Here is a 57671-nt window from a genome sequence, read left to right on the forward strand (position 1 = left end):
CGCCCTGGGGCGCGCTGTCTGCCACGCCCCCGATGCTACGTGGACCGGTGGCGGGCGCGGCACGCGGCGCGGTGGTGGTTCACCGGTGTTCTGTCGTCGGCCTGCCCTAGGGTTACGCGCATGACGGCGACCGAGATCAACACCGGGACGGACGGCGAAGCGGGCGAGGACGGCGGGTCGGCCGGTGGTGTGACGGTGGTCGGGTCGCTGTCGCCGTCACGGGCGGGCGACTTCATGACGTGTCCGCTGCTGTACCGCTTCCGGGTGATCGACCGCATCCCGGAGCGGCCGAGCGCGGCGCAGGTGCGGGGCACGCTCGTGCACGCGGTGCTGGAGCGGTTGTTCGACATGCCGGCCGCGGCGCGGACGCCGGCGGCGGCGCTGGAGTTGCTGGGGCCGGAGTGGGAGCGGCTGCTGGCCGAGGAGCCGGAGCTGGCGACGCTGTTCGACGACGAGGACGACGAGGACGGGGAGGACGGCGCCGGGGGCGCGCGGGAGGAGTGGCTGGCCGAGGCGCGCGCGATGGTGGAGCGTTACTTCTCGCTGGAGGATCCGCGGCGCCTGGAGCCGGCGAGCCGTGAGATGTACGTCGAGACGGTTCTGGAGTCGGGGTTGCAGCTGCGGGGCTACATCGACCGGCTCGACGTGGCGCCGACCGGTGAGGTGCGGGTCGTCGACTACAAGACGGGGCGTGCGCCGCGGGCCGACTTCGAGGCGCGTGCGCTGTTCCAGATGAAGTTCTACGCGCTGGTGCTGTGGCGGTTGCGCGGCACGGTGCCGCGGTTGCTGCAGCTGATGTATCTCGGCAATGGTGAGATCCTGCGGTACGCGCCGGACGAGGCCGACCTGCGGGCGACGGAGCGCAAGGTCGAGGCGCTGTGGAAGGCGATCCGGCGGGCGATGGACTCCGGTGAGTGGCGGGAGCGCACGAGCCGGTTGTGCGACTGGTGCGACCACAAGCAGCGCTGCCCGTCGTTCGGGGGTGTGCTGCCGCCGCTGCCGCAGGCGGGCGGTGCGCCGGGTGCGGTGGCCGGTGCGCCGCTGGAGCCGGAGCGCGACGACCTCTGAGTGGCCGCCCGGCGGTGACGGGCGGCGGGGCGGCGTTCCGCGTCTCCTCCCGCCGGTGGCGGCGGTCTCCTCCCTGCGGAGGAGGGGATATCCGCGCTCAGGATGGGGACCGTGACAGACCGCAGCCCCTAACGTGAAGGGGTGTCCGAGCTCATCCGCAGCCGTCGTGCGTGGCTTGGTGCGCATCCCGTCGTCGCGGATGCGCTCGTTTCGGCGTTCCTGACGGTCTCCTGCCTGATCGAGGCTGCGTTCCAGAAATCCTACGGCGACCTTCCCGGCAAGCACCCGGACGTGGTGAGCGGGGTGCTGATGTCGGTCGTGGTGATGTCGCTGACGCTGCGGCGGCGCATGCCGGTGCCGGTGATGGCGTTCACGCTGGCCGGCAACGTCCTGTTGACCGCGCTGGGCTACGTGCCGACGCTGGGCGCCGCCCTGGCGTGTCTGGTGGCGCTGTACTCCGTGGCCTCGCACCGCGGGCTGGGCACGAGCCTGCCGGTGGGCGTGCTGGCCCTGGTGGTGTACGTCGTCTCGCTGGCCGTGCAGGGGCGCACGTTCTGGCAGTCGGTGAGCAACGCGGTGCTGTTCGCCGGGGCGTGGCTGATCGGGCGGAGCCTGCGGCTGCGCCGGGCGTACCTGGACGAGCTGGAGGCGCGGGCGCGGCGGCTGGAGCGGGCGCGGGAGGCCGACTCGCGCGCGGCGCGGGCGGAGGAGCGTTCGCGGATCGCCCGTGAGCTGCATGACGTGGTGGCCCATCATGTGAGTGTGATGACGGTCCAGGCGGGCGCGGCGCGGCGGATCCTGCACCGCGACCCGGAGTCGGTGCAGGACGCGCTGTCGACGATCGAGCAGATGGGCCGTACGGCGCTGGGTGAGATGCGGCGGCTGGTGGGGGTGCTGCGCACCGAGGCGGAGCCGGCGCGCAGCGAGCTGTCGCCGCAGCCGGGGGTGGGCGACGTGAGCGGGCTGGTGGAGCAGTTGCGTGAGACCGGCCTGCAGGTGCAGCTGTGGATCGAGGGTGAGAGCCGGTCGCTGTCGCCGGGGGTGGACCTGGCGGCGTTCCGGCTGGTGCAGGAGGCGCTGACGAACACGCTGAAGCACGCCGGGCCGCAGGCGCGGGCGTGGGTGCGCATCCAGTACGCCGACCGTCAGCTGGAGATCGAGGTGGAGGACGACGGCCGGGGGCTGGTGGCGGGCCTGGGCCGGCCGGGCGGGGGCGGCAACGGGCATGGGCTGATGGGCATGCGTGAGCGGGTCGCCCTCTATGGTGGCGATCTGCGGATCGGACCGCGTTCGGGCGGTGGGTTCGAGGTCCGCGCCCGATTCCCGTTGGAGGTTCCGTGACGATCAGGGTGCTGCTGGTGGACGACCAGCCGCTGCTGCGCACCGGGTTCCGTCTCATCCTGGAGGGTGAGGCGGACCTCGCCGTGGTCGGTGAGGCAGGTGACGGCGCGCGAGCGGTGGAGCTGACCCGCACGCTGCTGCCGGATGTGGTCCTGATGGACATCCGGATGCCGGGTGTCGACGGGATCGAGGCGACGCGGCGGATCGTCCGTGAGGAGGCGGCCAAGCACGATCCGCGGGTGTTGATCCTGACCACGTTCGACCTGGATGAGTACGTCGTGGAGGCGGTGCGGGCGGGGGCGAGCGGGTTCCTGCTGAAGGACGCGCCGCCGGAGGACCTGGTCACGGCGATCCGCATCGTCGCGGGCGGTGACGCGATCGTGGCGCCGAGCGTGACGCGGCGGCTGCTGGACCGGTTCGCGACGCGGCTGCCGTCGGTGCGTGAGGCGGCGCCGCCGCGTGGTCTGGCGATGCTGACCGAGCGGGAGCTGGAGGTGCTGCGGCACGTGGCGCGGGGGCTGTCCAACGCCGAGATCGCCGCGCAGCTCGTGGTGAGCGAGACGACGATCAAGACGCATGTGGGCAACCTGCTGGCCAAGCTGGGCCTGCGCGACCGCGTGCAGGCCGTGGTGTTCGCCTACGAGACGGGTCTGATCCAGCCCGGCCAGGCGTAGCCGGCGGCGGACACTCGCAAGACCATGGAGGCGTGTCCGGAGGGCGTCCGCCTGGCCGGCGGCCGACCTTCCGCTCAGCGGCCGAGGGCGGACAGGTCGTACATGCCGTAGGCGGGGTGGACGTAGACGTTCCGCAGCGAGTCCGGGCGGTACGTCACGGTCCGTTCGTCGATGAGCGGCACCAGCGCCGCGTCCGCCATCACCTGCCGGTCCGCCTCCGCCCAGGCGCTCGCCCGACGGGCCGGGTCGGTGATCTTCAGGCCACCGGTGAGGATCCGTTTCACCTGCGGGTCGCGCAGCTCCATGATGTCGCGGTTGGCGGTCTTGGTGACCGCACCGGTGATCGGCGCGAGGAAGCCGTACCCGGTCGGGTACGTCGCGGCCTGCGCGTCCAGGACGATGCCCAGCCGGTGGGCGTGCACGTACGCGGGTGAGCCGGCCGTGCTCCCCCACTGGAACGGTGACAGCCGGGTGACCTGGACGGTGATGCCCACCGTGGCCAGCGAGCGGCTCAGCGCGCCGGCGGCGGCGACGTCGCCCGCGCGGTCGGTCCGTACCGCCAGGCCGGTGTGGAAGCCGTCCGGCCGGCCGCAGGCCCGCAGTTCCTGCCGCGCGCGGGCGAGGTCGAGCGGGTAGGGGTTCGCGGGGCGGTACCCGACGACGGTGGTCGGCAGTGCGGTCGTGGCGACGTCGCCGGCGGCCGGACCGCCGTACGCGGCCCGCACCGCGACGCGGTCGGTGGCGTACTGCACGGCGCGGCGGCAGTGCACGTCGTCCATGGGCGGCACGCCGTGGGGCAGCATGGCGTACCGGACGAGGCCGGTGAGCGGGTCGTCGGCCCGCGCGCGTTCGGCGGGAGAGGCCAGGATGCTCGCGCGGGTGCGGGGCAGCACGCCGGCGCCGGTCGGGTCGGCGTCCGCGCCGCCGCCGAGCAGGCGGGCGTCGACGTCGGCGGCGGCGACCTTCTCGGTCACCTCGATCCGGTCGGGCAGCGCCGCGCGGGCGGGGCCGTCCTTCCACTCGGAGTTGCGGACCAGGGTGAAGCCCTCGCCGACGTCGTTGCGGGCGAAGCGGTACGGCCCGGTGGACAGGGGGTGCTTCTCGTACTTGCGCTTCGTGTCGGCGTCGCGCGGCACGGGCGCGGTCTGGGGGCTCGCCGCCAGGTGGTCGAAGTCGGCGAACGGGTGCTTGAGGTGGAAGACCACGGTGCGGTCGTCGGGTGTGGTGACGCCGGTGAAGTGGCCGAGGTCGGCGTCCAGGTACGGGCCCCAGTAGGTGCCGGACAGGACGTCGCGCAGGTCGTGCGGGCCGTCGTTCAGCTCGGCGGTGTAGTTGCTGCGCGCGACCGCGTACTTGACGTCCTGCGCGCGTACGGCGCGGCCGTTCTCGTACTTCAGGCCGGGCCGGAGCCGGTAGGTCCAGGTGCGGCCCCCGTCACCGGCCTTGCCGAGGCCCTCGGCGAGGTCGGGCACGACCCGCAGCCCGGCGGCGCCGGGGGCCGGGGCGTAGGTGACGAGCGAGCGCGCGTAGAGGCGGGCCAGGTCCGCGCCGTAGGCGAACCCGAGGTCACCGGGGTCCAGTGAGACCGGCGCGTCCGTCATGAGGAGCCGTAGGGTGCCGCCCCTGCCGGAGGAGGGGTGCACGGTTCGCGTCGACGCCTCGTCGAACGTGGTGTCCGCCCGGACCTGGTGGCGCTGCCCGCCGCCGCACCCGGCCAGGCCGAGCACGAGCACCGTCGCGCATGCCGCGAATCTGCCCGTCACCCGTAAATCATTGCAACCAGTGCATCATTGCACCAAGCGCACGAAGTGAGACGTTCACCACCCCCCGGCACCGCGCGGCACCGCGCGCGGTGGTCCGATCAGGCGATGCCGGCGGCCTTGGCGACGCGGCTCTCGGCGTCCGGCGGGGCGTTCTCCGGGAAGTGGCAGGCGACCTGGTGGCCCGGCTTGAGCTCCACCATCGGCGGCTCCACCTGGCCGCACACCTCCTGGGCCTTCCAGCAGCGCGTGTGGAAGCGGCACGCCGGCGGCGGGTTGAGAGGGCTGGGCACGTCGCCCTGCAGCCGGATGCGCTCGCGTCCGCCGCGCACGCTCGGGTCCGGCACCGGGACCGCCGACAGCAGCGCCACCGTGTACGGGTGCATCGGGCCGTCGTACAGGCTCTCGTTGTCGCCCAGTTCCACCATCTTGCCCAGGTACATCACGCCGACCTGGTCGGAGATGTGCCGGACCACCGACAGGTCGTGGGCGATCACCACGTACGTCAGGTGGAACTCGTCCTGCAGGTCCTCCAGCAGGTTGACGACCTGCGCCTGGATGGAGACGTCCAGCGCCGACACCGGCTCGTCCGCCACGATGAGCTTCGGCCGCAGCGCGAGCGTGCGGGCGATGCCGATGCGCTGCCGCTGCCCGCCGGAGAACTCATGCGGGTACCGGTTGTAGTGCTCGGGGTTGAGACCCACCACGTCGAGCAGGTCCTGCACCGCCTTCTTCACGCCCGCCTCGGTCGCGACGTTCTGCAGGCGGAACGGCGCGCCGACGATCGAGCCGACCGTCTTGCGCGGGTTCAGCGACGAGTACGGATCCTGGAAGATCATCTGGATGTCGCGGCGCAGCGGGCGCATCGTGCCCTGCGACACGTGGGTGATGTCGCGGCCCTCGAAGACGATACGGCCGTCCGTGGGCTCCAGCAGGCGGGTGATCATGCGGCCGGTGGTCGTCTTGCCGCAGCCGGACTCCCCCACCAGGCCGAGGGTGCGGCCCGCACGTACGGTGAAGTCGACGCCGTCGACGGCCTTGACGGCGCCCACCTGACGTTTGACGACCGCGCCGCGGGTCACCGGGAAGTGCTTGCGCAGCCCGCTGACCTCCAGCAGGACCTCACCTTCCGGGCCGGCCGGCCGCGGCTCCTCCACCACCGTCGTGTCGGGTGTCGTCACCATGTCTCCCGCGGTCTCCTCGTTCAAAGCTTCGGCCGTACCTCTTCGTCCCAGAGACGCCGCCGATCCTCCCGGTCGAGGTGGCAGGCGACCCGGTGCCCGGGGGAGATCTCGCGCAGCTCCGGGCGTTCGGTCTCGCTGCGGCCCTGGTTCAGCTCCGCGTACGCGCAGCGGGGGCTGAACGCGCAGCCCTGCGGCACGTTGATCAGGCTGGGCGGACTGCCCTTGATCGGCAGCAGCCGCTCGGAACGGTCCCGGTCCAGGCGGGGCATCGAGCCGAGCAGGCCCCAGGTGTAGGGGTGCTCGGGCGAGTGGAAGATCTCCTCCACGTCGCCGTACTCCACGCATCGGCCGCCGTACATCACCAGGATGTCGTCGGACAGTTCGGCGACCACGCCGAGGTCGTGGGTGATGATGATGACCGCGGAGTTGAACTCCTGCTGCAGGTCGCGGATCAGGTCGAGGATCTGCGCCTGCACCGTCACGTCGAGGGCCGTCGTGGGCTCGTCGGCGATGAGCAGCTCCGGGTCGCACGACAGTGCCATCGCGATCATCGCGCGCTGGCGCATGCCGCCGGAGAACTGGTGCGGGTAGTCGTCGACCCGCCGGTCCGGCTGCGGGATGCCGACGCGGTCGAGCATGTCGATGGCGTGCTTGCGGGCGACCTGCTTGGAGACGTCGTTGTGCAGGCGGTACGCCTCGATGATCTGCGCGCCGATGGTGTAGAAGGGGTGCATCGACGACAGCGGGTCCTGGAAGATCATGGACATCTTCCGGCCGCGCATGCGCCGCACCTGGTCCGCCGACGAGCCGACGATCTCCTGGCCGTCCAGCCAGATCTCGCCGGAGACCCGGGCGTTCTTGCGGTTGTGCAGGCCCAGCAGGCCGAGGCTGGTCACGCTCTTGCCCGAGCCGGACTCCCCCACGATGCCGAGCGTGCGGCCGCGCTCCAGGGAGAAGGACAGCCCGTCGACCGACCGGACCAGGCCATCGTCGGTCGGGAAGTGGATGCGCAGGTCGCGCACCTCCAGGAACGGCTTCGGCGCCTGCACCGCGGTCGCGTCCTCGTCCGTCATGAGAGCCTCACCCTCGGGTCGATCACCGCGTACAGGATGTCCACGACGAGGTTGGCGAGCACGATGAAGAACGCGCCGATCATCACGACGCCGAGGACCCGTGGCAGGTCGTTGTTGTTGATCGAGTCGATCGCGAACTTGCCGAGCCCCGGCAGGGAGAACGTGCCCTCGGTGAGCACCGCGCCGCCGAGCAGCGTGCCCAGGTCGATGCCGAAGATGGTGAGCACCGGAGTGAGGGTGGCCCGCAGCGCGTGCCGGGTGATCACGACGCGTTCGGGCAGGCCCTTCGCGCGTGCCGTGCGGATGTAGTCCTCCCCCATCGTCTCCAGCATTCCGGCGCGGGTCAGCCGCGCGTACAGCGCGCCCTGCATGAACGCCAGGGTGACCCACGGAAGGACGAGGTTGGCGGCCCACGTGGCCGGGTTCTGGGTGAACCCGACGTAGGTGCCGGCGCCGGGGAACCACTGCAGGTTGTCCCGGAAGATCGCCAGGGACAGCAGTCCGGTGAAGAAGATGGGCAGCGACACGCCGGCGAGGGCCACGCCCATCGAGGCCCGGTCGACCGCGCTGCCCCGCTTGAGCGCGGAGATCACGCCGGTGGTCACGCCGAACACCAGCCAGATCACCGCGGCGCCGGCCGCCAGGGACAGCGTGACGGGCAGCCGGTCGAGCAGGTCCGGCCAGACCGGGGTCTGGTTGATGAAGGAGTAGCCGAAGCACGGCGGCGCGCAGTACACCTTCGAGGGGCCGAAGTCGTAGTGCGCCCCGACGATGATGCCCTTGACGAAGTTCCAGTACTGGACCACCACCGGCCGGTTCAGGCCGAGCCGGATCTCCACCTCGTGGATCGCCTGCGGACCTGCGCTCTTGCCCACGTAGCGCGACGCCAGGTCCGCGCTGCTCGCGCCGGTCAGCCTCGGGACGAGGAAGAAGATCGCGAAGGTCACCATGCTGACGATGATGAGCAGGGCGATCGCGGCGAGCAGTCGCCGGATGAGGAAGTTGACCACAGTGCCTGGCTGCGGTGGACGGCGGGCCGGTTAGCTCCCGCCGTCCACCGATGCCTTCACCTGCCTTCTATGGACGGTTCGATCCGACGGCTACTTCACGCCCAGCTGGGCGTAGTCGTAGTAGCCGTTGAGGCCCTGGTTGACGTACACGTTCTTCGCCGAGGGCGGCCGGTAGAGCAGGTGCTTCTCGTCCAGGAACGGCACGATGTAGGCGTCGTCCATGACCTTCGCGTCGATCTGGGCCCACAGGGCTCCGCGGGCGGTGGTGTCCGCGGTGACCGTGGCCTTGTCGATCAGCTGGTCGACGGCCGGGTCCTTCACACCGAGGTTGGTGTTGCCCGCGGACCGGATGACGCGGCTGTCGACGATCTGCTGGAGGTACCCGAAGCCCTCCGGCCAGTCGGCGCCCCACGACATCATGATCAGGCCGAGACCGTTCTTCTTCACGTACTCCGGGTTCCCGGCGTACAGCTTGAAGTAGTCGCCCGTGGGGTACTTCTTGATCTCGGCGTTGATGCCGACCTTCTTCAGGCCCTGCTGGAGCGCGAGAGCGGCGTTGATCTCCTTCGGCCGCTCGGTGCGCGCGGAGATGATCGTGTTGAAGCCGTTCGGCTTGTTGCACGCCTGCAGCTCCTGCTTGGCCTTGGCCACGTCGCCGTGGTTGTCCGCGCCGGAGGGGTAGGGGTTGATGTCCTGATTGCCGGGGATCAGCGGCATCATCAGGTGGGTCGCGACGTCACCGCCGGACAGCGGGCCTCCGTAGGCGGTCTGCATCGCCTGCTTGTCGGTGGCGTACTCCACGGCCTTGCGGCAGTGGACGTTGTCGAACGGCGGCACCGAGGAGGAGATCGCCACATAGTCCAGCCGGGCGGTCGCCGCCGAGTCGGCGTTCTTCTTCAGGTTGGCGTTCGACTGGACCTTGGCCGCGGCGGCGGCGCCGAGCCCCAGGCCCTGGATGTCCATGTCCGCCGAACCGGCGATCAGGCGGTTGTCCAGGTCGTCCGCGTTGACACCGATCTGCACCTGAATGCGGTCCGGCAGCTGCTTGCGGTTCGGGTCGGTGCTGGGGTCCCAGTTGGTGTTGCGGACCATGTTCAGCTGCTTGCCCGGCGTGTAGCTCTCGAACTTGTACGGCCCGGTGGACACCGGGTGCAGCTTGTAGTTCGTGCCCGTGTCCTTCGCCTGCGGCACCGGGATGGTGGCCGGCAGCATCGCGAAGTAGTCGAAGCCGGCGAACGGCTTCTTCAGGTGGAAGACGATCGTGTTGTCGTCCGGCGTCTCGATCGCCTTCAGACCGAGCTTGCCCGGGGTCTTGTCCTTGTACGGGGACGAGTAGCCCTTGGTGTCGAGGAAGTCACCGAAGTACGTCGGCCCGTCCGGGAACGTGTTCTTGTCCAGCGTGCGCTCGACGTCGTACTTGACGTCCTGGGCGCGCACCGGCGTGCCGTCCTCGTACTTGACGCCCTGCTTGAGCTTGTAGGTCCAGGTCTTGAAGTCGGCGCTGTGCTCGCCGAGGTTCTGGGCCAGGTCGGGGACCAGCTGCAGGCCGGCCTGGCCGGGCACGGTCTTGAACATCGTCAGCGCCCGGCCGTACAGGCGGATGAAGTCCCAGGACCAGCCGTAGTAGGTGTCGGCCGGGTCGGTGCTGTCCCATTCGACGGCGTTGCCGATACGGAGCGTGCCACCGGTCTTGGTCGAGGCGTTCACCACCGAGGTGATGCCCTCGTTGAACTTGCCGTTCCCTCCGGAACTGCTCGTGGAACCGCCCGTGCCGCCACAGGCGGCCAGGGCGAGGGCGAGCGCTGCGCCCACCGCCGCCAAGGGCGTTCTTCTCCTCATTTGGTTGTCTTCCTCCTTCGGGAACGACACAGAGAGTCGGTCCGATCGGCAGATTCGTGATCAGCGGGCACGGGGGTCCAGTGCGTCGCGCAGCCCGTCGCCGAACAGGTTGAAGGCGAGGACCGTAATGAAGATCGCCACACCGGGGACGATCATGAACCACGGGTCGACCGAGTAGATCGGGACCGCCTGGGCGAGCATGCCGCCCCATGTGGGCGTCGGCTCGTTCACACCGACGCCGAGATAGGAGAGCGCCGCCTCGAACAGGATGTTCGTCGGGATGAGCAGCGTGGAGTACACCAGGATCGGAGCGACGAGGTTCGGGAGCAGCTCGCGGAACAGGATGTAGGGCGCCCGCGCGCCCATCGAACGCGCGGCGTCGACGAACTCCCGTTCGCGCAGCGACAGGGTCTGCCCACGGATGATCCGGCCGATGTAGGCCCAGTTGAAGAACCCGATGATGAAGATCAGCAGCCCGATGCGCAGCCCGTTGCCGGACAGCCCGAACACCTTCCCCTGCACCACTCCGGCGAGCGCGATGGCGAACAGCAGGAGCGGGAAGGCCAGGAAGACGTCCATGGCCCGGGCGATCACGGTGTCGACCCAGCCGCCGAAGTAGCCGGCGACGATCCCGAGCGTCGACCCGATGACCACCGACAGCAGCGTCGCGAGGAACGCGATGAGCAGCGAGATCCGGGCGCCGTAGACGATCCGGCTGAAGATGTCACGGCCGTTCGTCGGCTCGACGCCGAGCAGGAACTTCCCGCTGATGCCCGAGTGCCAGGGCCCGTGGAGCGGACGCTGGAGGTTCGGGTCGATCATGTCCTGGTGGAACTCGCCCGTCGGGTGGCCGAACCAGGAGGTCAGCAACGGCGCGAAGATCGCCATGAGGATCAGGAGGATCACCAGGGCGCCACCGGACATGGCCACCTTGTCGCGCCGCAGCCGCATCCAGGCGATCTGACCGAGCGAACGGCCCTCGACCTTGCCGCCCATGCCCGCGAGCACTGCCTCGGGCTGCGCCTCGGCCTCGGAACCGGACACCTCGATCGGTGCGGTCACGGCACCTCCTTCGTCGGCACCGTGACCAAGGTGCTGTGTTGAACGCTTCCCTCGCTGCGCTCAGTCACTGGGGGTACCTCCCACGCTCGGCGGCGTTGCCGTCAACAGAACGACCGGTCACCCCACATGCAAAACAGGACATATGAGGCCCATATGCGTCCATTGGAGAGGGAACCTACCTCTCCCGGGACGACTCTCATGCCCTGGAGGAGGTCGGCGCTAGTACCCGTGTCTCGATTGTGATCTCGTCGTCATCAAGGCCACATTCGGTGTTACACACTCGTGAACATGTGCGTTCACACCGTCACACGCGTGTCACATCAGTCACGCGTCTCCGCAGGTCATCAGCTGATTCCGCGGTTCTTCAGGATCTCCTCGATCTCGGCGAGGTCGGGGTCGACGGCCGTCTTCCGCCCCTCGACGGCGGCCTTGCCGCCGCTCTTCGGCGCCGCCTTGGGGGCGCCGCCGCGGCCGGCCTCGGCCCGGTCGGATCCCGCCTTCGCGCCGCCGCCCCTGCGCAGCATCACCCCGGAGGTCATGTACAGCACCGCGCCGAGCCCCAGGACGATCACGCCCGCCCACTTGAGCGGACTGAACGCCAGGTCGACCAGGAACTTCGTCAGGCCGGTCAGGTAGGCGCCCAGCGGGAGCAGCGACCACGCGGCGCCGCGCAGGCCGGAGGCCGCCCCGCGCCGGCGCGCGGCCGCCCAGCTTCCCACCAGCCCCAGCACCGTGACGGCCAGGCTGATCGAAAAGAGGAAGAAATCACTCATCACAGCACCTCGTTGGGACGCGTACGGCTGGTCCTCCATGGTTACACGTAATGACGCGAATACCCCTCCTTCCGGGGGACGGTTCGGGCTACTCCCCCGGCATGAGGCCCTCGGCCAGCGCCCGGCCCAGCGGCGTATGCCGGTACCGCACCTCGTGACCGGTGCGGCGCCGGGTCAGCAGGCCCGCGCCCTCCAGCGCGGACAGGTGCGCCGACACCGTGGAGGGCGCCAGGCCGTGCCGGGCCGCGAGCGCCGCGGTCGTGGCCGGCTCGGCGAGGTCGGCGAGGATCAGCCCGCGGGTACGGCCGAGGAGCCGGGCCAGCGGTGCCGGGGCCGTCATCCGCCCGCCGAGGAGCGCGCCGATGCCACGGGCCGGGTAGATCAGCGTCGGCTGCCAGGGCCGGTCCACGACCGCCGTGACGCTGGGCCACACGAACGCGCTCGGCATGAGGATCAGCCCGTCGCCGTCCAGCTTTCGCTCGACGTCGTCGCCGGCCGGCTCGATCACGATGGCCTGCCCGGACCATCGGACGCGCTCGTCCAGGCCGGCGACGACGTGACCGAGGCCGTACGCCGCCATGAGCCGCGAGCGGTACTCGATGTCGCCGTCGATCAGCTCCCGCACCCGCGGCCACCAGGGCAGCACCAGCCGGCGCCAGGCGTCCTCGAGCCCGGCGGCGAGGACGTCGCGCGCCGTCTCCGGGTCGGCGATCATCGCGCGCACGGCGGCCGGTGACGGGCACGTCGCCAGGTCGACGCGGCGCAGTTCGGCCCGTAGCTGCCCGGGCGGGGTCGCGCGCACGGCGGCGAGCTGGTCCTCCACCGAGGGCGCGGCCTCGCGCGGCGGGGGGCTGAGGAAGTCGGGCGTGTAGCCGCGCGTGGACTGCACGGCGAGCAGCTCGTCCGCCGGAGGGTCGTCGCGCACCTGTTCCCACCAGGGCCGCAGGTACGGGTGAGAGCGCGGGTCGACGAACGCGCGCACGGCGTTCACCGTCTCCCACAGCGGGGAGGTGGCGAAGCGGCAGCGCAGCAGGTCGCCGCCGCTCACGACGAGTCGCATCACGGCCACGACATTCGCCCCCTAACGAATCTTTCGCGCCCTCAGCGTAGGTTCTGCCAGTTTCGGCGGGTGAGCACCATCCCCCGGGCGGGGCGCTACCGGGACGCGTTCGCCTCCGCCGAGTTCCGGGCGCTGTTCGGCGCCTTCGTCGTGTCGATGCTCGGCTATGTCGTCGCCGGGCTGGCACTGACCGTGCTGGTCTACCGGCAGACGCGTTCGCCGCTGCTGTCGGCGCTGACCTTCACCGCGACGTTCCTGCCGTACCTGTTCGGCGGGACGCTGCTGTCCGGCCTGGTGGACCGGGTGCCGTCGCGGCGGCTGCTGGCCGGCTGCGACCTCGGCTGCGCCGCGATCGTCGCGGTGATGACCGTGCCGGGCGTGCCGGTGCCGGTGCTGTTCGCGCTGCTGTGCGTGATGAGCCTGCTGACCCCGGTCGCGACCGGGGCACGGGGCGCGCTGGTCGCCGACGTCCTTTCGCCGGAGGCGGTGGTGCCGGCGCGCTCGCTGCTGCGGCTGGTGGCTCAGGGCGCCCAGGTCGCCGGGTACGCGGCCGGCGGCGGGCTGCTGGCCGCCCTGTCGCCGCGGGCGGTGCTGGGCGTGGAGGCCGTGACGTTCACCGCCTCGGCGCTGGTGCTGCGCGGTCTGCTCGTGCGCCGGCCGGCGCGCGGGCGGGCCGGCGGCTCGCTCGCCGGCGACTCGCTGCGCGGGGTGACGCGGGTGCTGGCGAACGGGCCGCTGCGGCGGGTCCTGCTCCTGGGCTGGCTGGTGCCGTTCCTGATGACGTGGCCGGAGGCGCTGGCGGCGCCCGCGGTCGCCGGGCGGGGGCTGCCGGCCTCGGCGACCGGATGGTGGCTGGCCGCCGCCCCGGTGGGCACCGTCGCCGGCGAGCTGGCCGGGGTCTGGCTGATCCCGGCCGCCCGCCGCGCTCGGCTGAGCGCCCCGCTGGCCGCCTGCGGCTTCGTGCCGCTGCTGTTCTTCTTCGCGCGTCCGCCGCTGGTTCCCGCGCTGGTCCTGCTGACCGCCGCCGGGCTCTGCGGCGCGTACGTGCTCGGCCTGGACCAGCTGCTGCTCGACGTGACCTCCCCGGAACTGCTCGGGCGCGCGTACGCGGTGAACTCCGCGGGGCTGATGGCGATACAGGGCGTGGGCTTCGCCACGGCGGGCGCGCTCGGCGAGATGGTGCCCCCCGACCTGGCGATCACGTTCGCGGGCGGCGCGGGGCTGGTGGTCGTCGCGCTGCTCGGCCGGGCGCGCCGCGTCCCGTCCGGCCGCCCGCGAGCGGCCGGTGCGGACCGGTGAGCCGCGGGTATGGCAAGGACTGAGGCGTCGTACGGCGCCGGGATCGGTAGATTGGGCGCGGTGCGACCCGTAGAGATCGACGGTGAGTTCGTCACCGCGCCCCGCGCCACGTACGCCCGGCTCCGCGAACAGGGACCGGTGCACCGCGCCCTGGCACCGGACGGCACCCGGGTCTGGCTGGTCACCCGGTACGAGCACGTGCGCCAGGCGCTCGCCGATCCACGCCTGTCGCTCGACAAGGCCCATTCCAGCGGCGGGTACAAGGGGTTCTCGCTGCCGCCCGCCCTGGACGCGAACCTGCTGAACATGGATCCGCCGGCCCACACGCGGCTGCGCCGCGTCGTGGCGAAGGGATTCACGCCGCGTCAGGTCGAGCGTCTCCGGCCCCGCGTCCAGGAGATCGCCGATGAGCTGCTGGACGCCCTGGACGGACGCGAGGAGATCGACCTGCTCCCCGCGTACTGCGCCCCACTGCCGATCAACGTGATCTGCGACCTGCTCGGCGTCGACGCGGCCGACCGGCGGGACTTCCGATCCTGGACCGACGGCCTTCTCGCGCCGGACACCCCGCAGCAGGCGCGCGACGCGTTGAGCTCGCTGTACCGCTTCATCCTCGACCTGATCGCGGCCAGGCGAGCCGCGCCGGGCGAGGACATGCTCAGCACGCTGGTCCGGCTCCGCGACGGGGAGGACCGGCTCAGCGAGAACGAACTGACCTCGGCCGCGTTCCTGGTCCTGTTCGCCGGCTATGAGAACACCATGAACCTGCTGGGCAACGGCCTCGTCGCGCTGCTGACCCGGCCGGACGCGCTGGCCCGGGCACGCGCGGGGCTGACCCCGGCGGCGGTGGACGAGCTGCTGCGGTTCGACCCACCGCCGCAGCTGGCCATCCGGCGCTTTCCCGTGGCGGACGTCGAACTCGGCGGGGTGACGATCCCGGCGGGTGAGACGGTCATGCTCTCCCTGGTGTCCGCGCACCACGACCCGGACCGGTTCCCCGACCCCGAACGGCTCGACCTGGGCCGTGCCGACAACCCGCACCTCGGCTTCGGGCACGGCCCGCACTACTGCCTCGGCGCGTCGCTGGCACGGATGGAGGTCGAGGTCGGCATCGGCGCGCTGCTGCGGAGGTTCCCACACCTCGCGCTCGCCGTCGCCGAGGACGACCTGCACTGGCGGAACTCCTTCCGCAACCGCGGGCTCCGCACTCTCCCGGTCACCCTGCGGGCCGCCGACGGCCGGCGCCAGGCCTAGGCGACGAGGGAGCGCAGGCGGGCCAGGTCGACCTCGAGCAGGGAGGACACGACCGTACGGCCCGGGGCCTCGGGGATCGGGACGACGCTGGGCACGGCGACGACGTGGCAGCCGGCCGCGGTGGCGCTGTCGGTGCCGCTCGGGGAGTCCTCCAGCGCGACGCAGCGGCGCGGGTCGACGTCCAGGAGCCGCGCCGCGGTCAGGTACGGCTCGGGATGGGGCTTGGTGTGGGCGACCTCGTCGCCCGCGACCGTGAGAGTCAGACGGTCGCGGCCGATGCCGTCCAGGGCGTACTCCATCAGCGCGCGATGGGTGGAGGAGACCAGCGCGGACGGGACGCCGGCCTCGCGTACCTCATCGAGCAGTTCCTTGGCGCCCGGCATCATCGGGACGTTCACGCGCAGCCGCTCGGCCATGCCGGCCAGCAGCCGGCGGCCGAGCTCCTCCGGGTCGGCGACCGGGCCGGTACGCGCCAGCATGTAGGCGACGGTGCGGGCGATCGAGCCGCCGACCAGCGTCTCCTGGTCCTCCGGGCCCCACGAGGCGCCCAGGTCGGCCATGATCTCGGCTTCGCTCTCGAACCAGAGGCGCTCGGAGTCCACGAGCAGCCCGTCCATGTCGAACAGGACCGCCTGAAGCACCTGTATCGCCTCCTCGGCGAGCGGGGGAATCGGGATGCCCGAGCCTACGTGAGGCGCGTGACCGTTCACGCCACCGGCCGTCCCGTACGGCGGGTACGGGACGGCCGGTGGCGTGAACGGGCCCTGGTCAGACGGAGGCGCTGGTCAGCCGCTCCAGCTCGTCGGCGGACAGGGTCAGGTCGGCGATGGGCAGCAGCCCGGCGAGCTGCTCGGTGTCGCGGGCGCTGGCGATCGGCGCGACCACGGTCGGCTGGGCCAGCAGCCACGCGAGGGCCACCGCGCCCAGGCTCGTGTCGTGGGCGGCGGCGATCTCGTCGAGGGCGCCGAGCACCGCCACGCCGCGGCGCTCGTTCAGGTACTCGCGGGCGCGTTCGGCGCGCGGGCTGTCGCCCTCCGGCCCGCCCGGCCGGTACTTGCCGGTGAGGAACCCGCGGGCGAGCCCGAAGTAGGGCAGCACGCCGAGGTTCTCCCGTGCGCACAGGTCGGCGAGGTCCTCCTCGAAGCCGCGCTCCATGAGGTTGTAGTGCGGCTGCAGGGCCACGTAGCGGGCCAGGCCCTCGGTCTCGGAGATCTTCAGGGCGGCGGCGAGGCGCGGGGCCTCGTAGTTGGAGGCCGCGATGTGACGGACCTTGCCCTCGCGGACCAGCTCGTCGAACGCGCTCAGGGTCTCCTCGATCGGCGTGCCGAGGTCGTCGCGGTGCGCGTAGTACAGGTCGATGTGGTCGACGCCCAGGCTCCGCAGCGAGTCCTCGGCGGCGGCGCGGATCGTCTCGGGCTTGAGGTTCGCCCGCTCCCCCGCCATCCCCACCTTGGTGGCGATCACGATGTCGTCGCGGCGGCCCCGCCGGGCCAGCCACCGGCCGATGATCTTCTCGGACTCGCCGCCGGCGTACAGGTCGGCGGTGTCGATGAAGTTGCCGCCCGCCGCCACGTACGCGTCGAGCACCGCGAAGGACGCGTCCTCGTCCGCGGTCCAGCCGAAGACGTTGCCCCCCAGGCAGAGCGGGAAGACGTCGAGTTCGGTATCAGAGATCTTCGTCATGTGGCCGACTCTACGACCGCGTTCCCGCTCGTCGCCGGGCAGGTTGGGGTGTCGGGACCCGGCCGGGTGATCGACCTCACGGTCGCCGCGTCACCGTTGGGGCCCCGGCGCGTTGTCCTACTGACAGAATCTCCAACAAGCAGACAAACGGCGGCCCTAAGGAGCATCCGTGGCTTCGTACCGCAAGGTCCTCGTCGGCACCGACGGTTCCCCCTCATCGTTCCGCGCCGTCGAGGCCGCGGGACGCGTCGCGGCCGACGCCGGGGCGAAACTGATCATGGTCTGCGCCTACCATCCGATGTCGGACCGCGAGCGCGCCCGCGCCGGCGATCAGCTCGGCGACCTGGCCTACAAGGTGGAGGGGTCCACCCCCGCCGACGACGCCCTGCGGGCCGCGCGCGACCGGGCCATCGCCGTCGGGGCGAAGGACGTCGAGGAGGTCGCCGTGGCCGGCGACGCCGTCGACACGCTCCTCGAACTGACCGAAGAACGCGGCGTCGACCTGCTCGTCGTCGGCAACCGGGGGCTCAACAGCCTCGCCGGCCGTCTTCTGGGTTCCGTCCCGGCCAACCTGTCCCACCGGGCCCGCTGTGACGTGCTGATCGTCCGTACGACCGACGGCAAGTGACGCTCTCCGGCCCACCCGGATGATCTCGGGTGGGCATCGAGCGGCTTACAGGACATAGGCTTGAGATGTCGTGTAACGGACGCACCGATGGGGAGGCAGCGTGGTCGAGCTCGACGATGTGCCCGAGCTCGTCGAGCCGGTGGTGATCGCCGCCTTCGAGGGGTGGAACGACGCCGGTGAAGCGGCGAGCGGTGTGATCCAGCATCTGGAGGAGAGCTGGGGGGCCACCCCGCTGGCCGCGCTGGACCCGGACGACTACTACGACTTCCAGGTGACGCGGCCCACCGTCGAGCTGGTCGACGGCAAGACCCGGCGCATCAGCTGGCCGACGACGAGGATGTCCCTGGCCAAACTGCCCGGCTCCGACCGCGACGTGGTGCTCATCCACGGCATCGAGCCGAACATGCGCTGGCGGTCGTTCTGCCAGGACATCGTCGGGATCATGCTGGAGCTCGGCGTCGAGACGGCCGTACTGCTCGGCGCGCTGCTGGCCGACGCGCCGCACACCCGGCCCGTGCCGGTGACCGCGGCCTCCTCCGACACCGGCCTGACCAGCCGTCTGCAGCTCGAACCGGCCCGCTACGAGGGCCCCACCGGTGTGCTCGGCGTGCTGCAGGACGCCTTCGCCACGGCCGGGCTGGAGACCGTGTCGCTGTGGGCGGCCGTCCCCCACTACGTCGCCCAGCCACCCTCCCCCAAGGCGACGCTGGCGCTGCTCCGCTGGGTGGAGGACCTGCTCGACGTGTCGGTGCCCATGGGCGACCTGCCGGAACAGGCCCGCGCCTGGGAACGCGGCGTCAACGAACTGGCCGAACAGGACACCGAGGTGGCCGAGTACGTCCGGGCGCTGGAGGAGCAGAAGGACGCCACCGAACTCCCGGAGGCCAGCGGCGACGCGATCGCCCGCGAGTTCGAACGCTACCTACGCCGCCGCGGCGGCGGCGACCCCGGCTGAGCCACCCGGGTCACGCCCCGCAGCGGACACGTTGAAGGAAGCCGTCTCTCCCCCGGTCCGACAGACCACTGACACCAAGCCCTGGAAATCACTCATCTAGTCGCTCGCAGGCGCCCCGTCCTCGGTCGTGAAGGTCAACGTCTGCTGTCCCGCGCGTACGCCGGTGACGGTCATCGGGCCGAAGCCCGGGAGCGGCGTGGCGCTCACCTGGCCGGTCGTCGCGTCCCGGTGGAGGCCGAACAGTACCGTGACCAGCGCCGGGGACACGGCGGCGCTCCACGCCTGCGGGCGGCAGGCCGGCGGGTACGGGACCGGGGCCGCGCCGTCGCGCCGGGTGTGGCCGCCGAACAGCTCCGGGAGCCGGTGGCCGAACGCGGGCGCCACGGCGATCAGTCCACGGGCCAGCTCCGCCGCCTGCTCCCGATGGCCCGTACGGCTCAGGCCCAGCATCGCGATCGCCGTATCGTGCGGCCAGACCGAACCGCGGTGGTACGACAGCGGGTCGTACCCGGCGGCCTCGGCGGTGAGCGTCCGCAGGCCCCACCCGGAGTTCAGCTCGCCGAGCCGCCGCGCGACGCGAGCCTCCTCCTCGCGGTCGAGCAGGCCGGTGCCGAGCAGGTGGCCGGCGTTCGAGGCGAGGCCGTCGACCGGCGCTCCCGTTCCGTCCAGGGCGATCGCCGGGTAGCCCTCCTCCAGCCAGAACCGGGCGCGGAACCGGGCGGCCAGGCCCCGCGCCCAGCTCCGGTGCCGGTCGCCGTCCCGCCCGTACGCCTCGAGCAGGTCCGCGCCGAGCATGGCCGCCTGGTAGGCGTACGCCTGCACCTCCGAAAGGGCGATCGGCGGGGTCGCGCAGGTGCCGTCGAGGTGCTGGATGCCGTCGCTGGAGTCCTTCCAGCCCTGGTTGGGCAGCCGTTCGGCCGAGCCGCGGTAGGACACGAACTCCTCGAAGGTGCCGAGCCAGGCCAGCGCGCGCTCGGCGGCCGGCAGCAACGCCTCGACCTCTTCGGCGGGCATTCCCCAGTGCCACGCCTCGGCGAGCGTCACCACGAACAGGGCCGTCGCGTCGACCGAGCCGTAGTAGACCGGCGGTAGCCGTCCCGGCGCGTACGCGGGCCGCAGCTCGTGCGGGATCTTGCCGGGTTCCTCCTCGGTGACCGGGTCGTGGCCGGTGCCCTGGTGGCGGGCCAGCGTCCGCAGGGTGCCGGCGGCCGGCTCGTGGCCGAGCGGGAGGGCCAGCCGGGCGGCCCACAGGGCGTCGCGGCCGAACAGCGTGAGGTACCAGGGGCTGCCGGCCGCGCAGTACAGGTCGCCCTCGTCGGCGAGGAGCAGGGCGCCGAGGTCGGCGACTCCCTGGGACACCAGGGCGTCCAGGCGCGGGTCCGCCGACCGTACGGTCAGGGGCGTCCGCGCCCACGGCGGCGGGCCGTCCGGTGGCGCGGGGCGGAACCCCGGCACCGGCGGCGGCGCGGCGCGTACGGTGAGGGTCGTGGTGAACCGGTCGCCGGACGCCAGCACCAGAGCGGCCTCCGTACGGCCCTCCAGCCGGACCTCGTAGCCGTCGGGGCCGGTCAGGACGGCGCCGTCGCGCAGCGGCGTCTCCGGCGGAGGCGGGTCGCCGGCCTTGACGTCGCTGATCTGGGCGAGATCGGCGGCCGCCGCGACTTCGAACGTGACCGTGGCGGTACCGTCGCCGTCGTTGCGCACGGTGATCCGCTCGGTGCCGCCGTCGTGCCGCACGGTACGAACGCGCTCGACCGTCAGGGCGCCGCGGGCGGCGGTGAAGCGCACGCGGTCGGCACCGAGCGTCTCGGCGTCCCGGGGCTCGGGCTCGGCGCCGTCGAGGGTCACCACGAGCCGCGACAGCACGCGGCGGTCGGCGACGTACAGTCCGCCGGGACCACCGGCGAGCCGGCCGCCGGGCGGGGACAACCAGGTCGCGGGGGCCGCGACGCACGTCAGATGGTCGTGCAGCTCCGATCCGGACGCACCGACCGGACGGGGGGTGGAGGCGGGCACGTGGTCTCCTCCGTTTCGCGGGAGATTCACCCCATGATGACGTCCCCCCGTACCCTCCGCACATGCCGATCCCCGGCGCACCGCGCGGTGGACGCCCCGATCGACGGGTTCGCGCGGACGCTCGCCCGGCGCTCCCCCGATGAGGGAGGGCCGGGCGAGCCCGCGTCAGCGGAGGGTGACCACCAGGGTGGACCGGCCTCCGCGTGAGCCCGCGTCGGCCACGACCTCGCCGCCGCGCGCGGTGCGCCGCACCTCGTACGGCACCGCCCGGCCGTTCAGCGTCACCGCGGCGACCGCGGCTCCGGAGGGCAGCACCTGGCCGATGAGCAGGCGTGTTCCCGGTCCCCGTTCGGTCACGACCGTGCGCAGCGACGTCGCGGACGCCGCCGCGGAGACGTCGACCGAGCCCGTGCCGACGCGGATGTTCCGGCCGGCCACGCTCGGTTGTCCCGGCGGGACCTGCGGGACGACCTCCAGCCGGCCTCGTCCCAGGTCCGGGGCGACGCCGAGCTGCTGGCTCACGACCGGCCACAGGTTGCCGTACGCGCCCCACGCCTGCAGGACCATGGAGCGTCCCGTCTCCGGCCGGTCGATGTTCGGCGGGTCGAAGTCCGGGCTCGGCACGATCTCCGGCATCGCGCCGGGCATCTCGTACAGCGACGGGTCGAGCTGCTGTCGCGCGTTGTCGTCGGTGTAGCGGCGCTGCTGCGCGAGCCGCCCGTAGTTCCCCTCGGCGACCGCCATGATGCCGGTGTTGATGGTGAACGCCTCGCGGTCGCTCTGCACGCTCGACACCGCGCTGTCACACGCCGGGCCCTTGTTGCCGCCCTCGGCGGAGGTCGGCCCCGTGCCGGTGTGGTACAGCCCGTTCTCTCCCGTGTAGCAGGGGCGTTCTCGCTGGTCGAGTACCTCGCGGGCGTGCGCGTCGGTGGCCAGCGGGCGCGTGGCCTGCCCGGACCGTACGAGGAGAGCGTCCAGCGGCGTCAGCCCGATCCAGTGCCGCTGGAAGATCTTCGTGTTGTCGTTCGCCGGGTTCGCCGGGTCGTCGAGGGAGTCGGCGAACTGGTGCGTGTCGCCGCCGTACCACCACGCCTGGTCGAACCGCTTCACCAGGTCGTCTCCGTGCGAGGTGGCCCAGGTCGCGGTCGCGGTGTCGCCCTTGGCCCGCGCCATGTCGGCCAGGTCGTACAGGCCGCGGACGGTGTAGACCGTGTTGTCGAGCTTCTCCACGCCCATGCCGGGCCGCTCGACGTTGCCGAGCCCTTCGGGCCAGCCGTCGCCGTCCGCGTCCAGCTTCTCGACGACGTAGCGCATGTTCCGCCTGGCGAAGTCGTAGACGTCGTCCAGGAAGCGGCGGTCGCCGGTCCAGCGCCACACGAGCGCGGCGGCGCTGGGGTACTTGGCGGTCTCGTCGGTGTTGCCGGCCTCGTCGTTCGCGCCGAAGTACACCGAGCCGTCCGAGACGACCTCGTGCACCACCTTGCCGCTCCTGTCGTTGACGACGTCGCTGACGTCGCGGAGCGTGCGCAGATGGTCCTCGATCGCGGGGAACTGCCCGGCGGCGACGGTCGCGAACGCGGTGAACTCCCCGTCCGTGCCGAAGATCCACGGGTAGTCCGGCCAGCCCGCGCCGATCCAGCGCGCCCGGGCGAGCGTGCCCTTCGGCGGCGGGTACGCCTTGCCCTCCTCGGTCGCCCGCAGGCGCAAGTCGTCGGCCTGCTGTACGGAGTCGGCGAGGTTCTGTTTGCTCCACTCGACGCTCTGTTGCAGCAGCCGGTCGCCGGGCAGGTCGACGACCGTGTTCGCGGCGACCGACCGGCGCGCCGCGACCTTGCGGGCGAGCAGGCCGGCCGGGTCGTGCAGCGCGGCGCTCAGCGCCGTACGCGCCTCGGCCGTGCCGTGGTCGGAACCGGCGACCGCGAGCCAGACGGTCGTGTCGTGCCCGGCGGGCAGCTTCACGTCATAGGACAGCCGGCCGCCGGTGCCCTTGCCGAAGTCGGTGTCGTCGCACCGGTCCGGCGGCGTGCCGGTCGAGGGGCAGATCACCGGCGGATCCTGCGGCCCGCGGTGCCCGGCGCCGAGCTGGTGGGCGACCGGCGTACGGTCCGCGGCGACCATGGCCGCGAAGTCGTGCGCGGTGGCGTTCGCGACCCTCGGCGTGCCCTGCTCGCGGAACACCAGCGCGCCACCCTCGTACGCGCCGGTGTCCGGCAGGTTGGCCGCCTTCTGGTCCGGCGTGGTCGAGCCCCACGGGTAGGCGGTCATCAGCTCCGAGTGCGCGTCGACGTCCAGACGCACCGTACGGGCCGTCGGCGAGGTGAGCCGCAGGCCGATGAGCCCGGCGCGCACGCCGTCGGGCGCGACGTCCGTCCGCTCGACGCGCACGCCGCCGGTCTCGTAGGCGATCCGGGTGTAGCCCTGGCCGGCGGTGAAGCGCTCCGCCTTGGCCTGGGCGCCGCCCAGCCACTGCCCGCCCAGGCCGAACCACACGCCGTCGAGCAGTTTCAGCGGCGGCGTCCAGAACCCGCCCATCTCCCCCTGGGTGTGCCAGCCGGACGCCGGGTAGAGGCCGTCCTCGGTGGAGACCGAGTAGAAGCGGTCGCCGATGACGACCGCACGCCGATCCGGCAACCGGGTCGTCGTGGACAGCTCCGCGGACTTCGGCGGACCGGCCGCCCGCGCCGGCGCCGCGTGCGCGGCGCCGGCGACCAGGATGAACGTGACCGCGAACGCGACGGCACGTCTTCGCATGGGAATTCCTCCGAACAGAGATCTCCCCCGAGGTACAGGACGGTCGGCCGCCGGTCCGCCGTCAGTCGTCGACGGTGAGCCAGACGGCGGTGTCGTGCGGCAGCGCACCTCCCTCGAGCGGACCGCTGGCGAGCAGGACCTCGTGGTGGGCGGGCAGCGGGTACGGCGCGCCGGACAGGTTGACCGCGCACGCGAAGCCCGGCGTGCGGGAGAACAGCAGCACGCCCTCCGGGGTCTCGTGCCAGCGCAGCGTGCCCTCGCCGAGCGCCGGGTGCTCCCGCCGTACGCGCAGCGCGGCGCGGTAGAGCGCGAGCATCGAATCGGGGTCGGCGGCCTCCGCCTCGGCGGTGAGGCCCGTCCAGGACGCCGGCTGCGGGAGCCAGGTCGTCACGCCGTCCGGGCTGAAGCCGTAGGGCGGCGCGTCACCGGACCACGGGAGCGGCACACGGCATCCGTCGCGCCCGCGCGAGGTGTGCCCGGAACGTTCCCACACGGGGTCCTGCAGCGACTCCTCCGGGATGTCCTCGACCTCGGCGAGCCCGAGCTCCTCACCCTGGTAGACGTAGGCGCCGCCGGGCAGGGCGAGCATGAGCAGGGCGGCCGCGCGGGCGCGGCGCACGCCGAGGGCCAGGTCGAGCGGCTCGGACGTGTCCGCGCGCGGGCCGTGGCCCTCGGTGTGCGGCCGCCCGTACCGCGTGACGTGCCGGACGACGTCGTGGTTGGACAGCACCCAGGTCGCGGGCGCGCCGACGGCGCCGAGGGCGTCCAGGCTCCGGTCGATCACCTCGCGCAGCCGTGCGGCGTCCCACGGCGCGCGCAGGAAGTCGAAGTTGAACGCGGTCTGCAGCTCGCCGGGGCGCACGTAACGGGCGAGCCGCGCCGGGCCGCTGACCCAGGCCTCGGCGACGAACGCCCGGTCGCCCTCATAGCGGTCCGCGACCCGGCGCCACTCACGGAAGATCTCGTGCACGCCGTCGCGGTCCCAGTGCGGGTGGTCCTCGCGCTTGGTCGGCTCCAGCACGTCGACGGACTCCCCGGCGTCGGGCAGGCCCTCCTGTTTGATCAGACCGTGCGCGACGTCGATGCGGAACCCGTCGACGCCGCGGTCGAACCAGAACGCGAGGATCTTCTCGAAGTCGCGGCGGACCTCGGTGTTCTCCCAGTTCAGGTCGGGCTGTGCCTCGGCGAACAGATGGAGGTACCACTCGCCGTCGGGCACGCGGGTCCAGGCGCCGCCGCCGAACGCCGCGCGCCAGTCGTTCGGCGGCAGTTCGCCGTGCTCGCCCTTGCCGGGCCGGAAGACGTAACGGTCGCGTTCGGGGCTGCCCGGACCGGCCGCCAGCGCGGCCTCGAACCAGGCGTGCCGGTCGGAGCTGTGGTTCGGGACGATGTCGAGGATCACCCGCAGCCCGTGGTCGTGCGCCTCGGCGATGAACGCCTCGGCGTCGGCGATCGTGCCGAACGCCGGCTCGATCCCGGTGTAGTCGGCGACGTCGTACCCCGCGTCGACCATGGGCGAGGGGTACCACGGCGTGATCCATACGGCGTCGACGCCGAGGTCGCGCAGATACGGCAGCCGGGACCGGATGCCGGCGATGTCACCGACGCCGTCGCCGTTCCCGTCGGCGAAGCTGCGGATGTAGATCTGGTAGATGACAGCGCTGCGCCACCAGGGCGCGGAGTCGGTCGCTCGCACGTCGTCCTTTCGTGATGGTGGGGAGGTGGTCACTTCACGCCACCGGCGCTGAGGCCGGCGATGATGCGCCGCTGGAAGATCAGCACGATGATGACGAGCGGGACCGTGACGATCACGCCGGCCGCCATCTGCGTGCCGAACGGCTGGTCGAACCCGTACGCGCCGGTGAACTTGGAGATCGACACGGTGGCGGTCTGCATCTCCTTCTTGTTCACCATGCTCAGCGCGATGATGAACTCGTTCCAGGCGGCGATGAAGGTGAGGATCGCGGTGGTGAAGACGCCCGGCGCGGCCAGCGGGATGATGATCTTGCGGAAGGCCTCGCCGCGCGTGCAGCCGTCGACCATCGCGGCCTGCTCCAGTTCGAAGGGCATCTGGCGGAAGAACGCCGTGAGGTTCCAGACCGCCAGGGGCAGCGCGAACGACAGCGTCGGCAGGATCATCGCCTGGTAGGTGTTGATCCATCCGATGTCGCTGAACAGCTTCAGCAACGGGATGATCAGCGAGATGCCGGGGAACATCGACGTCGCGATGACCATGCCGAGCACCGCGTTCTTGAACCGGAACCGCAGCCGGGCCAGCGCGTACGCGGTCACCGTGCCGACGATCAGTGTGATCGCGGTGGTGAACCCGGCCACGACGACGCTGTTCAGCAGCGCACGCCCGAAGCCGACGCCAGGCTTGAAGACGGCCGAGAAGTTCCGCACCGACCATTGACTGGGCAGCGGCGCGTTGTCGAACTGGTCATCCGGGCGCCGGAACGCCGACACGACCATCCAGTAGAACGGGGCCAGGCAGTACAGCACCACCACGACGACGCCGACATGGGTGAGGACCCGGCCCGTGGTCCGCCTCCACGTGCCCGGCCTCCGGCGCGGCGCGGGCGTCACGGCCGCCGTCATGCCGCCACCTCCCGGGCCGCCGCCAGGGGCTTTCGCTTCGGGCGCGCGGGCCGGGAGGCCCGCGTCTGCCGCATGTCGCCGATGATGTCGGCGCCGAGCAGCTTGACGAAGGTGTACGCGACGACGGCGACGTAGACGAACAGGATGGTGGCGTACGCGGCCGCGGGGCCGTACCGCAGGTTGGTCGCCTCGTCATAGGCGATCATGGTCAGTGTCTCGACGGAGTCCTTGTGCAGGCCGATCAGCACGGCCGGCAGGTCGAACATGCGCAGCACGTCGAGCAGCCTGAACAGCACGGCGACCAGCAGCACCGGCTTGACCATCGGCAGCGTGATCCGCCAGAACGAGTGCCAGGCCCCCGCGCCGTCGACGCGGGCGGCCTCGTGCACCTCGCGTGGGATCACCTGGAGCCCGGCGAGGACGAGCAGGCCGACGAACGGCGCCGTCTTCCAGGTGTCGGCGATGATGACGGCGAGCTTGGCGTGGAAGCCCTCGGTGGTCCACAGGACCTGCTTGCCGATGATCGCGTTGGCGACGCCGTCGGCCTGGAAGACCCAGCGCCAGAGCAGGCCCGAGACCACCGTGGGGATCGCCCACGGCACGAGGATGCTCGCCCGTACGAGCCCGCGGCCGCGGAAGGCGCGGTGCATGACGAGCGCCATCGCCACGCCGAGGACCGTCTCCAGCACGACGGTCACGACGGTGAAGAAGGTGGTGTTCCAGAAGGCGTTCCAGAACGCGTCGGAGTTCGGGCCGGTGAAGATGTCGGTGTAGTTGCGCAGGCCGACGAACTTGTCGCCCTGCACGACGAAGCCCTGCGCGTCGAGTCCCTGACCGCGCTGGTACAGCGACTCGCGGAACGCCGAGATGACGGGATAGCCGACGACGAGCGCGAGGACGATGAAGGTCGGCGACAGCAGCGTGGCGGCCAGCCGTCCGGACCCCTGCACGTCGCCCCGCCGTCTCCTGCGGGCCGCGGCCGGCCCGGCGGTGGTTGTGGTCGTCATGAATCCTCCTCCGGAAGCCCGTGGCGGGACGCCCTCGCGTCCCGCCACGGTGCGCCGCTACTGCTGGGTCAGCGGCCCGAGCTTGGACTGAAGGCCGGCGAGCGCCTGGTCGGTGGTGCTCTTCCCGGTCAGTGCCGCGTAGACCGCCTCCTGGATGGCGGTGGTCACGTCGTTGTAGCGCACGGCCTTCGGCCGGGGCTTGGCGTTGAGGAGGGAGGCCTTGAGCGTCGGCAGGTACGGGAACTTCTTCTGCAGCGCGGGCTCGTCGTACAGCGAGGCGAGCGTCGGGGCCTCGGAGCTGGCGAGCAGGTTGGCCCGCTCGGTGTCCTGGCTCGTCATGTACTTGATGAAGTCCAGCGCGGTGGCCTTGTTCTTGGCGAAGGAGGAGATCGCCAGGTTGTGCCCGCCGAGGGTCGGCGAGCCGGGACCGTTCAGGCCCGGCAGGGGCGCCACGTCGAACTTGCCCTTGACCTTCGGCGCCTTGCTCGACAGCGCCCACTGGTACGGCCACTGGCGCAGGAAGACGAGGTCGCCCTTCTCGAACGCGCGGCGGGCGTCCTCCTCCTCGTACGTGATGGCCTCCTTGGGGATCATCCCGCTCTTGAAGCCCTGGACGAGGAAGTCCAGGCCCTGCTTGGCCTGGGGCGTGTTGACGTTCGGCTTGCCCGACTCGTCCACGACCTCGCCGCCGGCGCTGTCCACGGCCTCGGAGAAGTTGCAGGTCAGACCCTCGTACTTGTCGAACTCCCCGGCGTAGCAGCCGACGCCCTTGATCTTGCCACAGTCGGTCTGCAGTTCGGACCAGGTCTTCGGCGGCGCGCTGATGCCCGCCTTCTCCAGCAGGTCCTTGCGGTAGTACAGCAGGCCGGCGTCGGTCTTCCACGGCGCGGCGTACAGGTTGTCGCGGTACTCACCGGTCTGCACCGCCGCGGGCAGGAACTTCGACAGGTCGAACTGGTTCTTCGGCAGCGCCGTGACCCACCGGTTGGCCGCGAACTCCGCGGTCCACACCACGTCGAGGTTGAGCACCGTGTAGGCGTCGGACTTGGTCTGGGCGTTCTGCACCATCTGCTGGCGCTGCTGGTCGGCGCTCTCCGGCAGCTCGATGAGCCGGACCGTCTCCTGGGGATGGGCCTTGTTCCACACGTCGATCTGGTGCTGGACGTTGCCCGAGGTGTCCTTGCCCTGGGCCAGCGTGATCGGGCCGCGCCCGGTGAGCGCCTGGCTCGTGGGCGTGCTCTTGGTCTTCGAGCCGCTGCCGCAGGCCGCCGCGAGCGTCACCGTCGCGACGACGGCCACCACCCCGCGTGCGATGGTCGAGATCGATGCCACTTTCACTCCTCGTTCTGGGAATCACACTCAGTGCACGGGCTCGGGCCCCCGCCACTCCCGTATGACGAGATCTGGACGCAGCATCACCCCCTCCCGCGGAGTCTCCGCCCCGCTCAGCCGGTCGATGAGGAGTCCGACAACACGCCGCGCGACCTCGTCGAGCGGCTGGCGGACGCTCGACATCGGCGGCGACATCAGCATCACGGCCGGCGAGTCGTCGAAGCCGACGACGTCCAGGTTCGGCCACCCGTCCGGGCCGATGCCGCCGGCGAGCCGCGCGCCGACCGCGAAGGTGTCGCTGCCGCAGGCGAACGCGGTGGGCGGTTCGGAACCGGCCAGCAGCGTCCGCGCCGCCGCGGCCGCAGCCGCGACGTCCTCGGCGCTGCCGGCCACGAGGTCGGCGGCGTCCAGCCCGTGGCGCCGCACCGCCTCCTCCCAGCCCGCGCGCCGGTCGTCGCCGAACCCGTTGCCCGGCGGCCAGCCGAGGTAGGCGACGCGGCGGTGACCACGGGCGACCAGGTGGTCCACCGCGCGCGCGACGCCGTGCGCGCCGTCCACGTCGGCCCACCAGAAGCGCCCGCGGGCCTGCCCGCGCGGCCGGCCGAAGCAGACGAAGGGGATCCCGCGGCGGGTGAACCACGGCAGGCGCGGGTCGCCCACCTCGACGTCGACGAGGACCAGCGCGTCGACCGTGCCGGTGCGGATCAGGTCCTCGGACGTGGTGAGCTCGTCACCGGCGGCGCCGAAGAGCAGCACGTGGTATCCGGCGGCGCCCGCCGCCTCGGTGAGCGCGTGCAGGAACCGGTCGAACAGGTCGCTGACGCCGGACGGGGAGACCATCTTGAGCCCGATGCACCGGCTCGTGCGCTGCCGGAGGTTCTGGGCCGCGCGGTTGGGCCGGTAGCCGAGCTCGTCGATGGCCCGCCGCACCCGCGCCGCCGTCTCGGGCGCGACCCGCTCGGGCGCCTTGAGCACGTTGGAGACGGTCTGGCGCGAGACCCCGGCCGCGGCGGCGACCTCGGAGATCGTCACACCGGTCGCGTCTCCGCCACGGCCCATGGGGAGTCTCCCTTGGCACGGATTTCCGGCGGTCGCCGGTTTGATCGTTCAAATTGTCACCGGGCACACCCGCATGTCAAGGACAGATCGCCATTTGTTTCGCGTCTGTTGTGCAGACCGGGCAGATGACGCGTATCCGGCAGACGGGTGGTGCGCGGGCGGCTACACGGCGATGCCGAGCAGCGCGTCGACGGCGACGCGGAACAGCTCCGGAGCCGTGCCCTCGTCCTCGCGGTCCTCGGCAACGACGCTGAGGGCGTGGTCCACCCACCGGTCCACCGCGGCGAGGGCCGAAGGGGCGTCGAGGTCGTCGGCCAGGTGCCGGCGGAGGTCCGCGACCAGGGCCACCGCGGACGGGCCGCCGGCCAGCCGCGCGGCCTCGCGCCAGCGGGCCAGGCGGGCCTCGGCGGCGGTCAGGTCGTCGGCGGTCCACTCCCAGTCGGACCGGTAGTGGTGCGCCAGCAGCGCCAGCCGGATCGCCATCGGGTCGGCGCCGTCCCGGCGCAGGCCCGAGACGAACACCAGGTTCCCCCGCGACTTGGACATCTTCTCGCCGTCGAGGCCGACCATGCCCGCGTGGACGTACGCCTTGGCGTGCGGGCGCTCGCCGGTGGCGATCTCAGCGTGGGACGCGCCCATCTCGTGGTGCGGGAAGACGAGGTCGGAGCCGCCGCCCTCGACGTCGAAGGACATGCCGAGGTTGTGCACCGAGATGGCGGCGCACTCCACGTGCCAGCCCGGACGGCCGGCGCCGAACGGGGAGTCCCAGGACGGCTCGCCCGGCCGCTCCGCCTGCCACAGCAACGGGTCGAGGGCGTCCTTCTTGCCCTTGCGGTCGGGGTCGCCGCCGCGTTCGGCGAACAGCGGCAGCATGTCCGCCGTCGTCAGGCCGCTCACCGAGCCGAACTCCGGGTCGGCGGAGATCGGGAAGTACAGGTCGCCGTCGAGGTCGTACGCGGCGCCGCGCGAGCGCAGCCGTTCGACGAACTCGATGATCAGCGGGATCGACTCGACCGCGCCGGCGTACTCGCGCGGCGGCAGGACGCGCAGCGCGGTCATGTCGTCGCGGTAGAGCTCGATCTCCCGCGCGGCCAGGGCGCGCCAGTCGTCACCGGTCTCGGTGGCACGTTCGAGGAGCGGATCATCGATGTCGGTGGTGTTCTGCACGTAGTGCACCTCGTGACCCGCGTCGCGCCAGACCCGGTTGACCAGATCGAACGCGAGGTAGGTCGCGGCGTGCCCGAGATGGGTGGCGTCATAGGGGGTGATGCCGCAGACGTACATCCGGGCCACCGGGCCCGGAGTGACCGGGCGCAGAGCGCCCGCGGCCGAGTCGTGCAGTTTCAGCAGAGGCTCCGCGAGCGACAGGCCGTGTCCGGCCAGGCTGGGGACCTCGGGGGCAGGCCACGATCGCATACCCCGCAGCCTATCCGCGACGGACGGCGGCGGACGACGGGGATCGGGACGGTAAAGACTTGTCCTGGTGAGCCGAGGCTGCCGACCGGCCCGGCGCGAGTGTGCGAATCTGGTGGCGCTCCGCCCCCTGTCATGACTGATCGCCGGGATTTCGCCTGCAACGTGTCGAAACACCGTAGACCCCAGCATCGTGGCCGGCGCCTCGCCGGTCTTTCGCTGTGGGCGGGAACACTCGTCCTCGCGCTCGGCACGGCCTACGCCTCGGTCAACGTCGGCGCGCACCACGGATCCTCGGCCGACACCCGCGGGGCGCGGGAGACCGACACGCCGTCGCCGGCCCGCCCCGGGCTCAGCCGGATCGAGGTCACCGACCCGGCCGACCACAAGGACTACGGCGTGTACGTCTGGCGCCCGGACGTGCCGGAGACGCGGACGCTCCCGGTGCTGTACTTCCTGCACGGCGTGCCGAGCGACCCCGAGACGATCGTGCGGTACGAGGGGCTGGCCGACCAGGTCCGGTCCTATGTCGCGCACGGCGGCACGCCCTTCGTGCTCGCGGTCCCCGACGGCAACGGAAGCCACCACGACGACACCGAGTGGGCGAACGCCGCCGACGGGTCGGACCGGGTCGAGGACCGCCTCCTCGACGAGGTCATCCCGGCGGTGGAGGGCGCGCATCGGCGCGACGCGGCGCACCGGGCGATCGCCGGTTTCTCGATGGGCGGCTACGGCTCGATGAATCTCGCCCTCCGTCACCCGGACGTCTTCGGCTCGGTCGCCTCGATCTCCGGGTACTTCCACGTCGACGACCCGTCGCGCATGTTCGGCGACGAGGCCGAGGTGATCGCGGCGAACCGGCCGGACGAGCACGTCGCCGCCGCCCGCCGCCTGCACGTCTTCCTCTCCGCCGCCGCGGACGAGACCAACCCGGTGGTCGACGGCGAGCCGCAGCGCTTCAAGAAGCTGCTGGACGACGCCGGCGTGCCGGCGACGTTCGTCGTACGGCCGGGCGGGCACGACTGGGACTACGTGCGGAGCGTGCTGCCGGACGCCTTCGCGTTCCTCGCCCGCGGCTGGGCGGACGCCCGCTCATAAAGGAGTCAGGCCAGCGGTATCGGCCGCCAGGCCGCCGGATCGCCGGGGGCCGCGGTGAAGTCGTAGCCGGTCATCGCGTCCACGCCGAGGGTGGTCAGCGAGATCGAGGTCGTGCCCCAGACCCGGCCGCCGTCGAGCTCGCGGCGGACGATGAGCGCCCTGGCGTCGGCGGGATCGAGCCCGTCTCCGTCGAGCAGCCTCCGCCAGCTCGCGCGGTCGCGGGCGGCCGCCTCGAACAGCGGGCGGAAGTGGGCGACGCGGGCGGACAGGCGGTCGTCGCCGCCGCACGTGCCCGGTTCGGCCAGGCCGCTGTTGACGACGATGTGCACCCCGGGTTCGAGCGTGCGGGCGGTGAGCCGTTCACCGTTCCAGCTCCAGAGGCGCACTCCCCCCGGCTCGGCGCCGATGAGGTGGAACGGGTCGTACCGGCCGAGGTCGCCGTCCAGCCGGCCGCCCTCGGCGAGCAGCAGCGGCAGCTCCCCACGGGAGCGGCGGCGCGCCTCGGGCGCCGGGGGCCCCTCGCCGTTGAGCACGCACGCCACGCGCGGCGTGGACGGGTCGGCGGCCAGCCACGTGCCGCCGGCCAGTTCGTCGCGGCCGCCGACCAGGCCGGGGCGGTCGGGCCAGTGCCGGGCGGGCGGGACCCACGCCCGGTCGAGCATCTCGTCACGTACGCCGGCGAGGAACACCGGGATCGGTGCGCGCGGGTCGTACCCGACGATCGCCGTGCACATCTACACAGGGGGCCAGGGAATGGCGGGCCAGTCCTCTGGGGGGTAGGGGTGGATGCGGTGCTTGAGCATGAGGTCGACGCGGCCGACGGTGGCCTCGACCTCCTCCTCGCTCAGCAGCGCCCGCAGCCGGGCGGTGAGGCCGTCGCGGTCGAACGCGTGACGGAGCCGCTGCAGCGCCTCGACCGCCTCGCCGGTGAGGTCCTTGCCGCGCCACTGCCACAGCACGGTGCGCAGCTTGTACTCGTCGGAGAAGCAGACGCCGTGGTCGCAGCCGTACACGTGGCCGGACGTGGTCGGCAGCAGATGCCCGACCTTGCGGTCGGCGTTGTTGACGACGGCGTCGAAGACCGCCATGCGGCGCACGGCCGGATCGTCACCGCGCGACAGCGCCAGCACGTCGACGTCGGGGTCGTGGTCGATCCACAGCTGCACCATGCCGGGGCCGAACGGGCCGTCGCGGTGGACGGTCGGCGGCACGATCCGCCAGCCCATCTGCTCGGAGATGACGTACGCCGCGACCTCACGGCCGGCCAGGGTGCCGTCCGGGAAGTCCCACAGCGGGCGCTCGCCGGAGACGGGCTTGTAGACGCAGTTCGCCCGCAGACCGTCGAGCTCGATGGCGCAGTACAGCGTGGCGTTGGTCGCCGCGACGAGCCGTCCCTCGACGGTGATCTCGCCGTGTTGCAACAGGCGGGTGGCGGTCTCGACGTCGGCCGGACCGACCGAGCCGTCACCGCCGACGCCGTACCGGGAGGGCTGACTCATGGCTCTAGTGTCCGTGCGATCGACATTTCAGCCAAGATGGCCGTTCTGCCGCGGGCAGACGTGGCCCTGGGCGTCCAGCGGCAGCCCGCACAGCGGGCAGGGGGGCCGCCCGGCGGCGACGATCTTCAAGGCGCGCTGGGCGAAGGCACGGGCCTGGCCGGCGGTGATGCGGACGCGGAGCACCACGGCGGCGGGATCCTCGCTGCCGATCTCGGACTCGTCCTCCTCACCCTCGGTGACCTCCTGCGCCTCGATGACCACCCGCTCATCTTCGGGATCCCAGGCCAGCGCCATCGTGCCGACGCGGAACTCCTCCTCGATCGGCTGTTCGAGCGGCTCGTCGTCCTGCAACTCGACCGGCGCGACCGCGGGGACCGCGGTCGTGCCGCCCTGGCGCAGCACCTCGTCCAGCAACTCCTCAAGGCGCTCTGCCAGCAGCGTCACCTGGAACTTCTCCAGGCCGACGCTCGTGACGCGGCGCCCCGCCCGAGCCTGCAGGAAGAACGTGCGGTCGCCAGGCTGGCCGACGGTGCCCGCCACAAACCTTTCGGGCATGTCGTATGCGATGACCGGCATGAGGACGACCCTACGCTCCGCCACCGACGGGCGCGTCACTGTCCTCGCCGGACTTCGCAAGAAGATCGTCGACTTTCCCGCCATTGTCGTTCAGACGGAGGACGAACGGACGCGTCTCGGTGTAACGGATCACGGTCAGTGACGCGGGATCGGCCTGAATGCGCTGGAACTGGTCCAGGTGCAGGCCCAGGGCGTCGGCCACGATGGACTTGATGATGTCGCCGTGGCTGCACACCAGGAACGTCGCGTCCGGCTTGAGCGTGTCGTTCCACTCGCGCACGGCGGTCACCGCCCGGTGCTGGGCGTCGGCCAGGGCCTCACCGCCGGGGAACCGCGCGGCGCTGGGGTGGGCCTGGACGACCTTCCACAGGTCCTCCTTGGCCAGTTCCTGGAGCGGGCGCCCGGTCCAGTCGCCGTACCTGACCTCGCCGAACCGGTCGTCGGTGCGCACCTGGAGGCCGTCGCGCCCGTCGAGGAGGGCCTGCGCGGTCTCCTGGCAGCGTTCCAGGGGGCTCGCGAGGGCCAGGTCGATGGGCAGGGGCGCGAGGCGCGCCGCGAGCTCGGCGGCCTGCTGACGGCCGCGCTCGTTGAGGTGCACCTCGGGCGTCCAGCCGGCGAGCACCGGCCCGGTCAGCTCGGTCAGCCCGTGACGCACCAAGAGGAGAGTTGCCACGTCGTGAACTGTAGCCGCACCCGGCGCGGCGATTGGCATCCAAGGTCACGGGTAGGTCATGTGGCGCCCCTGCCCACGCCTGCTCCGGGACAATGTCGTCATGATCATGGATTGCGCCATCTATCGGAAGGGCGTCCGCGACGACGTCGACGGCGATCTCAGCGACGCCCTCGACGCCGCGCGGGAACTCGGTGACAGCTTCATGTGGATCGGCCTGCACGAGCCGAGCACCGAGGAGTTCGACCAGGTCGCCGGCGAGCTGCAGCTGCACCCGCTCGCGATCGAGGACGCGGTCCACGCGCACCAGCGGCCCAAGCTCGAACGCTACGGCGACGTGCTGTTCGTGGTCATCAAGTCGCTGCGCTACATCGACGAGACCTCCGACATCGAGGTCGGCGAGATCATGCTGTTCCTCGGCAAGGACTTCGTGATCACCGTCCGGCACGGCGAGGGCGCGCCGCTGAAGGCCGTGCGCCGGCGGCTGGAGGGCGACCCGGACCTGCTCCGTCACGGGCCGAGCGCCGTGCTCTACACGGTGCTCGACGAGGTCGTCGACCAATACGGCTCGATCGCGCACGAGGTCGAGACCGACATCATCGACCTCGAACGCCGCGTCTTCGCCCCCCAGCGCACCACGGTCACCGAGGACATCTACGAGCTCAAACGCGAGGTGCTGGAGTTCCGCGGCGCCGAGGACCCGCTGATCCCCGTGCTCCAGGAGATCGTGAAGGGCCGCGTGAGCGTCGCGGAGGGCACGCTGGAGTACTTCCGCGACGTGCTGGACCACCTGCTGCGCGTCGACGAGCAGGTCGACTCGCACAACGAACTGCTGACGAACGTCCTGAACGCGCACCTCGCCCAGGTCGGCATGCAGCAGAACGAGGACATGCGCAAGATCTCCGCCTGGGCGGCGATCCTCGCCGTGCCGACGATGATCACTGGCGTGTACGGCATGAACTTCGACCACATGCCCGAGCTGCACCAGTGGTGGGGCTACCCGGCGGCGATGATGGTCATCGTCGGCATCTGCGTCGGCCTGTACCGCTGGTTCCGCAAGAGCGGCTGGCTGTAGCCGGCCCAGCACTCCAGCACCGGATTTCGGCTGGACTTTCCGGAGCTGAGCTGAGCACATGGCGCCCGAGTCCATTGTGGCCCATACGGTCCAGAACTTGTGTTGTGCGGGCGTGCCCCGGCCTCGTGAGTTCGATGAAGATCGCGTGATCCTCGCCATCCGCGACGACGTTCCTCGCCTCGGACGCGTCGAGCTACGTCAATGGTGCCGAAATCTACGCCGACGGTGGATCCGCGCGGGCATGGGCGCGCTTCAGCCGCGCCATACGCTGATGCGTGGTGATGAACCGTCGCAGCCCCGCCTCCCACGTCGCCGGCGACCGGAGGTGCCGCCCGCCGGCGTTCATCCTGACCGCGGGCCGGGCAGCGCCTTAGGAGCCGGTGCGGCGGAGGAGGTCACGTGTCTCGGCGTGGAGGGCGTCGCCGGCCGGTGCCAGGCGCGGGAGCAGTTCGGGTTCGCTGGTGAGCGCGCGCAGGGCGAGCGCGACGGTCACGTCGTGGTCCGGGCGGCTCACGATCGTGATCGGGTCGCCGGCGCGGACGTCGCCCGGCTCGATCACCCGCAGGTACGGGCCGGGCACCGCGGCGGCGATGAAGCGCTTGATCCAGCCGGGCACGCCCAGCCGCCCTTGGAAGGTCACACACGGGATTCGCGGAGCGGAGACCTCCAGCACGACGTCGCGTCCGATCCGCCAGCGTTCGCCGATCAGGGCGCCGTTGACGTCCAGGCCCTCGGTGGTGAGGTTCTCCCCGAAGACGCCGTTCGGCAGCGGCCGGTCCAGCTCGGCCGCCCACCGGTCGAGGTCCTCGCGGGCGTAGGCGTAGACGGCCTGGTCGGTGCCGCCGTGATGCCTGACGTCGTGGGCCCGGTCACCGGCGAGGCCGACCTCGCCGGCGCCCTTGGGCCCGGGCGCGGTGACGGCGACCGGGCCCTCGACGGGACGCTTGTCGATGCCTGTGGCGGGCAGGCGCTTCCAGGGATTGGGCCGCGGCCTGCCCACGTTGACGGTGAGCACCCTCATGCCACGACCGTACGCCGCCTCGGGCCCTACGTCGCGGCGATGGCTCCGGCGGCGAGCAGGCCGATGAGGATGCCGCCGAGCGCCACCCGGTAGTAGACGAACACCAGCGTCGAGTGGCGGACGAGGAACTTCAGCAGCCACGCGATCGAGGCGTACCCGACCACGAACGACACGACGGTGGCGACGGCCGTGCCCGCGACGGGCAGGTTGCCCTCGCCGACCTTGCGCAGCTCGAACAGGCCGGACAGGACCACGGCGGGGATGGACAGCAGGAAGGAGTAGCGGGCCGCCGCCTCACGCGTGTAGCCGAGGAACAGGCCGCCGGTGATGGTCGAGCCGGACCGCGACGAGCCGGGGATCAGCGCGAGGCACTGGAACCCGCCGATGATGAGGCCGTCGCGCATGTTGAGGTCGCCGATCTCGCGCTTCTGCCGGGCGGCCCACTCGGCGATCAGGAGCACCAGCCCCATGACGATGAGGCTGCTCGCGTTGATCCACAGGTTGCGGGCCGGCCCCTCGATGGCGCTGTTGAACGCCAGGCCCGCCACCGAGACGGGGATCGTGCCGAGCCCGACGTACCAGCCCATGCGCGCGTCGAGGTGGTGGCGCAGGTCCGGGTTGAACAGGCTGCGGAACCAGGTGACGGTGATCCGGACGATGTCGCGCCAGAAGTAGATGAGCACCGCCAGCATGGTGCCGAGCTGGATCACCGCGGTGAACGCCGCGCCCGGGTCCTTCCAATCGAGCAGCCGGGGCACGATCAGGAGGTGGGCCGAACTGGAGATCGGCAGGAACTCGGTGAGTCCCTGGACGATCCCGAGCACGGTGGCTTGGACGAAGTTCACGGGTGGTGGCTCTTCCTCGTACCGGTGGAGTCGATGTCGCAGGCAGCCTAGCGAGCAGTGCGAGTACGTGCGGACGAACCACTCCGGCCGCTACGCTGCGCAGGCGTGACTCCTCCGCTCCCTGAAGGGAGCGGCTTCTCGCCAAGCCGCCTGCGCACCTTGGCGTGCAGGGCCGCGAACCCCGCCACCCCTTGCGCCGTCGGCCGTGCCGTCTGCGCGAACGCCGGGCGTCCCTACCTCACGCACCACCCGGTGGTGCCCGAAGTCACACACCGCACCCGGCGAGAACCGCGTCTAACGAGTCACACCATCATTGATGACAGCGTCGCAAATCCCACCCGCGGTGAACGGAGACCTCTGATGCGCAGACCTGACGGGCCCATGCACGCTCGAGCCTTGGCGCACCTCTCGCCTTCGACTCCTCCGTCGTCCGAAGGCGACGGTCCCCTCCGGAGGTCGTGATGGAAGAGCGTCACCTCGGCCGGAGCGGCCTGTCCGTTTCCCGCCTCGGTCTGGGCACGATGACGTGGGGCGGCGACACCGACCCCGAAGACGCGGCCGAGCAGCTCACGACCTTCGTCGAGGCGGGCGGCAGTCTCCTCGACACCGCCGACGTGTACTGCGGCGGCGACAGCGAGCGGGTCATCGGCGAGCTGGTCGGCCAGGTCGTCGACCGTGACGACCTGGTCATCGCGACCAAGGCGGTGCTGACCGCCGAGGGGACGCGTGACGCCTCGCGGCGTCACCTGCTGCGCGCGCTGGACGCCTCCCTCGATCGCCTCGGCGTCGACCACGTCGACCTGTGGCAGCTCCACGCGTACGACTCGCGCACGCCGATGGAGGAGACGCTGTCCGCGCTGGACGACGCCGTCGCCTCCGGCCGCGCCCGGTACGCCGGGGTCTCCAACTACGCCGCGTGGCAGCTCGCCACCGCGGCGACCTGGCAGCGCGCCTGGCCGGGCCGTACGCCGATCGTGTCCACGCAGGCGGAGTACTCCCTGCTGCGGCGTGACGCGGAGGACGACCTGGTGCCGGCGTCGCTGCAGCTCGGGGTGGGCCTGCTCCCCTACTCTCCGCTGGGCCGCGGGGTGCTGACCGGCAAGTACCGCACGGGCATCCCGGCCGACTCCCGCGCGGCCAGCGCGCACTACGCCGAGTTCGTCCAGCCGTACCTGAACGACCGCTGCGCGCGGATCGTCGAGTCGGTGTCGACGGCCGCCGAGGGGCTCGGCGTGTCGCCTCTCGCCGTGGCGCTCGGCTGGGTCCGCGACCAGCCGGGCGTGGTGGCGCCGATCGTCGGGGCGCGTACGGTCAAGCAGCTGTCCGTCATCCTGGAGGCCGAGGAGATCACCCTGCCCGGCGAGATCCGCGAGGCCCTGGACGACATCTCCTCCGACGACGACCGGGACGACGACTGATCTCGGCATGGTCGGCAGCGCCGCAGGCGCCTGACACCGTAGGGTGACCGTCGATGACTGACACATCCTCCACTCCGCCCGCGGACCTGGTCGAGCTGTTCGCGTCGGCCGAGGTTCCGGCGCGGCTCGCGCACCAGGTGGCGGCGTGCCTCGGTCCGGGCGCCGCGCGGGAGCTGCGCGACAATCCCTGGCGACTCCTCACCGTGCCCGGCGTACGGCCCGAGCAGGCCGACTTCTTCGCCCGCAGGCTCCTCGGCGGCGAGGCCGCGCCGCACGACCCGCGCCGCGTCGGCGCGCTGGCCGTCCATCTGCTGCTGCGCGCGGCCGGCGACGGTCACACCGTGACGTCCGCCAAGTCGCTGCTGTCCGCCCTGGAGGCCTACGACCCCGGCGACGCCGTCGAGGCGGTCCGCGCCGCCATCGGCGCCGGAGAGATCGTCGCCGTCATGGACGAGGCCTCGGAGACCGAGCTGCTCGGCCTGGCCTCGCTCGCGGCGGCCGAGGAGACGGTCGCGGAGGGCCTGGCCCGGCTGACCGCGATGGCCGACCCGCTGCCGCCCGTCGACGGCGTACCGGCGGAGGTGTTCGAGCACGGGGTCAGCGTGCTCACCGGACCGCCCGAGGCCGTCGAGGAGGTCGTACGGGCGCTGGCGGGCCGTCCCGGCGTCGTCGTCACCGCGGCGACCGACCGGGCCGCCAAGGACGTGGGCGGCGCGGCCGGTTCTCGTGGGGGCGTCCACCGGCTCCTGGAGCCCGGCCCGGACGGGTACGCACGCGGCGTCGAGCATCCGATCGAGGCCGACATCGTCGTGGTCGCCGAGGCGAACACCCTCGACGTCGAGCGCGCGGCGGCACTGGTCGACGCGTGCATGGACGGCACCCACCTGGTGCTGACCGCCGACCCGGCGGCGCCGTCGTCGCTCGCCGCCGGCCGTGTGCTCGGCGACGCGATCGCCTGCGGCGTCCTGCCGGTCGTCGCGCTGCCCGCCGAGCCGGGCGGCGCGATCGGACGGGTGGCCGCCGCGGCCCGTGAGGGCGGTCTCGTGCCGGTGGACCCGGCCGACCGCGAGGTCGTCATCGTCCCGGCCGGGGAGGCGCGGGAGGCGGCCCACCGCACCGTGCAGCTCGTCACCGACTCGATCCCCCGCGCGCTCGGCATCCCGGCCGAGGACGTCCTGGTGGTCACGCCCGCCCGCCGCGGCGAGGCGGGGGCGGACGCCCTCAACCAGGCGCTCAAGGCGCGCCTGAACCCCGGCCCGGGCCCCTACGACGCGGGTGACCGCGTGGTGGCGGTCACGGACCTGCCCCTGGCCGCCGCGGGCGAGTTCGGCAGCGTCGTCGCGGCGAAGCCGGACGAGGACGCCGCCGAGGTCGCCTTCCCCGGCGGCACGGCGTCGGTGCCCGGCACGTCGCTGCGGCACGGCTGGGCGGTGACCGTCCACCGCGCGCAGGGCGCCCGGTGGCCCGCCGTGGTCGCCGTCCTGCCCGGCGAGGCCGCGGGCGCGTTGACCCGCCCGGTGGTCGTCGGAGCGTTCAGCCGCGCGCGCCGGCATCTGTCCGTCGTGCACGCGGCAGGGCCCGAGCTGGCCCGCGCCGTACGCGAGCGTGAGGAGCCGGCGCGCCGCACGAGGCTCGCCGACCTGCTCCGGGAGAACCTCGCCGACGTGTGACGCCGGGCCTCCGACAGCGCGTTGACTCATCCGTAAGTGAGCTGTAAGTAAGGGCTCGCCTGGGATCCTGCTTGGACGTGATGTTCACCGTCGGAGGGGAGCGATATGGCGCTGAGACGAGACCGGCGCGTCATGGTGGCGTCGGCGACGTTGTCGGCCGGCGCGCTCGTCTTCTTCGCCGCGCAGGCCGGACCGGCGTCCGCGGCGACCGAGAGGACCACCGTGGGCGAGTGCAGGCTGGGCAGGCTGCTGTGCGGCCTCCTCGGCGCGGGGAAGGGCGTACCGGGGGCGCCGCCCAGGCCCTCCGCGAAACCGTCGAGCAGGCCGTCCACCGACCCGCCGCCGAAGCACCGGCACAAGGCCGCGAAGAGGCCCGCGCCGCGCTCGCGTCATCAGTTCGCGGTGCGCCGCCCGGTGGATCTGCCCGCCCCGCCGGCCGGCGCGCGTCCGGACGTGTCCGTGCCGGAGTCCTCACCGGCAGCCGCGCTGCCCGACGTCGCCGACCGGGCTCCGGTCGTGGTGCCCAGGTCCACGGCGAGTGCGCCGGCGGAGCGCCTGGCCGCGGAGCCGGCGCTGCTGGTCGCGGAGTCGGCGCCGGACGGTGAGCCGTTGCCGCCCCTGCTGGTGGCGACCGCGTCGGGCCTCATCGGCGCGCTGGCCGCGCTGAACCTCAGTCTTCTGTTCCGCCGCCGCGACCGGTGAACGGCGGGACCCCCGCCCGGTCGCGCGACGAGCGGGGGTCCGGGCGGTCACTCAGCCGACGGCGTGGACTCCGCCGTCGACGTGCACGATCTCTCCGGTCGTCGCCGGGAACCAGTCCGACAGCAGCGCCACACACGCCTTGGCGGTGGGCTCGGGGTCGGCGACGTCCCAGCCGAGCGGCGCACGCTCCGGCCAGACGTCGGTGAACTCCTCGAAGCCGGGGATGCTCTTGGCCGCCATCGTCTTGAGCGGGCCGGCCGCCACGAGGTTGACCCGTACGTTGTCCGGGCCCAGGTACTTGGCGAGGTAGCGCGAGGTCGACTCCAGACCGGCCTTGGCGACGCCCATCCAGTCGTAGACCGGCCACGCCTGGCCCGCGTCGAAGTCGAGACCGACCACCGAGCCGCCGGACTTCATCAGCGGCAGGCAGGCGGCGGTGAGCGACTTCAGGGAGTACGCCGAGATCTGCACCGCGGTCGCCACGTCGCCCCACGGCGTGTTCATGAAGTTGCCGCCCATCGCGGTCTGCGGCGCGAAGGCGATCGAGTGCGCGACGCCGTCGAGGCCGTCGACGTGCGCGCTCACCTGGTCGGCCAGGCCGGCGAGGTGCTCGTCGTCGGTGACGTCGAGCTCGATCACCGGCGCGGGCTCGGGGAGCCGCTTGGCGATGCGCTCGACGAGCGACATGCGGCCGAAGCCGGTCAGCACGACCGTCGCGCCCTCCTGCTGTGCCATGCGCGCGATGTGGAAGCCGATGGAGGCGTCGGTCAGGACGCCCGTGACGAGGATGCGCTTTCCGTCGAGAATGCCCATTCAGTGCCCCATTCCAAGGCCGCCGTCGACCGGGATGACCGCCCCGGTGATGTAGGCGGCGTCGTCGCCGGCCAGGAACCGTACCGCCTTGGCGATCTCCGCCGGCTCGGCGATCCGGCCCAGCGGGATCTGCTTCTTGATCTCGGCCTGCCGGTCCTCGCCCAGGGCCGCCGTCATGTCGGTGGCGACGAATCCGGGTGCGACGACGTTGACGGTGATGCCGCGCGAGCCCAGTTCGCGGGCGAGGGACCGGGCGAAGCCGATCAGCCCGGCCTTGGAGGCGGCGTAGTTGGTCTGGCCTCCGGAGCCGAGCAGCCCGACCACCGACGAGACCAGGATGATGCGGCCCCTGCGCTTGCGCATCATGCCGCGCACCGCGCGTTTGGCGACGCGGTACGCCCCGGTCAGGTTGGTGTCGAGCACGGAGGAGAACTCCTCCTCGCTCATCAGCGCGAGCAGGTTGTCCTTCGTGATGCCGGCGTTGGCCACCAGCACCTCGACGGGTCCCTGCTCCGCCTCGACCTTCCCGAACGCGGCGTCGACGTCCTCGGCGCTGGTGATGTCACAGCGCACGCCGAACAGGTCTTCGGGCGGCTCGCCGGAACGATAGGTCACGGCGACGGCGTCCCCCGAGCCCTTGAGCTCGTGAGCGATGGCCAGCCCGATTCCCCGGTTGCCACCGGTGACGAGGACTGAGCGAGTCATTCGGAAAACCTCCAGTCGGGATCCTGGCGAGCCTATTGCGCTACCAACGGGTAACACGAGCACGCCACCGCCAAGGGTGACCTGCCGCTCTTTGTAGGACGCGATAGGTTGCAGCAGTGCGACAGATCGATCAGGAGTTCACCGCCCTGCCGTTGCGCGCGCTCGCCGACGCCGCGCTCTCCCGTGCCCGCGACCTCGGCGCCGAGCACGTCGACTTCCGCCTCGAACGCGTCCGGCGCCAGACGCTGCGGCTGTCCGACGCCCGGCTGGAGACCGCGGCCGACGCCGACGACCTCGGTTTCGCCGTCCGCGTCGTCAAGGACGGCACCTGGGGCTTCGCCGCGGGCATCGACCTGACCCTGGACGCGGCGGTACGCGTGGCCGAGCAGGCGGTGGAGGTCGCCAAGGTCGCCGCCGCCATCAACCGCGAGCGCATCGAACTCGCCCCCGAGCCGGTGCACGGCGAGCGGGTCTGGGTGTCCTCCTACGAGGTCGACCCCTTCTCCGTGCCGATCGCCGACAAGGTGGAGCTGCTGGCCGACTGGAGCCGCCGGCTGCTCGCCGACGACCGCGTCGCCCACTCCGACGCCTCACTGCTGCAGGTGAAGGAGAACAAGTTCTACGCCGACGCGGCGGGCACGGTGACCACGCAGCAGCGCGTGCGCCTCGCGCCCGTGGTGACCGCCGTCGGCGTCCACGAGAGCGGCTTCGACACGATGCGCAGCCTGGCCCCGCCCGCCGGGCGCGGGTACGAATACCTCACCGGCACGGCCTGGGACTGGGACGCCGAGCTGGCCCGCATCCCGGACTACCTCGCCGAGAAGCTGGCCGCGCCGTCGGTCGAGGCGGGCGTGTACGACCTCGTCATCGACCCGTCCAACCTGTGGCTGACCATCCACGAGTCGATCGGGCACGCCACCGAGCTGGATCGCGCGCTGGGCTACGAGGCGGCGTACGCGGGCACCTCGTTCGCGACGCCGGACAAGCTCGGCAGCCTGCAGTACGGCTCCAAGGTGATGAACATCGTGGGCGACCGCACGGCCGAGCACGGCCTGTCGACCATCGGCTACGACGACGAGGGCGTCGAGACCCAGAGCTGGGACATCGTCCGCGACGGGCGGTTCGTCGGCTACCAGACCGACCGGCGCATCGCGCACCTGACCGGGCGGGAGCGCTCGAACGGCTGCGCGTTCGCCGACTCCCCCTCCAGCATGCCGCTGCAGCGCATGGCGAACGTCTCACTCCAGCCGGCGCCGGACGGGCCCTCCACCGAAGAACTGATCTCCGGCGTCGACCGCGGCATCTACATCCTCGGCGACAAGAGCTGGTCGATCGACATGCAGCGCTACAACTTCCAGTTCACCGGCCAGCGCTTCTACAAGATCGAGAATGGGCGGCTGGCGGGCCAGCTCCGCGACGCGGCGTACCAGGCGGTGACCACCGACTTCTGGAACTCCATGGAGGCCGTGGGCGGTCCTCAGACCTACGTCCTCGGCGGGGCGTTCAACTGCGGCAAGGGCCAGCCGGGCCAGGTCGCGCCGGTGAGCCACGGCGCGCCGTCCGCCCTGTTCCGCGGCGTCAACATCCTCAACGCGGTCAAGGAGGCCGGCCAGTGAGCACTCCTCAGGAGACCGTCGAGCGGGCGCTGGGGTTCTCCCGCACCGACGGCTGCATCGTGATCGCCGACGAGTCCAGCGGCGCCAACCTGCGCTGGGCCGGCAACACGCTCACCACGAACGGCGTCACCCGGTCCCGCCGGCTCACGGTCATCGCCATCGCGGGCGAGTCGACCGGCATGGTCTCGCGGGCCGGTGTCACGCCGGACCAGGTCGAGGACCTCGTACGCGCCGCGGAGCGCTCCGCCGAGGAGAGCGGCCCGGCGGAGGACGCGGCTCCGCTGATCGACGCCGCGCGGGCGGGCTCGGGCGGCGCGTGGGACGACCCTCCGGCCGAGACCTCGGTCGGGGTGTTCGAGGGGTTCGCGCCGGCGCTCGGCGAGGCGTTCGCCGCGGCGCAGGACGACGAGCGGCTGCTGTACGGCTTCGCGCTGCACGAGATGAACTCCACCTTCCTGGGCACGTCGGCGGGGCTGCGACTGCGCTTCGACGAGCCGACGGGCAAGGTGGAGCTGAACGCCAAGAGCACGGACATGGCGCGGTCGGCGTGGGCGGGCACGGGCACCGCGGACTTCCGCGACGTGGACGTGGCGGGCATGGCCGCCGGCCTGAGCACGCGGCTGAAGTGGGGCGAGCGCCGGATCGACCTGCCGGCGGGGCGTTATGAGACGCTGCTGCCCCCGGGGTCGGTCTCGGACCTGATGACGTACATGTACTGGTCGGCGGGCGCCCGGGACGCGAACGACGGCCGTACCGTCTTCAGCCGCCCCGGCGGCGGCACACGCGTCGGCGACACGCTGTCGGACCTGCCGGTGCGTCTCTACAGCGACCCGGCGGCACCGGGCCTGGAGTGCACGCCGTTCGTGGTCGCGCACGCCTCCAGCCGCGAGGCCTCGGTCTTCGACAACGGCCTGGCGCTGAACCCGGTCGACTGGATCTCCGATGGAAAACTGGCCGCGCTGCTGCAGACACGCCAGTCCGCCGAGCTGACCGGCCTGTCCCTCACGCCCGGCGTCGACAACCTCCTCATGGAGGTCCCCGGCGCCACGGCGTCGCTCGACGACATGGTCGCGAACACCCGTCGCGGGCTCCTGCTCACCTGCCTGTGGTACATCCGTGAGGTCGACCCGCAGTCGCTGCTGCTGACCGGCCTCACGCGCGACGGCGTCTACCTCGTGGAGGACGGCGAGGTCGTCGGCGAGGTGAACAACTTCCGCTTCAACGAGAGCCCGGTCGGCCTGCTGTCGCGGGTCGCCGAGGCGGGCCGTACCGAACGCGCCCTGAGCCGCGAGTGGTCGGAGTACTTCACCCGCACGGCGATGCCGCCGCTGCGCGTGGCCGACTTCAACATGTCGACGGTGAGCAAGGCCAACTGAGTCCCACCCGTGTGCCGCGGCCCCGGTCCGCCCCGGGGCGCGGCGTGCGGGTCAGGCGTCCTCGAGCCGGAAGCCGACCTTGAGGCCCACCTGGTAGTGCGCGACCTCGCCGTCGACGATCTGGCCGCGTACCTCCGTCACCTCGAACCAGTCCAGGTGGCGCAGCGTCTGGCCGGCGCGCCGGATGGCGTTGCGGATGGCCGAGTCCACGCTTTCCGGCGACGTCCCGACGATCTCGGTGACCCGATAGGTGCGCTCCGTCATGGTGCCTCCCGTGCCGTGATAATGATCGGGTGATCGTCCTCCTTCCCGCATGCCCTCGTGACCATGCGGCGTCCCGCGGGCCGCGGTGACCGGTGTCCGTCCGTCCCTACGCCGAACTCCAGGACCGCGCGCGGCAGGCGCTGGATCCGGCCGTGTTCGACTTCTTCGCGGGCGGCTCGGGTGACGAGAGCACCCTCGCGGCGAACACGGCCGCCTGGCGGCGCGTCGCCCTGCGCCCGCACGTGCTGCGCGACGTCTCCTCCGTCGACACCCGCGTGCGGGTGCTCGGCCACGAGCTGCCCGCTCCGGTGTGCGTGGCGCCGATGGGGTACCAGGTCCTCGCCCATCCCGGCGGGGAGGTGGCCGTGGCGCGCGGGGCCCGGCGGGCCGGCGCGCTGCTGACGGTGTCCTCGCGCAGTTCGCGGCGGATCGAGGAGGTGGCGGCCGAGGCGGGCCCGTGGTGGTTCCAGGCGTACGTCCTGCGCGACCGCGGACTCACGCGTGAACTCGTGCGACGCGCCGCCGCCGCGGGCGCGTCCGCCCTGGCGCTGACCGGCGACACGCCGTACCTGGGCCGGCGACGGCGCGACCGCGACCCGGCCCTCGTCCCCGACGAGATCTTCGGCGTGAATTTCGGTGCCGGCTTCGACCGGGCTTTGGCCGAGCAGGCCGCCGACGTCACCTACGACGACATCGCGTGGCTGGCCGAGATCTCCGGACTGCCCGTGGTGGTGAAGGGCGTACTGCGCGGAGACGACGCGCGTGACTGCGCCGCCGCGGGAGCGGCCGGGGTGTGGGTGTCCAACCACGGCGGACGGCAGCTGGACGGCGCGGTGGCGACCGCCGCGGCGCTGCCGGAGGTGGCGGACGCGGTGGGCGACGACGTCGAGGTCTACGCCGACGGAGGGATCCGCACGGGAACGGACGTGCTGCGCGCCCTGGCACTGGGCGCGCGGGCGGTGTTCGTCGGCCGTCCGGTTCTGTGGTGCCTGGCGACCGGCGGCGAGGACGCGGTGGCGGACCACCTGGCGAGCCTCTCGGACGACCTGGCCCACACGATGGGCCTGGCCGGCGTGCCGACCACCGCCGCCATCGACCGAAGCCTGTGCACCTCCCCCACCGAAGGCACCTGACCGGGAACGACAACTCCGTCCAACGTCCGCACCGCCCCTACGCCAGCACCCGCACCGACCACCCGCACCGACCACTGGCCACCGGACACCGGCACCGGGCACAGGCACCGAGCACCGGCGGCTCAACCGTCCCGCATTACCGGCACACGAACGGCGCCTCCGTCCGACGCCCACCGACGCCGACCGGGCACCCACCGACCCACGCACCCGCCTTGGGCGACCGCCGCACATCTGTCACTCGCCCGTTCACACGACCGACCCCGGCCACACGGGCCGGGCCACCCTCGCCGTACGGCATCGACCCACATCCCCCGCCGACGACGTCCGCACCGGCAGACGCCCGTACCCACCGCTCACTCGCCCGCAGGACCCGCACACGAACGGTGCCTCCGCCCGACACCCCACCGGTCCGCACACCTGCCCTACTCGACCGCCGCGCACCTCCCCTCACCCGTCCGCACCACCGGCCATGACCGGCGCACCCCGCCGTACGCGGCCGAGCCCAACCCGCACCCGGCCGACGCTCAAACCGCCTGCCCCGACCACGCGCCGCACGGCCGGCGCATCCCCGCCGTACGCGACCGCCGCACCCCGTCGCAGGCGTCCGAACGCACCCGCACGACATCCACACCACCGGATCGACCACGCACCGCGCCGCTGACGCACCCCGGCATGCGCGATCGACGCATATCCCCGTACCGGCCCGCCCGTCGGCGCGGCCGACATCGGCCACACTCCGCGCGGGCCGACGCACCTCCGCCGTACGCGGCCGAACCCGACTCGCGTCCCGCCGACGTCCGAACGGCCGACACCGGCCACACGCCGCGCCCGTCGACGCGTTCCGCCGTACGCCATCGCCACACATCCCTCGCCCCGCCGGCGCCCACACCGGCCACGCGGTCGCGGCCGATCAACGCGCCGCACCACGGCCGCCACCGACCGGCCGGGGCGCGTGTCGGGCGGGTCGGGTCGGGCTTGCCGGGGGCGATGCCATCCCGGCGGCGGAGGCGAATAACGTGGAGGTGTGAAGGGCATCTTCCGGCGGCGTGGGCATGACGCCGTCTACACGGTCACTGACGCCCGGCGGCCGATGTCGGAGGACATCGGGTACCGCGAGCGCCGCTACCTGCTCACGATGGGCGTCCGTGCCCTCTGCTTCGTCCTGAGCATCGTGTTCGCCGTGACCCTGCACGGCGCGGGACGGTGGCTCGCGGTGCTGGCGCTGGTCGGCGCGGTGGTCCTGCCGTACATCGCGGTGATCTTCGCCAACGGGGGCCGCGAGCCGGACAGCTCCGCCCGTTTCGCCCCATATGAGGCGGAGCCGAAGGACCAAAAGCGGATTTCTGGACCTCGGGATCAAATCGGCTCGTGACAATGTCTTGACTAACTCAGGGGGGGTTCGGTGTACGATTTGTACCGGCGCTCTGGTCCCCCGTCGGGGCGCCCGTGCCGGTGTTCCGGGCCCCCGTCGGAACACCGATGATTGCGACGCCGGGAGGATTGCCCCCGTATCCTCCCGGCGTTGCCATTTCTTGAGTCTTTCCAGAAAATGCCCTGGCGACGTGCGTAGACAGCCATCGCGGGCCCGGCCGGTCGGCCGGGCCCGCGATGGCGTCCTGGCGGCGGCCACCCGCCCCGGAACCCCGGACGCGGGCTCCCCGGCCGGTACGGTCAGGCGTCGCGGCTCCGCAGCTGCACCGCCGCGATCACCAGCAGCACCGCGGTCCAGATCGCGAAGACCCCGTAGCCCTGCCAGGGCGTGAGAAGGTCGGTGTCGGCCTGGTGCGCCCTCGCGATGAGCTGACCCGCCTCCGATGGCAGGTACGCGTGGACGTGCTTACCGAGGCTTCCCGGCAGCAGCGAGGCCAGCGGGGCGAGCACGAGGACGAACCCGATGACGCCCGTGATGCCGGCCGCCGTGTGGCGGATGATGGCGCCCAGCGCGAGCGCGAACAGGCCGAGCATGGCCAGGTAGAGCCCACCGCCGACCACGGCGCGCAGCACGCCCGGGTCGCCGAGCGCGACCGGCGCCTTGTCGTGCAGGATCGGCTGGCCGATGAAGAACGACGCGAACGAGACCACCGTGCCGAGCACGAAGATCAGGAGGGTGAACACCACGGCCTTGGCCGCGAGCATCGACACCCGGCGCGGCACCGCGAGAAGGCTCGCCCGGATCATCCCGGTGGAGTACTCCGACGCGATCACCATGACTCCCAGGACGCAGACTGTCAGCTGGCTGAGAAAGAATCCGCTGCCGAGGATCGTGCCCGTGGGATCGGCCTTGACCGTCGCCTGCGCGGCGGCGTCGGTCTTGCTCCACTGGGCCGCCGTCAGGCCGCAGAGCAGGGCGGTGAAGCCAAGATCGAGGATCACGAGCAGCACGAGCGACCACACGGTCGACCGCACCGAACGGATCTTGGTCCACTCCGACAGCACCACACGGCCGAAGCCGGCCTTACGGATGTCGGGGGTGGTCCCCGCGGCGTGGGTGGCGGTCGTCATCGCGTCTCTCCCTGTGGCTCCGGCACGGCCTGCGGCTGGGGTGCGGCCTGCGGGGCCGCCTGAGGTGTGGCGGCCGTGCCCCCGTACTCCACGCTCTCCCGGGTGAGCTCCATGAACGCCTCTTCGAGGGACCCGCGCTTGGGCGTGAGCTCGTGCAGGACGAACCCGCCGGCCGCGGCGAGCTCGCCGACGCGGGCGGCCTGCATGTGAGTGACGGACAGCAGGCCGTCCTCGCCGAGGGTCGTCTTGCCGCCCTCGCGTTCGACCGCCGCCGCGATGCCCTCGGTGTCGGGGCTGCGGACGACGACGACCTCCTCGGTGCTGCGCTCGATGAACTCCTCGGTGGAGCAGTCGGCGATGAGCCGGCCCCGGCCGATGACGATGAGGTGGTCGGCGGTGACGGCCATCTCGTTCATCAGGTGGCTCGACACGAAGACGGTGCGGCCCTCGGAGGCGAGCCGCTTCATCAGCGTGCGGATCCAGACGATGCCCTCCGGGTCGAGGCCGTTGACCGGCTCGTCCAGGATGAGCACGGACGGGTCGGCCAGCAGCGCCGCCGCGATGCCCAGACGCTGCCCCATGCCCAGCGAGAACCCGCCCGCGCGCTTGCGCGCCACCTCGGTCAGGCCGACCAGGTGGATGACCTCGTCGATCCGCTTCTTGCCGACACCCTGCGTCTGCGCGAGGGCGAGCAGGTGGTTGTACGCGCTGCGGCCCGTGTGCACGGCGCGGGCCTCCAGCAGGGCCCCGACCGTCTGCAGCGGGCGGGGCAGATCACGGTAGTGCTCACCGTCGATCGTCGCGTCGCCCTCGTTGGGACGGTCCAGCCCGAGGATGAGGCGCATGGTGGTCGACTTGCCGGCGCCGTTCGGGCCGAGGAAGCCGGTCACCCTCCCGGGTTCGACCCTGAAGGACAGGTCATTGACGGCGATCTTGTCGCCGTAACGCTTGGTGAGGTTCTTTGCCTCGATCATTCGCAGATCCCGCGTTCGGTTGATGGCAGTGCGTAAGGCTGATCACGTTAATCGTCACAGGATCCGGGCGGATCCATCCTTCGGTTGATATGAGCCGCCACCCGGCTATGTTTCCGTCTCCACCCGGCGGTGGGGAGCCCCCGGCCGGCGGTGCCACGCCGACGGTCGGCGCCCGCAGCCGCTTGTCGCCATAATGGCCGTCGGACAGGAGGAGGGACCCGAAGATGCCGCTTCCGGACGAGTCGCTCGTCGGGGCGCCGCGCCGTCTTCGCCGTGCGATCGAACGCGTCGAAAAGGAGTTCCGCGGGTCGGCCGTGACCGCCAAGGGCGCCCGAGCGTACGCACGCGCCATGGGGCTGGCGCTCGACACCGATCCGGCACTCGCGGTCGCCCTGTTCGCGTCGTACGACGCCCGTGTTACCGGCGACCTGTACGCGGTGGCGTTCGAGCCGGAGGATCGCCAGACGCTACGGGAACTGGCGCGACGCGAGGACCGCGACACCCTGAGCACCGTGTTCGAGCTGGCGACGCGGCTGCGAATCGAGGATCTGCGAGCCGAGGCGCTCGACCGGCTGGCCGGCGTGCTCGGTCGCGAGGGTGACGCGAACCGGCTGGTCACCCACCTGCAGCGCTGGCAGGATCTGGGCCTGCTGGAGGCCGCGACGCTCGGGCGGGCGTTGCGCGGGCACCTGACCCGCGTCTCGCTGGACCGTGACGCGCCGCTGTGGTCGGCCTATCTCGCTCAGGTGCCGGAGAGCCTGCTGCCGGAGTCGTTCGAGGTGCACTGCTTCCTCGGGCACGGCGCGGAGGCGGTACGGCTCGCCGACACGAGCGACCGGCGGGCGAAGGCCCTGGAGTGCTGCCTGGCGTCGAGGCGTCCCACCGACATCGAGGCCGGGCGTGAGCTGGCACGGTCACTCGGTGACGAGACGGCGGCCCGTACGCTCTCCGGGCACCTGGCGGACCTGCTGTTCGCGGCCGGCCGGTACGCCGACGCCCTGCCCGCGTTCCAGGAGGCCGGCCTGGCCGACCGGGCGAGCGCATGCCTCGAACGGCTCGGTCGGGTCACCGAGGCGCTGGCCGCCTGTCCCGCGGATCGTCCGGACGACCTGGCGCGGCTGGCCGGGGCGTGCCGCCGCGAGCTCGACGAGCGGGTGGAGAACCGCGACTTCCTCGCCGCGGCGCGGCAGGTCCAGGAGATCATCGGCCACCTCGATCGGGCTGTGGAGGCCACGGAGGCGGTGACCGATCGTCGCGAGGAGATGTCCGGACTGCGAATCGCGATCCTGACCGCCGGGCGCCGGCACTTCCGCGCGTCGGCACGGAAGGACGGTGACGACGACCTCGCCGTGCTGACGGAGTGGAGCCGCTTCGAGGAGCACGCCGGTGAGGACGGTGAGGCCGCGCGCCTGGCCGAGGAGGCCGGCGACCTGTACCGGGCCTACCGGCTCTACCGGCGGGCGGAACGCTTCGGCGAGGCGGACCGGGTGCTGCGCGGCGAGGACACCCCCGAGGGCCGCACCGCCCGCGCGGAGGCGCGTGAGGCGGGCGGCGACCTGGTCGGGGCGGCCCGGCTGCACCAGGAGGACGGACGGCCGGACGCCGCCACGGCGCTGTTCATGCGCGCCGGCGACTTCGCGGCGGCCGCCGCCTGCCTGTCGGAGTGGCTGGGTGAGGACGCGATCGAGGACCCCCGGCTGGCCGAGTGCCTCCGCCGTACCGGGGACCTGGAGGAGCTGGCCCGTCGTTGCCTCCGAGCCGTCGACCGCGCCGGGCACGACGGGCGGATCGCCGACGAACTGCGTGCGGTCCGCGACGCGGACGCGCTGTCCCCGAGCCTGCAGGCCGAGGTCTCCGCCGCGCTGGACGCTCTGGACCTGCACGGACGCCGCCCGTTCGAGGATCGGGCGACGGTGTGGGTGGAGCGGGCCCGCGCCGACATCGACCGCCGCTTCGCCCAGATCTGGGGCCTGGACCTGGGCACCACGACGAGCGCGGCCGCCATCTACGACACCGAGCAGGGGCACCCGGTGCTGTGCCCGTGGAAGGGCCACGGGCAGTTCCCCTCCACCCTGAGCCTCGACGAGGACGGCAACGAGCTGGTCGGGCTGGCGGGCGAGGAGATCTTCGCGGGCCGCCTGCTCGGGCACATCGGCTCCGCCAAGCGCAAGATGGGCGGCAAGGCCGTCTTCCGCGTCCGGGACCGCACGTACCGGCCGGAAGAGGTCGCCGCGCGCCTGATCCACCATGCCCGCGGCATGGTGGAGGACCTGCTCGCCGAACGCGTGCGCGAACGCGTCGCCGACCTGGCACGGGCCGAGCTGGGCGAGGTACGGGACTCATGGCTCGAATGGCTGCGGGACAACCACGACCTCCGGCTGGCCCGCCCACGCGCGATCCTGACGATCCCCGCGTACTTCCGTAACAACCAGAAGCACGCCACGCGGCACGCGTGCGAGATCGCGGGCGTGGAGCCGGTACGGCTCATCCACGAGCCGACCGCGGCCTGCATGATGGCGGCCCGCGAACGTCGTCTCGACGGCACCGTGGCCGTGGTCGATCTCGGCGCCGGCACCCTCGACGTGAGCCTCCTGGAGGTCGGGGACGGCGTCCACGAGGTTCGCCGGACCATGGGCGACAACGCCTACGGCGGCAACGACTTCGACGGCGTCATCAGCCGCCACCTGGCGGAGCAGTTGGAGGGGCAGGGCGTCACCGTGCCGCCGTCCGGCCTCGCGCGCCGCCGGCTGGAGGTCGCCGCCGAGTACCTGAAGATCGCCCTGTCGGGCCAGGAGCAGGCGCACTACTCGCTGGTGCACTTCGTGGACGGCCGCGACGTGACCGTGGAGCTGAGCCGGGCCGAGCTGACCCGGCTGCTGGAGCGGCCGCTGAGGACCCTGCGAGACCTCTGCACGACGTTCGCGGCGGAGACGGCGGGAGCCCCGGACCACCTGGTGCTGGTCGGCGGGCCCATGCTGTCACCGCCGGTCCGCGCGCTGGTCGAGCAGGTCTTCGGCCGGCAGAGGACGGTGATCCAGGATCCGCGGTCGGCCGTCGCCTGCGGCGCGGCGCTGCAGGCCGCGTTGCTCGACGGGAAGCTCACGGACATGTTGCTCCTCGACGTGACCCCGTTGCCGATGGGGATCAAGGTCAAGGGTGACGACGACCGCCCGGAGTTCTCCGAGGTGATCGCGGCCAACACCACCATCCCCACCCGGGCGGCGGAGAGCTACACGACGACGCGGGACAACCAGACCCAGGTCGAGATCGAGATCTTCAACGGGAGCGTGTCCGCCGAGGCGAAGGTGGGACAGTTCCGTCTCGTCGGGATCCCGCCGTCGCCGAAGGGCACCCCGGAGATCGAAGTGACGTTCTCCATCGACGAGAGCTGCGTGCTCGAGGTCACGGCGCAGGACACGAAGACGGGGAACTCAAACTCGGTCCGGATCTCCGACACGACGCTGCTGTCGCCCCGGGAGCTCGACGCGATGACACGGCGGCGCGAGCGGCAGATCGAGGGCGAACAGGTCCGCCGGCGGCTGTCCGAGCTCGCCGATGAGGCGGAACTCGCCGACCCGGAGGCGCTGTGGCAGGAGTTCCAGAGCCGGTTCGCCGCGTACCGGCCGCAGTCGGTGCCTCCGGACGAGGCGACCCAGCGGGTGATGTTGGAGATCTTCAACGGCTCGAACGACGCCGGGACCGAGCTGATGCTGGCCGGCGGACCACTGCGCGACCTGGCCGCGGCGGCACGCGATCACCTGCGGCGGCCGGCCGCGGACGACGATCTGGACGAGGCACGGCACCTCGAACGCCGGTTGCGCGAGGGCCTCGACCAGCTGGCGGAGCACGTCGGGCGGGTGACCCGCTGGAACGCCGTGCTGAAGAAACTGGCCGGTACCGAGACCGATCCGCTGCACCGCTTCCGGAACCTGCACGACACCGGCGCCTACGCACGCGCCCTCGAGGCACTGGACGCGCTACCGCATCCGCCGGAGGAGCCCGAGGACGTCGAGCGGAGGCTCCGCTGCCTGGCCGAGACGGGCGATGCCGACGGGTACCGAGCGGCGCTGCTCGCGTCGGCCGGACGGCTGGGCTGCGCCGTGCTGGACGCCGACGGGACCGGCGCGTTCCTCGCCCGTGCGGGACGAGCGTTCGTGAGCGTCACGGTGACACGGGCCGACGGCGCCCGTACCGTCACGGGCAGCGGATTCCTGGTCGGTGACCGGCTGGTGGTCACGAACCGGCACTGGCTCGACGACCCCACGGCCGAACCCGGCCTCGCCGATCCCGCGCGGATCCGGGTCGGCATGGAGACCGGCACGACCGAGGTCCGGCGCATCGCGTTGCCCGACTCGCCCCACCTGGACGTGGCGGTGCTGCGCCTGGACGAGCCGGTCGAGGCGAGCCCGCTCCGGATCGGGCACGGCGAGCTCGTACGGGTCGGCGACCGCGTCCGGGCGCCCGGACCGGCCGGCGACGGCCCACCCGTCCTGCTCGATGGCGTCGTCGACGGATTCGAGTCCTTCCCCGAGCAGGGGCTCCGGCTCTACCGGACCGGGCTACGGGTCGGCCCCGCCGGCAGCGGCGGGCCGCTGCTGAACGCGCTCGGCGAGGTCGTGGGCGTGCTGACGGTCGGCGAGGAGAGTGGCCCGGCGACCTTCGCCCTGACCGTCGACGGACTCCGGTCGTTGCTGGACGGTGAGTCCGCGCGGTGACGTGGCGGGAGCACTCGGCCGATCCGGGCCGCGGCGTCCAGCGGTGCGGTGATCCGCCAGACTGGGGCGGTGACCACCGATGAGCCGCTCCAGTGCTCGGCCAAGGGCTGCCGTGCCGACGCCCGCTGGGCCCTGCGCTGGAACAACCCCAAGATCCACGATCCGGACCGGCGCAAGATCTGGCTCGCCTGCGACGAGCACCGCGATCACCTGACCGACTTCCTGTCCCGCCGGGGCTTCCTCCGCGACACCGTTCCGGTCGACGAGATCGACTGACCCCCGCCGGGACGACCGGTCTCGGCGAGTGGGCGGCACGCCGGCTCGCGTGTCGTACGGCGGCGCGGCGGGGATAACCGGCGCGGAGACAGGGCCGTCGAAGGTGTCGGGGGGGCGCCGCCATGGCCGAGCGGCGGACACCGCGGACCGGACGGCTCACGGCGGCCGTCGTCCTGCTGGCGTTCGGTTCCGGTGCGGTGGACGCCTTCAGCTTCGCCGGCCTCGGAGCGGTGTTCGCGAGCGTCATGACGGGGAACCTCGTCCTGCTCGGCGTCTCGGTCGTCCACGCGCACCTCGACACGGCCGTGGCGGCCGTGTCCGCGATCACGGCGTACGTCGGAGGAGTCCTCGCCGCCTCCCTCTGGCTACGTACGCACCCCGACACCACCGAACGGAGCCGCACGCGGGCGCCTCGACCTCGCGCCGGCGACGCCGGACCGGTACGCGTGCGGCCCTCGTACCGGCGGGGCCGAGAGCCGCCCTCCGGCGTCCCTACGCGTCGGTACGGCGGACGTTCGAACCGGGCGTACGGGCGCGGCCGGCCACGCGCGTCCGGCGACACCTATCTCGGCCGGACCGCGCCGCTTCCGAAGGGCACGGGGCGGACCGGCCGTACCTTCAGGACGTCAGGGCTCGCGACGGCGGAGTGGCCGGCGCGCGTGCGGGCGGTGCTCACCGTGGCCCCCGTCGCGCAGGCGGCCGTACTGGGCGGATGGCTGGTGACCGGCGGGCGGCCCGGGGCGGCCGCGCAGAGCGGGATGCTCGCGCTCTACGCGTTCGCCATGGGCGCGCAGAGCGCCGGTGTCAACACCCTGCCCCTCACCGGTGCCGCCACCACCTACCTCACCGGCACCCTCACCACGCTCGCCACAGAGGTCGTCTCTCGGGCGTATCCGACGAAGCCCGTACGCGGCGAGGCCGCGTCGGGGCGTCGCGCGGCCGGAGGGCGGATCGGCCGGGCACGCCCTGACGGCGCGGCCGCGACCATGCGGCGGAGGCTCGCCATCCTGGCCGCCGCGCTCGCCGGCGCCGGGCTCGACGCCGTCCTGCTCACCTGGCTCCGGCCGGCCGCTCCGGCGCTGCCCCTCGCCGTGACGCTCACGGTCGTCCTCGTCCTCGCCCGGAACCGGTGATCATCCCCGGAACGCCGAGGCCGCCGCCCCCGGAGGGAGCGGCGGCCTCGGCGTCGTGTGATCCCTACGACTGCTGCTCCTGCAGGTCCTTCGGCAGGCGTTCGAGGAGGGACTTCAGGTCGTCCGCGTGGTCCTCCTCATCGGCCAGCAGTTCTTCGAAGAGGCGGCGCGTCGTGGGGTCGCCGTCGCCGATCCACTGGGCGATCTCCGTGTAGGAGGCGATCGCGATGCGCTCGGCGATCAGGTCCTCCTTGATCATGTCGACGAGGTTCTCGCTCCCGTCGTACTGGGTGTGGGACCGTACCGACAGGCGCGCCGGGTCGAAGTCCGGTGAGCCGCCCAGCTGGGCGATCCGCTCGGCCAGGCGGTCGGCGTGCCGCTGCTCGTCGGCCGCGTGCTCGAGGAACTCGGCCGCCACCGGCTCGGAGTGGATGCCGCTCGCCGTGTAGTAGTGCCGCTTGTACCGCAGCACGCAGACGATCTCGGTGGCCAGCGCCTCGTTGCAAACATCGATGACCCGCTGGAGATCGGCGCCGTACGCGTCGGTGATCGCGCCCTTCTCGATCTCTTCCCTCGCCCGCTTGCGGATCGTCTCGATATCGGTCAGAAAGTCGGCCATGCCCTGCCTCCGGATCGTCGTTCCTCTGTCACCCCCCTACCACGTCATCGCGCGATTACACCCGTGCGTCCGAGCTAATCCGATGGAGGCGGCGTGGGACCGGAGGCCGACCGGTCGGGCCAGTTCTCCGCC

The 57671-nt window shown here is 72.1% G+C and carries 51 protein-coding genes (2 of these 51 only partly in view); 19 read left to right on the forward strand and 32 right to left on the reverse strand.

Translation table 11 applies throughout. The features are described from left to right. Window positions 1-25, reverse strand: partial view of a site-2 protease family protein gene (locus tag QSK37_RS22985; protein WP_285624643.1) — the beginning only. 1112 nt of this gene lie to the left of the window's left edge; 25 of the gene's 1137 nt are visible here — the first part of the coding sequence; it begins with the start codon at window positions 23-25; the stop codon falls past the left edge of the window. A gap of 95 nt (window positions 26-120) precedes the next feature. Here QSK37_RS22985 and QSK37_RS22990 point away from each other — a divergent pair, with 95 nt between their 5' ends. The 3 genes from QSK37_RS22990 (at window position 121) to QSK37_RS23000 (ending at window position 3083) form a co-directional block, all read left to right on the forward strand. After that, a complete protein-coding gene (locus QSK37_RS22990; RefSeq protein WP_285624646.1) occupies window positions 121-1068 on the forward strand; it encodes a RecB family exonuclease in 948 nt (315 codons plus the stop codon). A gap of 141 nt (window positions 1069-1209) precedes the next feature. Next, window positions 1210-2409, forward strand: a complete 1200-nt coding sequence (locus QSK37_RS22995; RefSeq protein WP_285624649.1) for a sensor histidine kinase — start codon at window positions 1210-1212, stop codon at window positions 2407-2409. Beyond that, window positions 2406-3083 (forward strand): response regulator, encoded by a 678-nt coding sequence (locus QSK37_RS23000; RefSeq protein WP_285583222.1) that lies wholly within the window; start codon window positions 2406-2408, stop codon window positions 3081-3083. The genes QSK37_RS22995 and QSK37_RS23000 overlap by 4 nt, the downstream gene beginning before the upstream one ends. Window positions 3084-3157: 74 nt before the next feature. Here the strand turns inward: QSK37_RS23000 and QSK37_RS23005 are convergent, their stop codons facing one another. The 8 genes from QSK37_RS23005 to QSK37_RS23040 form a co-directional block, all read right to left on the reverse strand. Beyond that, window positions 3158-4846 (reverse strand): ABC transporter substrate-binding protein, encoded by a 1689-nt coding sequence (locus QSK37_RS23005; protein WP_285624652.1) that lies wholly within the window; start codon window positions 4844-4846, stop codon window positions 3158-3160. A gap of 98 nt (window positions 4847-4944) precedes the next feature. Beyond that, window positions 4945-6027 carry an ABC transporter ATP-binding protein gene (locus QSK37_RS23010; protein ID WP_285624655.1) on the reverse strand — a complete coding sequence of 361 codons (1083 nt, stop codon included), beginning with the start codon at window positions 6025-6027 and terminating at the stop codon, window positions 4945-4947. 20 nt (window positions 6028-6047) lie between these two features. Beyond that, window positions 6048-7100: an ABC transporter ATP-binding protein gene (locus QSK37_RS23015; protein WP_285624658.1), complete on the reverse strand. Its 1053-nt coding sequence runs from the start codon at window positions 7098-7100 to the stop codon at window positions 6048-6050. Next, window positions 7097-8110: an ABC transporter permease gene (locus tag QSK37_RS23020; RefSeq protein ID WP_285583227.1), complete on the reverse strand. Its 1014-nt coding sequence runs from the start codon at window positions 8108-8110 to the stop codon at window positions 7097-7099. The genes QSK37_RS23015 and QSK37_RS23020 overlap by 4 nt, the downstream gene beginning before the upstream one ends. A gap of 90 nt (window positions 8111-8200) precedes the next feature. After that, a complete protein-coding gene (locus QSK37_RS23025) occupies window positions 8201-9949 on the reverse strand; it encodes an ABC transporter substrate-binding protein (RefSeq protein ID WP_285624661.1) in 1749 nt (582 codons plus the stop codon). A gap of 60 nt (window positions 9950-10009) precedes the next feature. Continuing rightward, window positions 10010-11011, reverse strand: a complete 1002-nt coding sequence (locus QSK37_RS23030; protein WP_285624663.1) for an ABC transporter permease — start codon at window positions 11009-11011, stop codon at window positions 10010-10012. 344 nt (window positions 11012-11355) lie between these two features. Continuing rightward, window positions 11356-11784: a hypothetical protein gene (locus QSK37_RS23035; protein ID WP_285583234.1), complete on the reverse strand. Its 429-nt coding sequence runs from the start codon at window positions 11782-11784 to the stop codon at window positions 11356-11358. 88 nt (window positions 11785-11872) lie between these two features. Next, window positions 11873-12844 (reverse strand): DUF5937 family protein, encoded by a 972-nt coding sequence (locus QSK37_RS23040; RefSeq protein WP_285624666.1) that lies wholly within the window; start codon window positions 12842-12844, stop codon window positions 11873-11875. A gap of 69 nt (window positions 12845-12913) precedes the next feature. On the opposite strand from QSK37_RS23040, the gene QSK37_RS23045 reads away from it, so the two are divergent. Then, a complete protein-coding gene (locus tag QSK37_RS23045; RefSeq protein ID WP_285624668.1) occupies window positions 12914-14143 on the forward strand; it encodes an MFS transporter in 1230 nt (409 codons plus the stop codon). Window positions 14144-14203: 60 nt separating this feature from the next. Then, on the forward strand, window positions 14204-15397 hold the full coding sequence (locus QSK37_RS23050; RefSeq protein WP_285624672.1) for a cytochrome P450 family protein: 1194 nt from the start codon (window positions 14204-14206) through the stop codon (window positions 15395-15397). On the opposite strand, the gene QSK37_RS23055 is transcribed toward QSK37_RS23050, so the two are convergent. Beyond that, the gene (locus tag QSK37_RS23055; RefSeq protein ID WP_285624675.1) at window positions 15394-16038 is read right to left on the reverse strand and encodes an HAD family hydrolase; all 645 of its coding nucleotides are present in this window, start codon (window positions 16036-16038) and stop codon (window positions 15394-15396) included. The two genes, QSK37_RS23050 and QSK37_RS23055, sit on opposite strands and share 4 nt — an antisense overlap. 127 nt (window positions 16039-16165) lie before the next feature. Then, window positions 16166-17080: an aldo/keto reductase gene (locus QSK37_RS23060; RefSeq protein ID WP_285624677.1), complete on the reverse strand. Its 915-nt coding sequence runs from the start codon at window positions 17078-17080 to the stop codon at window positions 16166-16168. A 169-nt stretch (window positions 17081-17249) separates the two neighbouring features. On the opposite strand from QSK37_RS23060, the gene QSK37_RS23065 reads away from it, so the two are divergent. Beyond that, on the forward strand, window positions 17250-17708 hold the full coding sequence (locus tag QSK37_RS23065) for a universal stress protein (RefSeq protein WP_285583247.1): 459 nt from the start codon (window positions 17250-17252) through the stop codon (window positions 17706-17708). 100 nt (window positions 17709-17808) lie between these two features. After that, window positions 17809-18663: a PAC2 family protein gene (locus QSK37_RS23070; RefSeq protein ID WP_285583249.1), complete on the forward strand. Its 855-nt coding sequence runs from the start codon at window positions 17809-17811 to the stop codon at window positions 18661-18663. Between the two features lie 96 nt (window positions 18664-18759). Here the strand turns inward: QSK37_RS23070 and QSK37_RS23075 are convergent, their stop codons facing one another. From QSK37_RS23075 to mshC, 8 genes are all read right to left on the reverse strand, one after another. Continuing rightward, window positions 18760-20679, reverse strand: coding sequence for a glycogen debranching N-terminal domain-containing protein (locus tag QSK37_RS23075; protein ID WP_285624681.1), 1920 nt, complete (start codon window positions 20677-20679; stop codon window positions 18760-18762). Window positions 20680-20844: 165 nt separating this feature from the next. Then, complete coding sequence (locus QSK37_RS23080; protein WP_285624683.1) at window positions 20845-23430, reverse strand: glucosidase family protein; 2586 nt, start codon at window positions 23428-23430, stop codon at window positions 20845-20847. A gap of 61 nt (window positions 23431-23491) precedes the next feature. After that, window positions 23492-25126, reverse strand: a complete 1635-nt coding sequence (locus QSK37_RS23085; protein ID WP_285624686.1) for a glycoside hydrolase family 13 protein — start codon at window positions 25124-25126, stop codon at window positions 23492-23494. A 29-nt stretch (window positions 25127-25155) separates the two neighbouring features. After that, window positions 25156-26028 carry a carbohydrate ABC transporter permease gene (locus QSK37_RS23090; protein WP_285624689.1) on the reverse strand — a complete coding sequence of 291 codons (873 nt, stop codon included), beginning with the start codon at window positions 26026-26028 and terminating at the stop codon, window positions 25156-25158. Continuing rightward, window positions 26025-27035: a carbohydrate ABC transporter permease gene (locus QSK37_RS23095; RefSeq protein ID WP_285624692.1), complete on the reverse strand. Its 1011-nt coding sequence runs from the start codon at window positions 27033-27035 to the stop codon at window positions 26025-26027. Before QSK37_RS23095 ends, QSK37_RS23090 begins: the two co-directional genes overlap by 4 nt. A 57-nt stretch (window positions 27036-27092) precedes the next feature. Then, window positions 27093-28367, reverse strand: coding sequence for an ABC transporter substrate-binding protein (locus QSK37_RS23100; protein WP_285583260.1), 1275 nt, complete (start codon window positions 28365-28367; stop codon window positions 27093-27095). 27 nt (window positions 28368-28394) lie between these two features. Continuing rightward, a complete protein-coding gene (locus tag QSK37_RS23105) occupies window positions 28395-29426 on the reverse strand; it encodes a LacI family DNA-binding transcriptional regulator (protein WP_285624694.1) in 1032 nt (343 codons plus the stop codon). Between the two features lie 162 nt (window positions 29427-29588). Continuing rightward, entirely contained in the window at window positions 29589-30842 is a 1254-nt protein-coding gene (gene mshC / locus QSK37_RS23110; RefSeq protein WP_285624699.1) for a cysteine--1-D-myo-inosityl 2-amino-2-deoxy-alpha-D-glucopyranoside ligase, read from the reverse strand. A gap of 132 nt (window positions 30843-30974) precedes the next feature. On the opposite strand from mshC, the gene QSK37_RS23115 reads away from it, so the two are divergent. Next, window positions 30975-31937: an alpha/beta hydrolase gene (locus QSK37_RS23115; protein ID WP_285624701.1), complete on the forward strand. Its 963-nt coding sequence runs from the start codon at window positions 30975-30977 to the stop codon at window positions 31935-31937. Window positions 31938-31942: 5 nt separating this feature from the next. On the opposite strand, the gene QSK37_RS23120 is transcribed toward QSK37_RS23115, so the two are convergent. Genes QSK37_RS23120 through QSK37_RS23135 form a run of 4 tightly spaced genes read right to left on the reverse strand, consistent with a single transcriptional unit; the run spans window position 31943 to window position 34685 of the window. Then, window positions 31943-32671, reverse strand: coding sequence for an NRDE family protein (locus tag QSK37_RS23120; RefSeq protein ID WP_285624703.1), 729 nt, complete (start codon window positions 32669-32671; stop codon window positions 31943-31945). Continuing rightward, window positions 32672-33436 carry an SCO1664 family protein gene (locus tag QSK37_RS23125; RefSeq protein WP_285624705.1) on the reverse strand — a complete coding sequence of 255 codons (765 nt, stop codon included), beginning with the start codon at window positions 33434-33436 and terminating at the stop codon, window positions 32672-32674. It abuts the gene before it with no gap. A 27-nt stretch (window positions 33437-33463) separates the two neighbouring features. Then, complete coding sequence (locus QSK37_RS23130) at window positions 33464-34012, reverse strand: DUF3090 domain-containing protein (protein ID WP_285583272.1); 549 nt, start codon at window positions 34010-34012, stop codon at window positions 33464-33466. 10 nt (window positions 34013-34022) lie between these two features. Next, window positions 34023-34685, reverse strand: coding sequence for a histidine phosphatase family protein (locus tag QSK37_RS23135; RefSeq protein ID WP_285583274.1), 663 nt, complete (start codon window positions 34683-34685; stop codon window positions 34023-34025). Window positions 34686-34785: 100 nt separating this feature from the next. Between QSK37_RS23135 and corA the strand changes: the two genes are divergently transcribed. Next, a complete protein-coding gene (gene corA / locus QSK37_RS23140; protein ID WP_285624707.1) occupies window positions 34786-35757 on the forward strand; it encodes a magnesium/cobalt transporter CorA in 972 nt (323 codons plus the stop codon). A gap of 370 nt (window positions 35758-36127) precedes the next feature. Here the strand turns inward: corA and QSK37_RS23145 are convergent, their stop codons facing one another. Further along, window positions 36128-36778: an MOSC domain-containing protein gene (locus tag QSK37_RS23145; protein WP_285624709.1), complete on the reverse strand. Its 651-nt coding sequence runs from the start codon at window positions 36776-36778 to the stop codon at window positions 36128-36130. Between the two features lie 26 nt (window positions 36779-36804). After that, window positions 36805-37623, reverse strand: coding sequence for an undecaprenyl-diphosphate phosphatase (locus QSK37_RS23150; RefSeq protein WP_285624712.1), 819 nt, complete (start codon window positions 37621-37623; stop codon window positions 36805-36807). Window positions 37624-38084: 461 nt separating this feature from the next. On the opposite strand from QSK37_RS23150, the gene QSK37_RS23155 reads away from it, so the two are divergent. The 3 genes from QSK37_RS23155 (at window position 38085) to QSK37_RS23165 (ending at window position 41413) form a co-directional block, all read left to right on the forward strand. Continuing rightward, complete coding sequence (locus QSK37_RS23155) at window positions 38085-39041, forward strand: aldo/keto reductase (RefSeq protein ID WP_285624713.1); 957 nt, start codon at window positions 38085-38087, stop codon at window positions 39039-39041. Window positions 39042-39094: 53 nt separating this feature from the next. Further along, entirely contained in the window at window positions 39095-40711 is a 1617-nt protein-coding gene (locus QSK37_RS23160; protein WP_285624715.1) for an ATP-dependent DNA helicase, read from the forward strand. Window positions 40712-40816: 105 nt separating this feature from the next. Beyond that, entirely contained in the window at window positions 40817-41413 is a 597-nt protein-coding gene (locus QSK37_RS23165; protein WP_285624717.1) for a hypothetical protein, read from the forward strand. A gap of 51 nt (window positions 41414-41464) precedes the next feature. Here QSK37_RS23165 and fabI read toward each other — a convergent pair whose 3' ends face one another. Continuing rightward, a complete protein-coding gene (gene fabI, locus QSK37_RS23170; protein WP_285624718.1) occupies window positions 41465-42226 on the reverse strand; it encodes an enoyl-ACP reductase FabI in 762 nt (253 codons plus the stop codon). After that, window positions 42227-42931, reverse strand: a complete 705-nt coding sequence (gene fabG, locus QSK37_RS23175) for a 3-oxoacyl-ACP reductase FabG (RefSeq protein ID WP_285583290.1) — start codon at window positions 42929-42931, stop codon at window positions 42227-42229. Between the two features lie 116 nt (window positions 42932-43047). Here fabG and QSK37_RS23180 point away from each other — a divergent pair, with 116 nt between their 5' ends. Beyond that, window positions 43048-44547: a TldD/PmbA family protein gene (locus QSK37_RS23180; RefSeq protein ID WP_285624721.1), complete on the forward strand. Its 1500-nt coding sequence runs from the start codon at window positions 43048-43050 to the stop codon at window positions 44545-44547. Continuing rightward, a complete protein-coding gene (locus QSK37_RS23185; protein WP_285624724.1) occupies window positions 44544-45923 on the forward strand; it encodes a metallopeptidase TldD-related protein in 1380 nt (459 codons plus the stop codon). The genes QSK37_RS23180 and QSK37_RS23185 overlap by 4 nt, the downstream gene beginning before the upstream one ends. Before the next feature lie 51 nt (window positions 45924-45974). Here the strand turns inward: QSK37_RS23185 and QSK37_RS23190 are convergent, their stop codons facing one another. Further along, window positions 45975-46187, reverse strand: coding sequence for a dodecin (locus QSK37_RS23190; RefSeq protein ID WP_285583297.1), 213 nt, complete (start codon window positions 46185-46187; stop codon window positions 45975-45977). A gap of 92 nt (window positions 46188-46279) precedes the next feature. Here QSK37_RS23190 and QSK37_RS23195 point away from each other — a divergent pair, with 92 nt between their 5' ends. Together QSK37_RS23195 and QSK37_RS23200 are read left to right on the forward strand one after the other, a co-directional pair. After that, entirely contained in the window at window positions 46280-47320 is a 1041-nt protein-coding gene (locus QSK37_RS23195) for an alpha-hydroxy acid oxidase (protein WP_285624726.1), read from the forward strand. A gap of 1024 nt (window positions 47321-48344) precedes the next feature. Continuing rightward, window positions 48345-48692 carry a DUF3099 domain-containing protein gene (locus QSK37_RS23200; protein ID WP_285583301.1) on the forward strand — a complete coding sequence of 116 codons (348 nt, stop codon included), beginning with the start codon at window positions 48345-48347 and terminating at the stop codon, window positions 48690-48692. Between the two features lie 299 nt (window positions 48693-48991). Here QSK37_RS23200 and QSK37_RS23205 read toward each other — a convergent pair whose 3' ends face one another. Continuing rightward, a complete protein-coding gene (locus QSK37_RS23205) occupies window positions 48992-49822 on the reverse strand; it encodes an ABC transporter permease (RefSeq protein ID WP_285624729.1) in 831 nt (276 codons plus the stop codon). Beyond that, window positions 49819-50796 (reverse strand): ABC transporter ATP-binding protein, encoded by a 978-nt coding sequence (locus QSK37_RS23210; RefSeq protein ID WP_285624732.1) that lies wholly within the window; start codon window positions 50794-50796, stop codon window positions 49819-49821. Before QSK37_RS23210 ends, QSK37_RS23205 begins: the two co-directional genes overlap by 4 nt. A 224-nt stretch (window positions 50797-51020) precedes the next feature. Between QSK37_RS23210 and QSK37_RS23215 the strand changes: the two genes are divergently transcribed. The 3 genes from QSK37_RS23215 to QSK37_RS23225 all read left to right on the forward strand — a co-directional run bounded on the left by QSK37_RS23215 (window position 51021) and on the right by QSK37_RS23225 (window position 56920). Then, window positions 51021-55511 (forward strand): Hsp70 family protein, encoded by a 4491-nt coding sequence (locus QSK37_RS23215; protein ID WP_285624734.1) that lies wholly within the window; start codon window positions 51021-51023, stop codon window positions 55509-55511. 69 nt (window positions 55512-55580) lie between these two features. Further along, window positions 55581-55787: a hypothetical protein gene (locus QSK37_RS23220; protein ID WP_285624736.1), complete on the forward strand. Its 207-nt coding sequence runs from the start codon at window positions 55581-55583 to the stop codon at window positions 55785-55787. 122 nt (window positions 55788-55909) lie between these two features. Continuing rightward, on the forward strand, window positions 55910-56920 hold the full coding sequence (locus tag QSK37_RS23225; protein ID WP_285624738.1) for a DUF1275 family protein: 1011 nt from the start codon (window positions 55910-55912) through the stop codon (window positions 56918-56920). A gap of 64 nt (window positions 56921-56984) precedes the next feature. On the opposite strand, the gene QSK37_RS23230 is transcribed toward QSK37_RS23225, so the two are convergent. After that, window positions 56985-57539: a ferritin-like domain-containing protein gene (locus QSK37_RS23230; protein ID WP_285583310.1), complete on the reverse strand. Its 555-nt coding sequence runs from the start codon at window positions 57537-57539 to the stop codon at window positions 56985-56987. Between the two features lie 74 nt (window positions 57540-57613). After that, window positions 57614-57671, reverse strand: the final stretch of a protein-coding gene (locus QSK37_RS23235; protein WP_285624740.1) for a DUF6457 domain-containing protein. 203 nt of this gene lie beyond the right edge of the window; the window shows 58 of its 261 coding nt (coding positions 204-261); the start codon falls outside the window, past its right edge; its stop codon occupies window positions 57614-57616.

This window comes from Actinoallomurus iriomotensis (assembly GCF_030269445.1).
GTDB classification, from domain to species: domain Bacteria; phylum Actinomycetota; class Actinomycetes; order Streptosporangiales; family Streptosporangiaceae; genus Actinoallomurus; species Actinoallomurus iriomotensis.

Excerpts from the sequence above, each read along its gene's own strand:
- QSK37_RS22990 (WP_285624646.1), top strand. The coding sequence starts at position 121 with ATGACGGCGACCGAGATCAACACCGGGACGGACGGCGAAGCGGGCGAG.
- QSK37_RS23010 (WP_285624655.1), bottom strand. The coding sequence starts at position 6,027 with ATGGTGACGACACCCGACACGACGGTGGTGGAGGAGCCGCGGCCGGCC.
- QSK37_RS23015 (WP_285624658.1), bottom strand. The coding sequence starts at position 7,100 with ATGACGGACGAGGACGCGACCGCGGTGCAGGCGCCGAAGCCGTTCCTG.
- QSK37_RS23025 (WP_285624661.1), bottom strand. The coding sequence starts at position 9,949 with ATGAGGAGAAGAACGCCCTTGGCGGCGGTGGGCGCAGCGCTCGCCCTC.
- QSK37_RS23035 (WP_285583234.1), bottom strand. The coding sequence starts at position 11,784 with ATGAGTGATTTCTTCCTCTTTTCGATCAGCCTGGCCGTCACGGTGCTG.
- QSK37_RS23040 (WP_285624666.1), bottom strand. The coding sequence starts at position 12,844 with ATGCGACTCGTCGTGAGCGGCGGCGACCTGCTGCGCTGCCGCTTCGCC.
- QSK37_RS23060 (WP_285624677.1), bottom strand. The coding sequence starts at position 17,080 with ATGACGAAGATCTCTGATACCGAACTCGACGTCTTCCCGCTCTGCCTG.
- QSK37_RS23080 (WP_285624683.1), bottom strand. The coding sequence starts at position 23,430 with ATGCGAAGACGTGCCGTCGCGTTCGCGGTCACGTTCATCCTGGTCGCC.
- QSK37_RS23090 (WP_285624689.1), bottom strand. The coding sequence starts at position 26,028 with ATGACGGCGGCCGTGACGCCCGCGCCGCGCCGGAGGCCGGGCACGTGG.
- QSK37_RS23095 (WP_285624692.1), bottom strand. The coding sequence starts at position 27,035 with ATGACGACCACAACCACCGCCGGGCCGGCCGCGGCCCGCAGGAGACGG.
- QSK37_RS23105 (WP_285624694.1), bottom strand. The coding sequence starts at position 29,426 with ATGGGCCGTGGCGGAGACGCGACCGGTGTGACGATCTCCGAGGTCGCC.
- mshC (WP_285624699.1), bottom strand. The coding sequence starts at position 30,842 with ATGCGATCGTGGCCTGCCCCCGAGGTCCCCAGCCTGGCCGGACACGGC.
- QSK37_RS23115 (WP_285624701.1), top strand. The coding sequence starts at position 30,975 with ATGACTGATCGCCGGGATTTCGCCTGCAACGTGTCGAAACACCGTAGA.
- QSK37_RS23120 (WP_285624703.1), bottom strand. The coding sequence starts at position 32,671 with ATGTGCACGGCGATCGTCGGGTACGACCCGCGCGCACCGATCCCGGTG.
- QSK37_RS23125 (WP_285624705.1), bottom strand. The coding sequence starts at position 33,436 with ATGAGTCAGCCCTCCCGGTACGGCGTCGGCGGTGACGGCTCGGTCGGT.
- QSK37_RS23130 (WP_285583272.1), bottom strand. The coding sequence starts at position 34,012 with ATGCCGGTCATCGCATACGACATGCCCGAAAGGTTTGTGGCGGGCACC.
- corA (WP_285624707.1), top strand. The coding sequence starts at position 34,786 with ATGATCATGGATTGCGCCATCTATCGGAAGGGCGTCCGCGACGACGTC.
- QSK37_RS23145 (WP_285624709.1), bottom strand. The coding sequence starts at position 36,778 with ATGAGGGTGCTCACCGTCAACGTGGGCAGGCCGCGGCCCAATCCCTGG.
- QSK37_RS23155 (WP_285624713.1), top strand. The coding sequence starts at position 38,085 with ATGGAAGAGCGTCACCTCGGCCGGAGCGGCCTGTCCGTTTCCCGCCTC.
- QSK37_RS23160 (WP_285624715.1), top strand. The coding sequence starts at position 39,095 with ATGACTGACACATCCTCCACTCCGCCCGCGGACCTGGTCGAGCTGTTC.
- QSK37_RS23165 (WP_285624717.1), top strand. The coding sequence starts at position 40,817 with ATGGCGCTGAGACGAGACCGGCGCGTCATGGTGGCGTCGGCGACGTTG.
- fabI (WP_285624718.1), bottom strand. The coding sequence starts at position 42,226 with ATGGGCATTCTCGACGGAAAGCGCATCCTCGTCACGGGCGTCCTGACC.
- fabG (WP_285583290.1), bottom strand. The coding sequence starts at position 42,931 with ATGACTCGCTCAGTCCTCGTCACCGGTGGCAACCGGGGAATCGGGCTG.
- QSK37_RS23190 (WP_285583297.1), bottom strand. The coding sequence starts at position 46,187 with ATGACGGAGCGCACCTATCGGGTCACCGAGATCGTCGGGACGTCGCCG.
- QSK37_RS23205 (WP_285624729.1), bottom strand. The coding sequence starts at position 49,822 with ATGACGACCGCCACCCACGCCGCGGGGACCACCCCCGACATCCGTAAG.
- QSK37_RS23210 (WP_285624732.1), bottom strand. The coding sequence starts at position 50,796 with ATGATCGAGGCAAAGAACCTCACCAAGCGTTACGGCGACAAGATCGCC.
- QSK37_RS23215 (WP_285624734.1), top strand. The coding sequence starts at position 51,021 with ATGCCGCTTCCGGACGAGTCGCTCGTCGGGGCGCCGCGCCGTCTTCGC.
- QSK37_RS23225 (WP_285624738.1), top strand. The coding sequence starts at position 55,910 with ATGGCCGAGCGGCGGACACCGCGGACCGGACGGCTCACGGCGGCCGTC.
- QSK37_RS23230 (WP_285583310.1), bottom strand. The coding sequence starts at position 57,539 with ATGGCCGACTTTCTGACCGATATCGAGACGATCCGCAAGCGGGCGAGG.